The following is a 44,160-nucleotide window of genomic DNA, read 5'->3' as shown; positions in this document are numbered from 1 at the left end:
TCCGGCAATTCGATTATTTTCACGCCGGTGGTTGGTGCCAATACTCTAAAACTGATTGTGACCGATTCCTGCAATGTGGCCGACACTTGCCAGACCGTTGTGACAGTGACACTCAATAGCAAGCCAGTTGCAAGCTGTCCGGGCAATCAGAGCAAGTTTGTCTGTGACCTGAGCCCGATTACAATACCGGGATTCAGTTGGTCTGACCCGAATAATAATATCAAGACTATTGCTGCCGTAGGCGGAACACTTTCCGGCAATTCGATTGTATTTACGCCGGTGGTCGGTGCCAATACATTGAAACTGATTGTAACCGATTCCTGCAACGTGGCCGATACCTGCCAGACAGTGGTGACGGTATCGCTTAATGGCAAGCCTGTCGCGAGCTGTCCGGGTAATCAGAGCAAGTTTGTTTGCGATCTGAGTCCGATTACAGTACCGGGTTTCACCTGGTCTGATCCAAATAATAATATTAAGACTATTACTGCCGTAGGCGGAACACTTTCCGGCAATTCGATTGTATTTACACCGGTAGTCGGTGCCAATACTCTTAAACTGATTGTAACCGATTCCTGCAATGTCGCCGACACTTGCCAGACAGTGGTGACCGTTGCTCTCAATTCTCCGCCGGTGGCGAACTGCCCGCCCAACACACGGCAAGACACTTATCTATTCTTCTGCAATCTTCCAACCACCTGCTGTATCAAAGGTTTCTCGGCGAGCGACCCTGATGGCAATCTTGCGACAGTAACGGTGACCGGAGGAACTCTGAGCGGCGATTCGGTCTGCTTTACGCCGGCTAAGGGGACGAACACCATCAGATTGATTGCCACCGACAGTTGTGGCATGGCTGATACCTGTGAGACTGTGGTTACCATCGTGATTAACGAGCCGCCGGTGGCCAACGGTCCGGCCAAGATGAAACTCCCGGTAAACGACATGTCCGTATGCGATCTGAGCCAGCTCTGTATCCCCGGCTTCAGTTGGGGCGATCCCAACAACAACATTGCCACGGTAACAGTCACCCCCGGCACTCTGAAACATGATACCGTTTGCTTCACACCGGTGGCCGGTATGAATACGATCACTTTAATTGTCAATAATAATATCGCTTCCAAAACTGTAATCGGCGGAACGCTTAACGGGAACTTGGTAACCTTCACGCCGATTGACGGTGCCAATGTCATTAAGCTGATTGTCACCGACTCCTGTGGTTTGGCCGATACCTGTCAGACAATAATTGCGGTCGATCTCAACGACCCGCCTGTGGCCGGTTGTCCCGGTGACTTCGCCCGGTTCGTCTGCAATCTAAGCCCGATAACGGTACCAGGCTTCAGTTGGTCTGACCCGAATAACAATATCAAAACTATCACTGCGGTTGGCGGTACCCTCTCCGGCAATTCGATTGTATTTACGCCGGTGGCGGGCGCCAACACGTTGAAACTGATAGTGACCGATTCCTGCAATGCAGCCGATACCTGCCAGACCGTAGTGACGGTTAATCTTAATCAGCCGCCGGTGGCTCAGTGCCACGGCGATACGACGATGTATCTCTTTGAGATGGGACAATACTGCCTGCGCGGCTTCGGAGCTTCCGATCCGGATGGCAATCTTTCCTCGGTATCGGTAATCGGCGGAACAAAGCATGGCGATTCGGTCTGCTTTACCACGGTTGAGGGTATTAACACAATTACCCTGATCGCCGTCGACAGTTGCGGACTGGCCGATACCTGCGTCACCCATGTCAGAGTGGATATTATTCGCACCTGTCCGTCGGTTAAAATAGAGAAGACCCATAACACGCTTCAGGGACATTTCATCGACGTGGGCGTTTCCATTGAGTATGCCACTTATCCGATCGGCGGATTTGATTTCCTGATTGCTTATGACGCCTCGGCCCTGACCTTGGCCGATGTCACACCCGGAGATTTGCTCGATACTTGCGATTGGGAGTATTTCACATACCGGACTGGAGCCCAGGGCAATTGCGGTTCGGGGTGTCCAACGGGACTCCTGCGAATCGTCGCGCTGGCCGAAACTAATAACGGCAATGTCCATCCATCCTGCTACGGCCCTTCCGACACTGACCCGCATGAACTGGCCACTATGAGATTCTTTGTCTCCAACGACCGCACTTTCGAATGCCAGTATGTCCCTGTCCGCTTCTTCTGGGGCGATTGCGGCGACAATGCTTTTTCGACCCCGGACGGTGAAATGCTCTATATCGACCGGGCCATTTACGACTTTGAAGGCAATCTGATTTGGGATGAAACTAATGATGCTCAATATCCGGAAAACGCCCGCATTCCTTTTGTCGGTGCTCCGGATGATTGCCTCAATCCCGATCCCGAAAAGCCGTCGGCCGTGCGCTGTATCGATTTCTTCAACGGCGGTGTTGATATTGTTTGCGCCGACAGCATCGATGCCCGCGGTGATATCAACCTCAATAATCTGCCCAACGAAATCGGCGATGCCGTGGTGTTGACCAATTACTTCATTGCCGGCCTAGCCGCTTTCACGGTCAATGTGGAAGGACAGATTGCCGCCAGTGATGTGAATGCCGATGGCGTAGCCCTTTCGGTGGCCGACCTGGTCTATCTGGTGCGTGTCATCACCGGTGACGCCCTGCCGCTGGAGAAACTGTCACCGTATTCCACAACGGTCGATTTCCGCTCCAATGGTTCGGTGGTCAGTGTTGATGCCGAACTCGGTGCCGCCTATCTGATCTTCTTGGGCGATGTTCGGATATCGCTGGCCGATGGCGCCGCTGGGATGGATATCAAGACCGGCTTTGATGGATTCAATACCCGCGTATTGATTTACAGCTTCACAAAAGGCCTGACCTTCACCGGCGATATTCTGAATGTCGATGGCAAGTTGATTTCGGTTGAAGCGGCTGATTATTTCGGCAATGTCTGCCGAATCGGCACCCTGCCCAGGGCGTTCAGTGTCAGCAGCTACCCGAATCCGTTCAATCCGACCGCCACAATTGAAATGACACTGCCCCAGGCTTCGGAGTGGACAGTGACAATTTTCAATGTCAGCGGTCAGCAGGTGGCTGGATTCGCCGGATTCGGTGAAGCCGGAAAGGTGATTGTCACCTGGGATGCTTCGGCTCAGGCCTCCGGAGTATATTTCTATAAGGCCGAAGCCGGACGCTTCTCGGCGACCCGAAAGATGGTGCTATTGAAATAGCCCTCACTTGTTTCCTTATATATCTACTGCACAAAAGGCCTGCCGCCCGGCAGGTCTTTTGTTATTCGACTCATTGGGCAAGGAACATTGAAAGAAGACGAAATTCGTTATGATTTTTCTCGAAATGACTCGGAGAAAAGAATTTTTTTTGATTGACAGATTGAGAAAAATGAATATTTTGAATGAAACAAGCATCAACTTAAGTCGTAGTAAAAAAGAGCATATTGCCCGCAACGGAGAAAAGTATAATGGCCAATAACATTGTCAAATTTACGATGACACAGCCTGGAAAAATTCGCGGCGGGAGAGGTGTGCCTATTTAGATGAATTCCATTTGGCCGATTCGACCCGCCGCTCTCGAATGGAGTTCGGCGGGTTTTTTGTTACCGATAGAGAAGTATCGTCGGAAACCTTAAGATGATTGTTTGAGAAAATATTATGGCTGACCAAATAGATGAGAATGAACAAATCGGTCCCGGAGAAATATCGATAGGCTCCCGGCAGGCCTTCATGAAGCTTCTGCCGCTGCTGAAACCCTACAAAGCCGGGCTGGTATATTGCTTTCTGCTTCTGGCCGTGGCCACGGGGCTTTCGCTTTACTGGCCGGTGCTGTTGAAACATGCCCTTGACGTAGATATAAAGAGCAGCGATTTTCGGGGACTAATTATCACCGTCCTGATAATCGGTGTCAGCCAGGCTCTGACCCTTCTGCTGCAATATTTCCAGCGGATAAAACTGGAGATAATCGGCCAGGGCATTATGGTGGAGCTGAAGCGCCGGCTGTTCCATCATATTCTCTCTCTCGATGTGTCGTTTTTCGACAAGAACCCGGTCGGGCGCCTGCTGGCGCGGGTGGAGTCGGATACCGAGTCGCTACGGCAGTTGTTTACCAACACGATTGTACTGTTAATCGGCGATCTCTTTCTGGCGGCCGGCGTATTTGCCGTGATGTTCTATTACAGCCGGCGGCTGACCCTGATTCTGACCGGCCTGCTACCGATTATGCTTTTGCTGCTGTTTATTTTTGAACGGTTGACCACCCCGCACTTTCTGGCTTTGCGCAAGCGAATGGCCGAGGTCACGGCTACTCTGACTGAATTTCTGCATGGGATGTCGATCATCCAGATTTTTAATCGCGGTTCCTATGCCCGGGAACGCCTCAACGAGGCCAACCGCTTGAAATTCCGCGATGATATCTATGTCCATATCGGCGTGACGATCTTCTTTAACATCGTCTTTTTTCTGCAGTACGTGATGATCAGTCTGGTGCTATTTTTCGGCATCAAATGGGCCGGTTCGGGAGTGATTACGGTGGGAACGATAAGCATGTTCATCATTCTCATCTGGCGCGCTTTCGAACCGATTTACCGCATTTCGGAACAGATGGCGAACGTCCAGAAGGCAATTGCCGGGGCCAAGCGGATCTTTGCGCTCCTGGCCAATGATGAGAAACTCCCCGACCCGGTCCATCCGGTGCAATGGAAAAGACTGGAACAGGGAATCTGTTTTGACCATGTCTGGTTCTCTTATAATGGTGATGACAATTATGCCTTGAAAGACGCCACTTTTGAGATTCCCAACGGTAAACGGATTGCCCTGGCAGGGGTGACCGGAGGCGGAAAAACAACCGTTATCTCGCTTCTGCTCCGCTTCTATGACCCGCAGCGAGGGAAAATAACGGTTGACGGGATCGATATCCGCAATATCTCAAAAGAGGAGCTGCGGCGCCGGTTTGCGCTGGTGTTGCAGGATATATTTCTGTTCCCGGGGAGTATTCGAGCCAATATAGCTCTCGAATCCGAGCATGTCACCGAGGAACAGGTGATGCATGCCGCCGTCACGGTCGAGGCGGATCGCTTTGTCCGTCGCCTGCCTCAGGGGTACAAGACCGAGGTTTCGGAAAAGGGATCAAATTTCAGCCGGGGAGAGCGGCAGTTGCTCTCGTTCGCACGGGCGCTGGTGGTCAACCCCGATGTCCTGATTCTTGATGAAGCCACCAGCTCGGTCGACCCGGAGACGGAACGGACGATTCAAGAGTCGCTCCGGAAATTGATGAATGGAAGAACCTCGCTGATCATTGCCCACCGCCTCTCAACCATTCTCGATGTCGACAGGATTCTGGTCATACGGCGCGGCGAAATAATCGAGCGGGGAACGCACACCGATTTGATCCTGCAGGACGGCTATTACTCCAAGCTGTTCCATCTGCAGTTCAAAAATAGAAATGGAGTTGTGACCAATGTTAAATAAGATCAAATGGCTCTGGCGATATTACAAGCACTTCCCCTATGTGCTTCTGGTCTTGATTGTATTGACCCCGGTACAGAGGGTATTCCAGGTATTTGTACCGAGGTTGATAGAATTCGCAATCGATTACATGAAGAGCGGTCAGGTTTCCGCCAACTGGTTTGCTTCGTGGATCGCCCGAACCGGTGGGAATCTCGGTCTTTCCATGGCCGCCTCATTCGGACTGGCGCTCTTCCTTCTAGGGCTGACCGCCGCCCTCCTCTACAGCTATGTCCAGTGCTATCGGGCCTGGATGAACCAGAAACTGGAGTGGTTATTCCGTCAGGATGCTTTCAATAAGGTGACTCTGAAGGGACCTGATTTCTTCAATCGTTTTCGCACCGGCGACCTGGTAACGAGGATGACCGATGATGTGGCCGAAAAACTCTCCTGGTTTGCTTGTTCGGGAATATTCCGATTCTATGAAGCCGTCCTGATGGTGATTTTCTCGCTGGCGATGATGGCCTCGATCAATCCGATGCTGACCCTCTGGTCGGCCGGGCCGCTGCCGATTCTGGTCTTCATCTTCTTCAAAAGCTCGAGTCTGCTGGATCGCCGGTACGATCTTTTGCAAAAGAAGATTTCCGGTTTCAATGATGTCATGGAGGCCTGCTTGTCCGGGATTCGGGTGGTCAAGGCATACGTGCAGGAAAAATCGCAAAAGAATAAATTCGAGAGCGCGCTTCAGGAACGACGGCAGGCGGAAATCGCCGCTATCAGAACCGGCGCGGTCATCGATTCGCTTTACGGTTATATCTGGCAGTTTGTCATTATCGTCATTCTGCTGGTCGGCGGATACGGTGTTATGCGGGCCAATCTGACCCTGGGTGAACTGGTGGCTTTCATCTACTATGTGGTGTACCTGGTTTTCCCGATGTTCGATATCGGGCAGTTCCTTGTGAAAGCGCGGCAGTCGGCAGTTTCGATCGACCGTCTGGTGGAATTGGAGAATGTTCCGCCGATTGTCAAAGATGAGGGGACGTTGACGGCCGACGGCAATATTAAAGGCCATCTGACCTTCCATGAGGTCGATTTCTCATTCCCCGGCTCGGAGCGGAAAATCATCGATAACATCTCCCTCGAGGTTGAACCGGGACGAACGATCGCAATCGTCGGTAAAATCGGCGCCGGAAAAAGCTGGCTGGTCAACATGGTACCGCGGCTGGTTGACCCGACCGGCGGAACTATCCGGCTTGATGGCCATGATCTGCGACTGTTCAGGCTGGATGACCTGCGCCGGAGTATCGGTTATGTACCGCAGGAGCCGGTGTTGTTCAGCGATACGATTCGGAACAATATCCTCTTCGGACGCGAGAATATCCCGGCGGAGGTGGTTGCATGGGCGGTGGAGGTCTCGCAGTTGAAAGATGAGATCGCCCGATTCCCGCTGGGGATGGAGACGCCGATCGGAACGCGCGGGATGTCGATTTCGGGCGGACAGAAGCAGCGGCTGGCGCTGGCGCGCGCGCTGGTCGGCAAACCGAAAATATTGATCCTCGATGATTGCACCTCGGCGCTCGACTCCCGCACCGAGGCGGCGCTGTGGAACCGTTTGCATGAGGTGATGCCCGGCATGACCGCCATTCTGATAACGCATCGCCCCGATACGCTCGAACGGGCCGACAGGATATATGTTCTCGAGGATGGGAAACTGGTTGAGTCCGGTACTCACCATGAATTGATTGCCGCCGGCGGACAGTACGCCAAAATATACCGCCGCTACCGGCTTCAGGAGCAGGTCGGCAACGGACGGTAACGAAGTCGATATGCTGTGGCCGGCACACATCCTCGTGTGCCGGTTTATTCAATGTGGAGCAACAACCACTTAGGATCTTGACATTGCGCGGCAGGCGCAATATGCGGCATTCCTTTCTGCGATAACGGCTTACAGTTATGGGTATGAGGCCAAAAGGGGAACGAAGCCATTTAAAAACAGCGTAAGAGCTTGGGTACCATGGAGATGACCAATTTTGGCTTTGCTTTACTAAATTTTTCATGCCATTTCGGATCTCGAATTTTTGCCGATAATTTTCTGGCGGAGAAGGGATTGGGAGGATTGGGAGGGGAGGCCAGAAATGGGTTTGTTCTTATTTTGGCGGACATTCTTAGGGCGTGAGGGATTTTGATTTGGCCCGGTTAAGTCGCTGCGGGTTTTGGACTTATAGTCAGGCCAGCCCATAGCCCGCCGGGCGGGTGGGGTACCGAGGCCTCGCACGGTTTGCCGCAGGGTCACGCCCGCTACCTGAGGTAGCGGCCTAAGACCCTGCGAAACAGGAACGGGGATTTTGGGATCTCGCGCCGCCAGCCCCTCTCCCGGGGGGAGAGGGGGAGTTCGTTTCTTCATGTTTATATTCTCTTGTAGTGTTTTTATTGCGAATTTGGGAAAGAAGCCACGGGGGTGACAGTTCCTGGCATTTGGACGGTGAATAGATTGTTTTTTAACTTTAGGCATATAAATAGCCATGCTTTCTATCAATAGGGGGGAGAACCTAATTTACCATCGATTCGATACAGATTTTGCAGGAGGGGTGTGAGAATGGGATCAAATCGCAAAACGCTTCGGGATTTTGCGCTACAATTTCCTACAGGATTTTGGGATCAGACTTCCCCACAGCCCGCAGTGGCGGGTGGGTTGCCTGTTACCCGTTCAGAAATTTGTTCCTTCACCGTGCCAGATTCCGCAAGTAGACGAAACTATTGCTATAAAGACAGAGAACTTCAGACAATAGCAAAGGAGACTTGAATGCATAAGTTATTATTAATTATAGGAATAGTCCTTTTTGTTATGGCGGCCGGAAATATTTCGGGGGCAGGCACTCTCGCGGTTTCCCAAACCTGCGGTGACGCCGATGGTGATGGGGCAGTAAATATCCGCGACGTTACTTTTGTAATCAGCTTTATTTATAGAGAAGGACCGGCACCTGTCCCGGTCAAAGCCGCTGATGTCAATAATTCAGGCCTCGTCAATATCACCGACGTCACCTACCTAATCAATTTCCTTTATCGCGGCGGCCAAAGGCCAAACTGCTCCGAATATTTGGGACAACTTCCGCCCGATTCAATCCCCGTAGTCTTTGCTCCCGGCATAATTTCCAAAACCGGCTATATCGAGTTTGCCTCCTGTTTCGATCCGGCCCTGAATGAATTCTATTTCACGCGACGCGGGGGCGAATTGCCGGAGAACAGGATATTTTTCACCAAGAAGACAGATGGCGTCTGGTCCACACCCGCTATTGCCCCTTTTGCCGGCGATTATATGACTTTCGAGCCGTTTATCAGTCCCGATGGCTTAACCCTCCTATTTGGTTCTGCGCAACCTTGCGGTTATTGCCAGAATCTGATGCGCACGAATATCTGGCACTTTGATAAGACTGAATCGGGCTGGTCGGACATTCAGCCGCCAGAGGAACCTTTCTGTTTGATTCCCACCATGTTTCCCACCGTCAGCCTGAATGGAAACATGTATTTTACATACGCCACACAGGGAGCCATATATATGTCAGAATATGTGGGCGGAGCATATGAGCCTCCTGTACGGCTGAGTAGCGCCATAAACAAAGGTTATAGCACCGCTCATTCTTATATCGCCCCGGATGAAAGCTATATGATATTTGACTCGGAAGGTCGTTCCGACGGATTCGGGGCCGAGGATCTCTATATCAGTTTCAAGAATCCTGATGGTTCATGGACGGAATCGGTCAATCTGGGAAACCAAATCAATACTTCAGGCATCGAATTCTGTCCCAATGTCTCGCCGGACGGGAAATATCTATTCTTTTCCAGGGTAATCAGCTCAACCGAATTCGAAATATACTGGTGCGATACGGAATTCATCGATAAATGGCGTCTGGATTACAGGAGATGATTTCTAGACCGAGCGATGATGGGGGAGTCAGGCAGCTCGAAATTCCCCCTGAATTTCGTACCGCGGAATGAATGGGGGTTTCGACATTTAATCTTGACAAAGGATCTAATCAAGATATATTTGATATCACCAACGGGAATGCACAAATGGTGATGAAAAGATTGTCGAATCTCCCGACCAAGGGTACGGGACAGGCGCAGGGGATTCGACCTATAAAAATAACATTGAAGCCGGCTCAAATAATTCCCACCCACTGGGCGGGCCACCGACTTATTGATTAATCTATTCACCGAAAAAATCTGAAGTGTCAACTTTGACTTCATCAAGTAAGAAACCATCTTCGGATATTTCACCTTCGAATGAGCCACTGCACGTGTAATTCCCAATTGGTTCCGAATCGAAATTGAGTTCCAAATCCATTGTAAACGTGCCCGAAAATTTGACATTCGTACGGCCCTCTGCTCTAAATATCAATTTCGTAATATCTATATTCTCTATGACGGTATTACTAGACAGTTCTTGAATCTTATCATAAACGCCGTATTGTGAGCCATTGTTTATCATTTCTGGAAAGAACCATTCCTCGAATTGATCCCCAAACATCACTTCTAAGCCATCATTATTTAAATAGGTAGCAAACTCTGCCCTTTGAGCCATAGTAACCTCATGGTTTTCCACAAGGTACTGATATGAATTCAAAATACGGATTGGATCTGCTGCCCTAATAATAACGATTTTTAGAAATTCCTCGCATTTTTGATAATTAGTATCATCTAGGTCGCGAACAATGCTCATAAAATCTGCTTCGGGCAATATTAAAGAGGCGAATGCAGCACCTTCAATATCATCGCCCTTCAAAATCATATTTATTGTATCAATATCAATTTTCATTTTTTTAATATCGACAGGCGTATTTACTGCTGAAGTCAAATAAGGAGTGGGTGTCGCAATATAATTCTCTAAAACGTTCTGCACTTTGCCATACCCTTCCGGCGGCAAAAATGCCCTTAAGACATGCATGGCTTCCAAAGGTCCTTTGATTGCATGTAAACGCTTATAACTGTCAGGAAAGAATTGTCTAAATATCTCTTGATTTCCAGAACGCAAAATTATCTGCTCCAAAATGCATGCGTCCCAGATCAGAGTTTTTATCTTTCCACCCCTTCTTTTATCCATGGAATCCATTTTTTCCTTCAAAGCAGAGCTTACTGTTGTAGTTGTTACTAACAGAAAACCCGATGTCCCATGTTGAATTACTTTATCACTTATATCAGGAACTTCACCTTCATGTACGGACTTGCCAGACTGAACTCTATCTTTGCACTGGACAAGCCAACGTATTTTTTCCTTTGAGATTGGTCCTGTAATCTCCTCTATAATAATAAGATCACGGCCGCCGTCAGAACCACGCCCCGCCCACTCCACATCCATGTCCATATTCAGCGCCAAAAGCCTAATCAATTGCTCTAATCTTTCACCCTGAAATCCTGTAGACAATTCCCTGAAATCGATACCGATTGGCTCGACTTTCCCATTTGATTTTTCTTTTCTTTTCATTTTGGAATTCAGCTGCCGAGCATTATCAATTTCATAATTTATAACACCTTTGGTAAGTTTAGGTTATATCATCTTCCATGTCAATTGATTTATTAGTGGATTCAATGATATTTAGCCAAACCAGCTGGGTAGGGCGAAGCCCTTGCGGTTTTGGCACTTACCTCCATCCAAATCCCATCCCCCACTCCCCAAAATTCACATCAAACCGACGGTGATTTACCCCTCGCCCCCTTATATGGAAGGAGTGTTTATTTATATGTAATGTAGCGATGAACAGCTTATCGCCAAGCAGGCCAATGCCCAGCGTGCTCGTGCCGCTTTTGCTTTAGTGGATTAGGACTAGTTTGCCCCCGATATCGGAACCTTCCAGATACCATAAATAGGTTCCCGAGGCAACTTTGCTTCCGGAATCATTGGTACCATCCCAGGTCAAATCGGCCGCCGGAAGATTACTCCACTGACGTACCGTGGCGCCGGAAACCGACATCAGAGTCAAATTGGAACCCTCGGGAATCTCCGTGAAAGTAACATTTTCCGTCTCATTGATTTTGAATGGATTCGGATAGGTATGTACTGCAGGTTTGATTGAGAAGAACGATACTTCACCATAAGCAAGATCATTAACCTTGGCCCGCCAGTAATATATTTGATTGCTCCTGAGTTTCTCGGTTACTTTCCAGGATGTCGTCGGCCCTTCCTCCTGCGTGACAGGAAGCGAGGCGGCTACCAGACCGGCAAACTCCGAATCTAAGGCGACCTCGAACTGATAGAGATTGGGATTCAGAGTATCGATATTCGCGACCACCAGCGTCGGATGGGAAAGGCGAACCGCCGCTCCGGCAGCGGGACTTACCGGCTGGGCGACATTGTCGGTATCGCCGGTGGCAAAGTCAAAGCGGGCCACAGAGGATACAACATTGGATATTTCCGAGAAATTGGACTCGTGGTCTTTCGCTTTAAGACCAATATGATAAAGCTGCCCCGGTACCAGCCCGGACATGGTCAAACTCTCGATGTTCCCGCCCGAAAGCGGGGCGGGAACATCGTTATAAGAGGTGGCGGCATACCAGACCGCCTCGGTGATGGAGTCAAGCGAGTATCTCAGGTCGTACGATTCGGCGAAGCCGATAGTACTATCCTCGCCGGTGGCGGTCCAGGAAAGCAGAATCTCACCCATCTGAGCGCCGGGTGCGGCGGTCAGGTCATTGATCGGAGAGGGTGGAATCTGGTCCAGCGTGGCCTTGGTCACGACATTGGACAGCACCGACCAGTTCGGGACTTCATCCGCAGTCTTGACGGCAAAATAATAAGTCGTGCCATTATTGAGGCCGGTCACCGTGAAGGTTTCGGCGCTTCCCGCAACCTTCGGCGCCGGTTCGCCGGTTACCTGTGTCGCGGATGCCCAGTTGGCATCGGTGATAGTCGCGGTCGAGTACCGGATATCATACTGTGCGGCTGTCCCAGTGCTGCCGTCGTCACCGGGAGCGGTCCAGTTCAGAACGACCGTGTTTGCCGTTGCCGTTCCCGCGGTAAGATTGGCGATACCGGTGGGTGGGATGGTTTCATTGGCTGTGGCTTTGCTGACCACATTGGAAAGAGCCGACCAATTGGGCACTTCATCGGCGGTCTTAATGGCGTAATAATAGGTGGTGTTCGGCAGCAGGCCGGTGAGAGTGAAAGTCTCGGCACTTCCGGCGATTTTCGGCGTCGGTTCACTGGTGGCCTGTGCCACCGAGCCCCAATTGGCCTCGGTGATAGTTGAAGTGGAATAGCGAATATCATATTGAGAGGCGGTTCCGGTGTTGCCGTCATCGCCGGGGGCGGTCCAGCTGAGGACAACCGAGCTGGTGGTGACCGCTCCAGCGGCAAAGTTGGTGACCGCGGCCGGCGGCACTTGCTCGGCGGCGGTGGCCCGGCTGGCGATATTCGAAATCGCCGACCAGTTGGGTACCTCATCCGCTGTCTTGATCGCGAAATAATAGGTGGTACTCGGCTGCAGACCTGTCACGGCAAAAGTCTCCGTGCCGCCAGCCGCCTGCGGGGTTGGCTCTCCCGTTACCTGTGTCGCCGCGTTCCAATTTGCCTGAGTGATGGTCGCCGTCGAATAGCGAATATCATACTGGGAAGCGGTGCCGACATTGCCATCATCGCCCGGCGCGAGCCAGTTGAGCGTTACCGAGGTTATCGTGGAACCTACTGCCGACAGAGTTGCAATGGTGGAAGGCGGAACAGATTCGTTGGCCGTGGCTCCATTGACGACATTGGAAATGGCCGACCAGTTAGGAACTTCATCAGCGGTCTTGATCGCAAAGTAGTAGGTCGTGTTCGGCTGCAGGCCGGTAACCGTGAAAGTTTCGGCGCTTCCGGCTACTCTGGGCGCCGGCTCCCCGGTGACCTGACTGGCGGCGTTCCAGTTGGCTTCAGTGATAGTGGCGGTTGAATAGCGGATATCATACTGCGAGGCGGTGCCGACATTGCCGTCGTCACCGGGTGCGGTCCAGTTGAGCACCACTGAAGCGGAAGTCACCGCTCCTGTCGCCAGATTGGCGATAGCCGCCGGAGGGGTGATTTCGGCGGTCGTTGCTTTGGTAACAACATTGGACAGAAGCGACCAATTGAGGACTTCATCGGCCGCCTTCAGGGCAAAGTAATAAGTTGTACTGGGCTGAAGCCCGGTAACCTCGAAAGATTCGGGCGACCCCGCCAACTTCGGGGCCGGTTCGCCAGCAACCTGAGTGGCGGCATTCCAGTTGGCCTCGGTAATGTTTGAGGTTGAGTAACGAAGATCATACTGCGCGGCGGTTCCGGCGGTGCTGTCATCCCCGGGCGCCGTCCAGGTGAGGGTGACAGAGTTGGCCGCCGCGGTCTTGGCCGTCAGAGCCTTTCCGGCACCAAAGGCTGGATTCAAAAGAAATAAAAAAAACATAATCAGGCCCAGTGCCCATAGACATTTTACTTTCATCCCGGCACCATATTTTCTTGAGCCCTTCATAAATCCTCCTTAAATGGTCTTCCAGCTAACATTACAGCAAATAAACCTATTCCAAATAGCGTGCCGGGCCGTCAACCATTTCGGAAACCTGCATCTGGTAACAGGTTGGCAGAGAAGAAGGAAGAGCTTCACAAGGGGAAATGGGTGCAAATTCCGTTCAAGAATCAGGCAACGGCTAACCTTTCAACAGATTTGAGTCTCCTGCAAGCCAATTCATTTGATCTGCGGGCAGATACCCCCGCCGTTTTCAGGCAGGGTTATTGACTTCTCGATACTCGCCTATTTCGGCGTATACGATCTGATAGGCGGCCTGCATAAGAGAACTCAATAGAATATGGCTGGGCGCCGATTTTGCGATTGCCGAATGATTTGAAGCTGAATATATTGTAGGCCGTTTAGATGTCCGGAGCCGTCTGTATTGGAGAATGATGGCCTTATGAGCAAGGCTCGGCTGCAAATTCTTAGTCGCTGAATAAAGGGCGCATGGAGGTAATATAGGATGCAAAAAAAATACAACATTGTGGATCGCCGACTGGTTGAGGTTAAGGAGGATCCCTGCCTGGTAACCGTTTATATATCCCCCGACGAGAGTGAAAAACGATATTTGATTGACAAGTTGAAGCTTGATGAGCATACCCTCAATTCCGCGCTTGACCCCGATGAACTTTCCCGACTTGAATTCGAGCCGGAACATTTGGCCCTTATTTTTAAGAGACCGAAGAGTTACTCGCACAATGACCAGTTTCTTTTTCGGGTCGCCTCCACCGGCGCTTTCTTATTCAAAGACAAATTGATTATTGTCCTGTCCGAAGATGTCACTTTATATGACCCATCGCAGATTGTCAGGATACAAACTCCGGCCTATCTTCTCCTTCGCATGATGTACCGCTCCATTTTTCATTTCTTGGAGCACCTTAAGATAATCGCTTCGATTTCTGATGACCTGCAGGATAAAATCAACACCGCCATGGAGAACAAGAGTCTGCTCAATCTATTTACTCTGGAAAAAAGCCTGATTTATTATCTCAATTCGCTCAATTCCAATGGAGTTGTCATCGATAAGCTGAGGTTGAACGCCGCTAAAATCGGTTTTGGCACAGAAGAACTCGAATTTCTTGAGGATACTCTAATTGAAAATAATCAATGCTACAAACAGGCCGAAATCTATTCCAACATTCTGGCCAGCTTGATGGATGCCCGGGCGTCGATTGTCAATAATAATCTCAACGTTCTAATCAAGACGTTGAACATCATCACTATTGCTATCATGGTGCCGACTTTCGTGGTCAGCGCTTTTTCCATGAACGTTGGTCTGCCCCTGCAGAATCATCCTTTCGCTTTCTGGATTGTGATGGGGATGGCCTTGGTTTCGGTGTTAGGTTTTACTTATCTCTGGCGCCGCAAACGGTGGTAGCCTGACAAGTAAGGACTTTTCAGGGGCGCTTTTATCCGACATATCAGAGGTCTCTTTTCATTTGTTCAGAATAAAGGCTGATGGTTTGCGGAATCGTGAAGACACCGGGGCGTATTAATGTAGAATACGGTTTACAAACTTGAGATTTTTCGGTAACTTGGCGGTATAATATCAAGTGACCCAAGATGTGTCGGAATTTAGTAATAGGGAAATAATTCAATGAAAAGAATAGGCAAGAAATGGGTGATTTTGGTTCTGGTTGTTGCTATAGGTGGGGGGGCGTTGTATTTATGGAGCGGCAATGGGGACAATAAGATAACCTACCGGACAGAGAAGGTTGACAGGGGGGATATAACGGTCAGTATCAGTGCCACCGGCAATCTCTACGCGGTTACCACTGTCCAGGTCGGTTCTCAGGTTTCCGGGACGATCGCCAAGCTCTATACTGATTTCAATTCGGTGGTCAAAGAGGGAGATCTTCTGGCTCAACTTGACCCCACTTTCCTTCAGGCCACGGTCAATGAACAGCGGGCGAATGTCGACCGGGCGCAGGCGCAGGTGAACGATGCCCAAAGAACGCTCAACCGAGCCCAGCAGCTATTCGACAAATCTCTGGTGGCACAGTCGGAATTGGATGCCGCTACGACCGCTCTGGAAACCACTCAGGCCGGTCTCAAGCAGGCAAGGGCCTCGCTCGACCGGGCCGAGGTCAATCTCAAATATGCCACTATCAGAACACCCATCAGCGGCGTGGTGATCTCACGCAATATTGATATCGGTCAAACCGTGGCTGCCTCGTTCCAGGCTCCCACCCTCTTCACCATAGCCAACGACCTGCGCAAGATGCAGGTGCAGGCGAGCGTTGATGAAGCCGATATCGGCAACGTCAAAGTTGGCCAGAAAGTTACTTTCCGCGTTGATGCTTACCCGGATGAAATGTTTGAAGGCATAGTGAGTCAGATTCGACTATCCCCGGAAATTAATCAGAATGTGGTAACTTATAACGTAGTTATTGATGTCAACAATCCGGATCAGAAACTTATGCCGGGCATGACGGCGACAGTTTCCATTGAAGTGGCGGATAGGGACAATGTCCTGCGCGTTCCGATTCAGGCGGTACGGTTCACGCCCCCCGAGGCTAAGACCAATCTTCGAGGAGGAATGGGCGAAGCCCCCTCGGATCAGGGAAGATCGGGACAGGAAACGGCTGCGAATAGGGATAACGCCGGGGCGGGGGGAAAGATGTCTGCGAACAGCAACCAGGGGCGAGTCTGGATATTGTTTGATGGAAAGCCCAAAGCGGTGCGCTTGGTCCGCGGTCTGCAGAATACCCGTCATGTCGAGGTGATGGATACGGAGCTTAAAGAAGGCGACGACGTCATTGTCGGGATGAGCGGCGGCGCAGAAGCTTCGGCATCAGAGGCGGCGCAGAACCCGCTTATGCCGCGAATGGGCGGGATGGGACGGAGATGAGAAAAAATGCAGTTTCTTGAGACAATTCGCGTGGCGGTCGATTCGCTGTTACGGCACAAAACTCGAGCCGTACTTACTATGCGGGGAATTATTATTGGCGTCGGGGCGGTGGTGGCGATGGTGGCGGTGGGGCAGGGAGCGCAGGCGGCCATTGAGGACCAGATCGCGAGTTTAGGGACGAATGTCCTGATGATATTCTCGGCTTCGGCTTTTCACGGCGGAGTCAGCGCCGGCGCTGGAACCATGATTTCGCTGAGCGATGCCGATGCCGAGGCGATCCGCGAACAGGCCCCGGCGGTCGCCGCAATCACGCCGATGGTGCGTACTTACCGCCAGGTGGTGACCGGAAATCTCAACTGGAACACCGCTATCCAGGGCGGCAATCTTGATTTTTTCACTATTCGCGAATACCGTCTCGGTTCCGGACAACTCTACACCGATCAGGACATCCGCGGCGCGACCAAAGTTTGTGTGCTGGGTCAGACCGTCGTTGATAATCTTTTTCCGGGCGAAAATCCGGTGGGGAAGACGATCCGCATAAATAAGCTGCCCTTTATCGTTCTGGGGACACTCCAACCCAAGGGGCAGAATGCGATGGGGCAGGATCAGGATGATCTCATCATTGCTCCATACACCACTATTCAGCGCAAAGTGATGGGCGAGGATCACATTAATTCGGTCATTCTTTCGGCCGTAAGCAAGCAGAAAATTCCCGAGGCCGAGGGACAGGTGCGTGAGATTCTGCGGATTCGGCACCGCCTTCAGGACTGGCAGGATGATGATTTCACCATTCGCAGCCAGTCTGATATCGCCGCCACGGCCGATGCCACCTCGCGCATATTGACCATACTGCTCGGAAGTATCGCTTCGGTATCGCTTCTGGTGGGCGGGATCGGGATCATGAATATCATGCTGGTCTCGGTTACCGAGCGTACCCGTGAGATCGGCATCCGCCGCGCTATCGGCGCCCGCCGCCGCGATATTTTACAGCAATTCCTGATGGAATCGATCATGCTGAGTGTGCTGGGCGGATTCATCGGGATCGGCATCGGCCTTCTATCTACCAGCCTGATTGCCCGTTTTGCCGGCTGGCCGGTGGCTATTTCGCCGCAATCGGTGGCGCTGGCCTTTTTCTTTGCCGCTAGCGTCGGCATCTTTTTCGGATTCTACCCGGCCCGCAAAGCTTCCATCCTCAATCCCATTGAAGCTTTGAGGTACGAATAGGCACGAGTGTTAGTTTCGGACAGGCACTCGGGCGTATCTTGCCGCACCATCGAAATCGCGACGACCCAATGATTTCTATCATATTCCGGATAGATTATTCTGCCGGGCTTGACAGCAAGTAAATCATCCCGTAATATTCGATAGAATCGTGGCTTGGAAAGTGTAGCCCTGGGAAATTTGACCATGTATATGGATATCTGACAGGAGGTCACAATGTGTTTGCGCATTTCGCTAGTCTTTGTCTTGATAGTATTATGGTTCTTTGTAACCTCATCAACATTCGCGCAGAGAAGAGAGCATAATATTTATGACGGCGACAATTCCCCGACGTATACCAGACTTTATGAAAGCCTTGCAGATTTGGGTTCGAGTTTTGGTGATGTTGCCGAGATTCCCGATTCCGGATTTGTCTTGAAGAAATGTGCGGCTGAGTTTGTCCTTGAACAGGGTCGGCTGTACCTTCTGCCGTCGATTGGCGGCAGAATCTGCCGGGCGATTTTTTTCGGCAGAGGCCGCTTCGCTTTCCAGCCGCCCATATTACCTGAGCGACAGCAGTTGAAGAGATTCTATGGTGTCGACAGTCTGAATCGGGAGTTTACAAATCTGTACCTGATTTTCGGAGACAGCGTAAATAATGAATTTAAGCAGAGACTTTCCTTTGTTACGTCTCAGATACCTTCAGAGGCAAAAGAAATCGTCAGGAAATCACGCGATTATATGGGGCAAAAGAAAGGCAAAGAAATCGACCCGGATATAATCAAGACGCTTCTGGATCAGCGATACAACAAACTCTTCTATGCTCATATTTTTACAGTCGATGAAAGGCCGCTGTTCTACAAGATCGATCCGTATGCCGAAGAGCAGGTCAGTCTGATGCGCAGGTGGCCGGAAATGTCCCGGGATGCCCGGGAAGTTGTCTGCCAGTTTTCGGACGATTCGGATCCCGGCATCCTCCCATCTGATTATCCGGCGGGCTGTCGTATAGACAGATATAATATAGATTGCACATTCAATAATCGTTTCGGCTTTTCGGCGCGCGCAACGGTTATGCTGAGATCGACCCTGCCGCTGCAGAGATGGTTTTATTTTTCTCTTTATCCCAAAATGGAAGTCGATTCAGTAATCTGGGGCGGGAGTCTCAAAATGGAATACTTTAAAGGAGATGAGAATCCTTATCTTTGGGTACAATGCCCGGCCGCTATCAGTGAAGGCCAGGTCGATTCCGTTACCATTTATTATCATGGAGAAATCATCGAGCGTCAAATGAACTGGCTGATATTCAGAACATCAACAGCCTGGTATCCCGATGTCGAGGACAGGAACCGGGCCGTTTTTGACTTGACCTTTCATACTCCGTCCGATTGTGATTTTGTGAGTGTCGGTGACCTTGTGGCCGACACTGTTATGAGCGGCGTAAGAATAAGCCGCTGGCTGACGCCGATTCCGATTCGTAATGCTTCTTTTAATATAGGGTATTTCAAGGAGTATAAGATTCAAGATCCGAGAATTCCTCCGGTAACTGTACTGATGTCGAAAATGGGACATCGTGAAATTGAAGAGGCTCTTTTGGCTGAAGGCACTCTCTCCGGCAAGAGTATGGAAAAGCAGGTGGGCGGCGATGTCGCCAACAGCATTTCATTCTTCCAGCATATTTACGGCAACTGTCCGGTTGATAAATTCTACGCCACGGAAGTCACTGATTTGGGCGGCGAGGCGTTCCGAGGCTTAATCCATCTTTCGTTGATGACCTTTCAGATATCCGGGCGGGAAGGTTACGATCAAATGCTGCGGGCGCACGAGGTAGCCCATCAATGGTGGGGTTATGGCGTTGATTACAAGACATATCACGACAAATGGCTCAGCGAAGGTTTTGCGGAGTATTCGGGTCTGTGGTATCTTCAGATCGCCCTGAAGGACAACAAGAAATTTTTTGACCGCTTGAATGATCACCGGCGTGACATACTGGAGAGATATAAGACAAAGGTCAATGATGACAGGTTCGTCGGGCCGATAAGCCTCGGCTATCGTGCGTCAAGCGCCGACCATCCCGAGGGTTTTGACCTGATGTCCTACGAAAAAGGGGCGTGGGTCCTGCATATGTTGCGCAACCTGCTGATTGATTTTCAGACTATGAATGAAGATCGTTTTTTGAACATGATGCGGGATTTCTATTTGAATTACAGCGGCAAGGAAGCCTCGACAGAGGATTTTCGACAGATAGTCGAAAGGCATGTCGGCGATGATATGGGATGGTTTTTTGACCAGTGGGTTTACGGCATTGATATTCCGACCTACAAGTTTTCGTACAAAACAGAGTCGGAAGGCGATGATAAATACCTGGTCACATGCCGGATCAAGCAACTCGACGTTCCGGACAATTTTAAGATGTATGTGCCGGTGCTGCTTGATTTTGGTAAGCAGGGGACGGCTCGGATAAGGATTCTTGTCGATAAACCCGAGATGGAAATAACGCTGCCCCCGCTCCCGTACAAACCTGATAAGGTCAAATTCAACGATCTGGAGTCGGTGCTCTGCAAAATTGACACCGAAAAATGGAAGAATTGAAGGAGAATATCTTCCCCTTTGAGCAGAGTAAGTTACTTGCGCTGCGTTCGTGCCATTTCTTCTTGTGGATTTGAAAAAGAGAATTGATCAGTTACGAATGCAGTTTACGATAAATAATATACAAAGACGTGCGCTCAAATGTCAAAACTCGGGCCAATCCGTGATTCTTTTGAGCTTTGTAAGATTATCAGGACCGCAGGGGCGTGACCCTTAATTTTCTTCGCTTGCGAGTCAATACCAAAATAGTTATGGCTTGCTATATATTCACCAGCATCGAAATTTTGGCGAAGAGGATACGGGTATCCGGCTTGAAGTCGGCGCCGAAGTAATTCGAGTTGTAGGCCAGGTAGAAAGTCGAGCCGGGAAGGAATGTATATCCAAATAAGAAATTCCCCATATAATACTTGTCCATGCCGTTTCCCTGCACAAATGCCTTAAAGAAAATATTCTTGTTAAAATGGTACCCCACCCGCAGCAGGCCGTTCCACTGGTTATAAGTTCTTCGCCCATAATGCGCCTCATACTGACTCATATATATAACCGAGGGGACAAGCTCCAGTTTCTTGCCGGCATTCCAGATTAAGGCCAGGTTGACGTACCGCTGCCACACTACCTTAACAGACCAGTAATCGAAAGTCTGCCCTTCCTCATAATATCCGGATACTCCAAAATAGCCGCTGGGGTTGGCGCTGAATTGGAGATTTACGGTATAGATGTCGAAATATCTGTTCTCCCAGAGTTGTCTGTTTAAAGTAGAACCGATTCTGAAATTGATATTCTTGTCCATTTGCACTATGACCTGCGGAGCGATATTGCGGGTAAGCAAACGGCCATCATAATCATGTTGCAGGTAGGACTTGACAATGGTGGAGACAGTTTGAAAATGGTGCTTGTTGATATACAGGTCATAATAGATATCCAGGGAATTGGTGCGATAAGAGAAGGGGGTAAAATTCAAATCTACGACCACCGGAAATACAAAGCCGGCATCGGCAAAGAAATTTCTTTCATAGAAAGAATGTTTTAGTTCGAAAGAGAAATTACTCCGGGTGAAGAAGAGCGACGTGGTTCCTTTCCAATCCATCTTTTCGTAATTTTTCGTATCGCTCTTGACTATCTGGCCGCTGAAAGAGAAGGAACCTTTGATTATCTGCCAGTCGGCGGCAAGGTTGCCGTTATGGCGGTTTCTGCCCTTGACATAGGTAATCATTCCCCCCAGATGCGATTGTTTCATGAACTGCCGTTCCAGTCGGGCGATAACGAAGTCATCCTTGCAGTCGGTGTATTTGTTGTTATTGCTGGCGTAGAATGCGCCAAATCCGTAATTTCCGATTTTACCGGTCAGCCGCAGACCGGCCTCGGGATCAGTCACGCGTCGGCTGTAGAACAGATTGAAGGGAGTCTGAAAAATATCCATTTTTTCCAGGAAGAAGGGCCGTTTCTCCTGAAGGTACAATTCATAGGGGGAGAGATTTATGTAATCGATATCGGCCTCAACCTGACTGAAATCGGGATTGAGGGTGGCGTCGAGAATGACATTGGAACCGATACCGTACTTGACATCAACGCCGGCATCGGCCTTATTAGAGTCGGTCGTTTGATAGTATTTCTCATAGCGATCGGTGGCATACGGAACAACCTCGAATATCCCGCCAATATTTATAGAATTGATTCCTCGTAATTCGGCGGTGCGCTCCAGGTCATTGTTATCGATTTTCCGGAATGGGACATAAGTATCGACTTCCGATTTTCTCTGAATCAGGCGGACGATATTCACGCGCCAGACCTGTTCGTTTTTACGGGAGAAACGAAGCGTTTTGAAGGGGATGGCGATTTCGGCCTGCCAGCCGAAATCGGTCCGGCGGCCAACCGAGCTCCAGATGCCATCCCAGCTGCCATCGCTACCGTAGATCATCTTGATACCGTCGGATTGCACTCCCAGCGGGTTGACCGCGAAAACATAGGCCGAGCGCTGATCATTGTAAGTGTCGAGGCTAAACTGCACGATATCTTCACCCCCGGTATCTTCTCGCCTTTTCATGTTGGCAATGACCTTATCTGGTTCGGAGTCGAAGCATTTGACGGCAAAATAGAAATTCCGCGCGTCATAGCCGAAATAGCAATAGGTGCTCTCAGAGGCAGGAAATTCCTGATTGGGTTGCACCTGAGTGAAATGGTTATATGGTTTGCAGGTCGACCAGCAAGAATCTCCCAGTTCGCCATCGATGGTCGGGGGCGAGTCGAATCGGATTATATTAACCGCGAAAGAATCAAGAGGCTGATTAATGAAGGCTGCAAAGCTGGAATCCGTCTCTGAAGCCGACAGACTCGAAGCGATCAGTAGCAACGATACTAAAATCAAAGAAGAACATCCATTTCTGCTCATGAAACCTCCCTGGTTACGAACCAACTTTCTGTCCGGCCTCCGTGAACTGCTCGTCGTAAAGCCGTCGATATAGATTATTATTGGAATATAAGGTTGTATGCACGCCGATATCGACCACCCGGCCGGAATCGATAAGGACAATGTTGTCGGCATTGATAATAGTGGAAAGGCGGTGGGATATTACTATGGCGGAACGATTAATAAAGAGCTTTTCCATCGCCTGCTTGACATATCTTTCCGACTGACTGTCGAGAGAAGAGGTGGCCTCATCAAGCACCAGGATCTTGGGGTCTTTGAGGAAGACTCGAGCCAGGGCAATCCTCTGCCGTTCGCCTCCGGAAATCAACGCCCCTCGTTCGCCGATTCGGGTTTGATACTGCTCAGGGAGATTCATGATGAAGTCGTGAGCGAAAGCGGCCTTGGAGGCTTCAATGACCTCGTCATCGGTGGCACGCAGGTTTCCCAGTTTGATGTTTTCCATGATACTGTAGCCGAAAAGAAACGTCTCCTGGGTGACCAGGCCGATACTGCGGCGCAGATAGGATAAGTCATACTCCCGAAAATCGCGGCCATCAACGGTAATCCTGCCCGACTGATTTTCGTAGAAACGGAAGAGGAGATTGACAATAGAGCTTTTCCCCATGCCGCTGCGACCCACAATGGCCGTTATTTTTCCCGCCGGCACCAGGAAACTCACATTGCTCAATACGTCTCCGGCGCCAGGGCTGTAGGCGAAAGATACATTCTGGAACTCGACTTCGCCCTGAGTGATAATAGCCTTTCGGTCAACCAGATTGCTTTGCCGGATCTCGATTTCAGGCTTAAGGTCAATAAATTCGAAGGCCCGTTCCGCGCAGGCAAGAGAATTTTGAACGGTAATATTCAAATTGGAGATACTATTGAGCGGATTGAAAAGGTAAACCAGGAAAGAATTAAAGGCGATAAGTCCGCCGAGGGTGAGCTTTCCATGGATGATTTCAATTATTCCCAGCCACAGGAGCAAAATCGGCCCCAGAGAACCTATGAATCCCGAGGTCAGGGCGGCAACCGTGCCGGACATGCTGGATTTAAATTCCTTTTGAATGGCGTTCTTGAGCACTTTCAGCATGCCTATGGTATCATGACGGTCGGCGACAAAAGCTTTGATGACGGCTATGCCGGAAATATGCTCCTGAAGATACTTAAATACATTGGCGTAGGCTTCACGATTCTCGGCCACCAAGCGACGCAGTCGCTTATTGAAGGAAAACAGAGCCAGGAGGTACAGCGGCAGAAGCAAGGTGGCCACAACCGCCAATTTCACATTCAACCAGTAAACCATTACCAGCCCGACGATAAAGGTAAGAAGATTGCGCACTATGCTCAGAAAAGTATCGGCAAAAAGCCCCTGGACTCCCTCAATGTCGCCGCTGACTCGGGAGATTAGATATCCCGTCTGTTTCTTGTGACAGTAATCCAGGGACAATTTAAGCAGGTGTTCATAGAGATATCGCTTCAAGTCATAAACAACCCGCAACCTGAAAGCCGTCAAAAGGTAAATTTCCATCAGGGAGGCCAGCGTGCGGACTATCAAGATAAGTAAAAGTCCCAGGCATATGATGCCCAGCAGAGAGACTTTATCAGGCGAGATGAGCTTGTCGATTATATACATTGTCAAAAGAGGCAAAGGTAACTGCATTATTATGACCACGAGCATAGCCGCTGTGGCCAAAATAGCTCGCCGCTTGTACCTCACCATAAAAGGCCAAAGACGCTTTAAGGATTTGATGACAGAATGGTCAATTTTAGCCATATACCCACCTTGATTCCAGCCGACACAGCGACCGGTTGTCAATATTCGAATGCATAATTATAATCACAAGTATTTCCAATGTCAACAGTTTTTTAGAACGTCCGTTTTAAAAATAAATTTCGAGTTATAGCAGGGTGTTCATTCGACAATCCCCGGCTCGAAAAATGGCCAGCCAAATTCTCTCAACGAGTCGGTGAAGGCATCTCAACCGGAATGGCGTCAACTTCGCAAATCAAACGGCAGTGTTCCGGTCTATCCATTAATTGGCACTTCAACCCGCGATTGTGTTATACAAAAAACCGACATTATATTAAGCGATGCCGCAATGCCGTTTGTGCCCTCAAATACGGTTGCTGGTTACAGTTGCTGAATTAGAGAATCCAAATGCCTCACTTTCTTTTCTAACAGATTGATTAGTTTGATTCCCAAAGCCGGTTTCCATTCGGCAATGGAATAAGGCTGCCAACTCGATTACCTACATATCAATTGCCTAATAGACTCACAATTTCCAACGGCTCCGGGAAAGCACTTTGATCAGATAATGAGTTTGTTCACAGGTAAATCAACAATGTTCTGGTTTAGGTCTGCGGACAACCGCAACCTGCAACCATATTACAGCCGCAACCTGCTACCTTATTGGTAACGCAACCAAAATCAATGATGCTTCCGAAAATCGCTGAATCCATCGGCTGAATCAAAAAATCCATCCATCTCACCTCCTTTATTCTATCGCTTGATCAATATGTCTCCCGGAGCCGGTTTTATTTGGCCTTAAATAACGCTCGCCGCTAACTTCAATCGATTGATGACTAAACCATATTCCCAATCACTCCTTAATCTGCACCGGGCATGTACAACCTGCTATCGGATTGCAGGCACACACGGACACCTGATTGGGCATGCAATTAAAGACAGCGAAAATCATCAACGCTGATTCAACAGGCTGGATGAGGAAATCCATATTTATCACCTCCTTGTCGACAAATTGATCGCCCGGCCTCCCGAAGCCGGTTTTCATCTAAAATCAGAGTATTACCCGTTGATTCAATTATCGATCAACTTCAGAATAAACCTGTAATTTTCGTCGGCTCCGAAAAGGCATCTCGATCAGGTTTAATACCTATTCTCTAGTCCAAGCAATTACAGCAATGGCTATGCTTCCATTATCTGCTGCGGACAGCCACAACCCTGAACCATATTGCAGCCACAGCCCGCAACCTTGTTAGTAGTGCAACCGAAATCAATAATACCGCCAAGCATCTCAGGTCCCATGGGCTGAATCAAAAAATCCATATTTCTCACCTCCTTACACGACAGATTAATCGGTTTGCCTCTCGGAGCCGGTTCAGACTGTCAGCAAAAAAGGAAAGGATCAATCCGGATACATTCCGGTTAATCGCTATCATTGGTCTATTAGTTTCCCCACACGCCCCCACCCATTAAGCGACAATTTGCTTTTTCCCCATTGCCCAATTTATAGAGCCGCTTCAGCCGGCTCAGGTTGATTCAGTTGTCTCTTGCGACTCTCCTCGATAATTTTGTTTCTATAAAGGAGCTTAAGATTTTCGACGGCCATATTCTCGCTGTTAACTGTGCTGCAGACATTTCTTCCCTTGTTGCAGAGGGTGGTGAAACCGCATCCTCCCATACACAGGGGAAGAATTCGACATACCCGGCAATTATCTCTTTCCATTGTTTCGCGGAGCATCCATTTGGCCAGCAAGGGCATGTTCATAACGGCTTTGCCCTCCGGGGTAATATGACCGATGCGGTGCTCCTCATCGAAGGCCACGGTGCACTTGTGCAGGTTGCAGTCGGGGTCGACCACAAAATGATTCACATAGTCCGCTTCGCAGTATCCGGCCGATGGAGAGTAATTGCTCAGGAGAACGAGGAATTCCCGATCAAGCGCCTCTTTCTCCAGATGTATAAAACTCAGACTTCCCACATCTCTGGGTACCGCGGAGGTTTTGGTTGGGGTCGATTTGTCCCACCACTGCGGCGGCGGATAGACCTGACGGAAATAGATCCGCGACCTAAGTCGGAGCGAATCCGGTATAAATCCAAAGATTTCGGGAATCGAATCATAATTTTGAGTATCAAAATTGACTCTCAAGATGATATTGATATCGGGATAATTTTCGCAAATAAGGGTGAGATTGTCGATTATTCTTTGGAAACTTCCCCGTCCATTTCTCAATACCCGACGAGCGTTGTGGGATTCGGGCGGGCCATCCAGGGTCACCTGCAGCATTTTGATGGACAACTCCTCCAGGCGATCGGCGATTTTGGGAATTAGAAAGAAGCCATTGGTAGTCATTGATCCGGTGTACTGGATATCACGCTTCTTACACAGGGCGATGAAATCGGCGGTCAGATTTCGAATGACATCGAAAGCCAGCAGCGGTTCCCCTCCGAACCAGCCGACACCCAATCCCCGGCATCCGGGAAGCTTTTCCTCGACCCATCGGACAAGGGCTTGCTGCATCTCCGGACTCATTTTCCCCTTGCGGGGATTCTCGTAACAATAAGGGCATCGGAAATTGCACTCCAGGGTCGGCATGACGGTCAAATAAAACCGTTCACTGGAGTATTTCCCCATATTGTGGCGGAATCGCAAAAGGTCAAATTCATCGGTGTCACTATCAATTATAAACTTGGCTCTTTTGGCGTCCTCAAGCAGTTTGCGGTCGGATTCGTCGTTGACGACGAAGTCCTCGGGCGAGGAAAAAAGGGCTTTGGTTTTTTCGTAGTCCTCTTCATGGATTCTGACAAAGGCCCCGGTCACGGCATTGAAAGCCAGGTGCTTACCATCATCAAGATCAAACAGAAAGTTATAGAATGATGGTTTAAGTTTCTCCGGCATGGTCTTTTCCTCCTCATATCTATTTGCTATCCGGTGGCGTCCGGTCACCGGCGTGGCGCTTATCATCGGTAGTTATTTGAATAAGGCCGGAGCCGGTCAATAGGTCAATTTCCGGACCGCCCTTCCCGCGAATCACGGTGCAAACGTCGGTCAAATAAAGGTCGTTCTCGTTTAATCTACGTGTTTCCTTATTGGTGCATTCGAACGGACTAATCACCTTTCCCTGACCGGCGTTCTTCTTTATGGATAGTTGGAAATTCTCTCCGAAATCAGGCACCTCCAATTGCAGTTTCCCGGTGGTAGAAGCACCCTTTAATTCGTTGGCGGGCAAATGGAGAAGTTCAATGAACAGATCGCCGTCGGCCGAAACCATTTCAGCGGATTCCAGGGCGATTGAATGTCTAATGGTGAGGGGTGCCGTTGTCGTTGACAGCGTCAGGCTTTTGGCCTGGAGCGAATCAACGGCGATGTACCCCGAAGCAGCTTTGCAGTCGATTGTGTCTGCCTTCAAACCGATGCAATCAATTTCACCAAGAGCGCTATGGCAGACGATCGACGCAAATTTCGCATCCGATGGAACCAGCAATGTCCAAAAGGTCTTTCCGTTGGGTTTTTGGTCGCCCGTATTCTCCTTAATTACCAGCGCTCCATTTACCACCTCAATCTTAGTAATAAGCACCTCCGGTCGAGGCAGTTCGTTGCGAAGGCGGACCACAACCCCGTCCTGATCTCCTGTCAGGATTTCAAGGCTGCCGGTCAGAAGCTCAATATTAACAGAACTTACATTGCTGAACGAGTGAGATTCTTCTTTTGCCGAAGCCATGGCATTACCCGAGAATACCGAAATTATAAGAAAGAGCCCCACCAGTTTCCCAAATCCCAATCTCATGATACCTCCTTTGATTGTAGGCATTCTTATAGACATAATCCAATATCAAGATCATCATGGCATTGCTCCCGCCAAAAAAGGTTGCGATGGCCACTTTCGGCCAGACACAGCCACCCAGAACTACTCCGCTAGTCCGGAACCCAGAAATATTTTTTTAGCGACTTACCCTAAATACAATGATTCTATAATATACCAGATGCTGTTTGTCAAGGAAAAAATCAGCTTATGGATAAAAAATAATCAATTTTACAAATTAAATGCGACAGTGCGCTAAATGCCAAGCGCCTGACGGAATTTTTCGGTCAGGCGCCCTGACAAGCTTGGTAGCGGTACGGGGAATCGAACCCCGGTTTGATGGCTGAGAACCACCCGTCCTGGGCCACTAGACGATACCGCCGTCTCCCCCAAAGTCGGCCTAATATAATGGCTCATTTCCACATGTCAAGAGCAGCTTGTTTTATCCGGCCAAAGAATTTATATTACGCCCAAATCAAATACAGGAGGACCGATGGTGAAAATGAACCGCCGGGAACTGAAAGCCAAAGACCTTACCCCCGGTTTTAATCTGAGTAAGCTGAAAATCACATCCTCCCGGGACATTGACCCCTGTTGCGGTATTATCGGACAGGAAAGAGCCATCAAATCTATCAAACTCGGTCTGCGGATCGAAAGCCGCGGCTATAATATTTTTGTCACCGGTCTGACCGGAACGGGCCGTTCCACCACCATAAAAACAATTCTTGAGGACCTCGATACGAAAAAGCCGGAACTGCATGACATCTGCTATGTCAATAATTTCCAGAGCTCCGACAGTCCTATCGCCCTGATTTTCGACGCCGGTCAGGGACGTCATTTCAAGCGCGATATGGAGTATTTGACTACCACTCTGCGGAAATCAATACCCAAAATTTTCATGAGCGAGGATTACAAGTCCCGCCGCAGCCGGATCGCCTCCGATTTTTCAGGACGGCAGAAGAAATTCATCGAGGCGTTTGAAAAGAAAATGACCGCCGATGGATTTGTCATGGTGCAGATGCAGGTGGCCCTTGGAATCCGCAACGAACTTCAGCCGCTGGTCGATAATGAGCCGGTCCCCCTTGAACGCCTGGAGCAACTGGTCAGAGAGGGAAAATTCGCACAGGATAGACTCGATGATATCGAGCGAAAAGTGGAACGTCTCAAACGGGAAATGAGCGTCGTCGAGATTGAATCGAAAAAACTGGCCATAAAACTGGAGGAGGCGCTTGAAAAACTCGACTATTCCCTGATTTCACCGGCCGTGAGCGATAAAATCAATGTTCTCAAGAAAAAATATCCCGATCCGAAAGTCTCTGCTTATCTCGATGCGGTGCAGGAGACGCTCCTGGGCGATCTCGATCGTTTCCGTGAGGCCGGCCCGCGTCGGGGCGAGGAGGAAGCTCCACCATTCCGCAAGAAAGAACCGTTTGAAGAGTTCGCCGTCAACCTGATTCTCGACAATGCCGAGACCAAAAAGGCCCCGGTTGTTGTCGAACACACGCCATCTTATCGCAATCTTTTCGGCACGACCGAGCGCGTGGTTGACCGGCACGGGTACTGGCGCACTGATTTTTCGCGCATCCGCGGCGGCTCGCTTCTGCAGGCCTCGGGCGGATATCTCATCGTCCATGCCCTGGACCTCTTCACCGAGCCGGGAGTCTGGCTGCCTCTAAAGAGAATGCTGATGAGCGGTTTTCTGGAGATAGCCGGATACGACCCGTTCTACATGATGGCCGGCTCAGGACTCAAGCCGGAACCGATCCCGATCAAGATCAAAGTCGTTCTTATCGGAGAGCGGCGAATCTACAATATCCTGCTTGAAGCGGAAGAGGATTTTAAGAAGATTTTCAAGGTTAAGGCCGAGTTCGACCATGAGATGGAGATGAACGACCAGTCTCTAAAGGAATATGTCGCCTTTGTACGCAAGATCACCGACGACGAAAAGCTCCCCCCGTTCGATATCGGCGGTTTGGAAGAGGTTGTCTCTTACGGCAGCCGCCTGGCCGGACGCAAGAATCGTCTCTCCACCCGTTTCACCAATGTTTCCGATCTGGTGCGGGAGGCGGCTTTTTGCGCCATCGACAAAAAACATAAGGCGGTCACCCGAGAGGATGTCCGTGAGGCGCGGCGCCAACGGGTCGAGAGAGTCAATCTGGTTGAGGATAAAATTCAGGAGATGTATGAGAACGAGGTCCTCTTGATCAATGTCACCGGCAAAGCGGTGGGACAAATCAACGGCCTTTCGGTTTATGACACCGGGGAGTACAGTTTCGGGCGCCCGACACGACTGACAGTGCGGACTTCAGTCGGACGGCAGGGGGTGATAAATATCGAACGCGAATCGGATCTTTCCGGTCCGATTCATAATAAGGGTGTACTGGTGTTGAGCGGCTACCTGCGCGGAAAATTCGCCCGCAACAAGCCGCTGGTTATGTCGGCATCAATCTGTTTTGAGCAGTCGTACTCCGGGGTGGATGGCGATTCCGCCTCCTCAACCGAAATTTACGCCATCTTTTCGGCATTAGGAAATCTCCCTATTGACCAGGGAATCGCGGTCACCGGTTCGGTCAACCAGTACGGCGAGATACAGCCGATCGGCGGAGTGAATGAGAAGATTGAGGGTTTCTTTACGGTCTGCAAGGCCAAGGGTCTGACCGGGCGGCAAGGGGTGATCATACCGATTCAGAATGTGGCCGAGCTGCAGTTGAAACAGGAGGTGGTCGATGCCGTTGAGGCGGGAAAATTCCACGTTTATCCGGTGGCGTCCATTGACGAGGGGATAGAGATACTGACCGGCATGCCGGCCGGAACCGAGCTTCCCAAAGGCGGTTTCACCAAAGGCACGATTTTTGACCTGGTGGATAAAGCACTGGATAAGCTGGCCAAGGAGTACAAGACCGCCGCTGAGGGTGAGAATGAGCAGGAGGGAAAGAAGAAGAAGAAGGTCGGGCCGGCAAGAAGAAAACCGCGCAAAAAACCTAAGCGGTAGAAGAGAAGTCAGGGTCGAGCTTCCCCGGAAGGTTTCGGCATCAGGTATAGATGTTAATAGGTATGGCAGGGTCGCACCTTATTCAGGGGCGCAATCGTTTCAGAATACCGGCCACCTGCGAGCTTTCGGCGGGAGTGGCGGCGAGCTTCTGCGCCCGAATCAGATATTTCTCTGCGCTGGACCCGTCACGCAGGGCGCCATAAGCCAACCCCAAATTAAAATTGGCGTTGAAATAATCGGGGCTCATTATTACCGCCCGGTTGAGTAGCCGCACTGCCTCCCGATAGTCCCCCTGCCGGAGGCCATAGACCCCGCAGTTGACTACCACGAAAACATCATTGCTGTCTAAGTTGTAGGCGCGTTCCAGGCAGGCAGACCCGCGCTCAGTATCGCCAAATTCCATAAAAAGCATGCCGGCATCCATTTGGCCGCGGGCGCTCCGGGAAAATCGAATGGCCATCAAATCTGCGGTCTTCTTCAAATCATCAGAGGCACCCATTCTCTTGTAATATTTGATAAGATATTGGTAAGTCAGTGCATTAAGACTATCGGTCTCCAGTGACAGATTGATATAGCGCAGCGCATTGTTCCAGTCGCCTGTCTTATAATATTCCTCCGATAATTTATTGAGGATGAGAGTGGAGTCGGCCTTGGTGAGTGGAGGCGCTTCCCATGCTTTTCGAGTAAACTCGAAGCGTTTCTGCTTTAGATCGGGATGATCTGAAGCGTAGGCGCTCAGGAGATTGTATTCCTTGAAAAGGGAGCCGATTTTCCCAACCTCGATTACTTCCGCAAAACGATCGGCAGATCTGATCGTAGAGTTATTTATGAGTGCAAATGAAATGGTGAGCGTCAATGAAAGAAATGCAATCGGAATGATCTGCCGGGGAAGATTGCCTTCTGAAATTGACAGATGAAAGGTCATCACGCCCATCAGCAGTGCAAAAAGCGGAAGAGAAAACAGATCCCAATCGCGCGGGCCGCCAAGTTGTGGGGTGAAGAAGAGAATAAAGAGGGATGACGGCAAAATGATCGAGAGCAAGAAAATGCTTCGCCGATTAACCGGCGGTCGTTTCAGAAAAGAGAGCATAATGAGCGGTACAAGAAGAAATATCGGCAGGGCAGAAAAAAGGGTCCAATTTAAAAGATTGAAGAAATGTCGTGATGTCAATATTGCCTGCGGGGAATCGGACGAGGGGAATAGGGCGAGGAAAAATCGTCCCAATGAGTCAATATTCAATGTCTTTACAGCTATCAATATCGCAACCGCCATGAGAGAGAATATTATTATCCATTTTGTTGTATCGCCTGCTTCCATGGTATTCTTTCGGCGTCGCATAAAATAAAGGCATGCCAGCGAAGGGCCAAATATGAAGAGAGCCAGTGAATGTACAAGAGAGGCCGTTAAGATCAAGGCCGCGAATATCTTTAATGCGGCGGAATTTTCAGCCGCTTTCAGGCCGACAAGAAAGACAAAAGGAGAAAGCGCCGCCAGGAGGGAATAGCTTTCAATATAGCCGAAGAACTGAGCGGTCATGCCGGAAGAGATGAGGACAATAAACGGCAGAAGAGCGCGAGTTGGTCTCATAAAAGACGAAAGGCGCCAGATACCAATCAGAAATATACCACCGCATAGGACGCTCACTGCCTGATATGTTTGCACTGCGCCCGCCCCCAATGGTTTGAAAATGAAGTTGTACAGGGCGGCATGCAATCCGAAATCAAGAAACTCGGTGGGGAGAAACCAACGGCCGAATTGGATTTGATTGGTTCGCAGGTGCCCATCACCCAGAAAAGTTGTCGTCGAACGGAAAGACCAGAATAGGAAAAGAGATGTCAGAATTGCGCCTGCCGCAAATAAGCCGCGAGCCAGTGAAGGTCTCGCAAGAGGATTTGAGATTTTATCCAATGCAAATATGATCCTTGATTGTATGTAAGGTATCATCAGGAGAAGTGCCGCGCCAATGATCAAATAGGTACAGAATTCCGGGTAATACTTAAGATGATTAATGCCCCACAAGTAACCCACTGGCAATAGATTAGCGGCCGCCACTAGCGCGATAACACAAGAAGTTATTAGTCCGGCTATGAGGCTACTGCGGCCGCGCATTGCTAATAAAATGATATCGGGTACTTTCATATTGTGACGCATTGGTTGCCCTAATATAGGGTATGCGAATACTTGTGTAAAGGAGATTCAGGCGGCCCCTACAAGAGATCGGCGCATAATAGACATCTTATAGACCAGTAGCTGCATCCGGCGATACATGGCATTCAGACGTGCTTTGCGCCCAATACCGCCGGATGCAATATCCATCTCACACAATGCGAGAGTTATCATTGATTGTCCAAGATATCCCACCACATGCTGGATTAATCACAGTCATTTCAATGGCTTACGCAACCGCAAACCGGCGCAGGCCCCCCCTTATACAGGTAATTTATTATGAAGGTCATATCCTGAATGTTAATTACGCAAGTATGATTGGGGTCGCCGCTGTCCTGGCATGGCGGGCATTGGCCGCCATAATAAAGGCAGTTTTGCAGAAAGGTTACGTCCTGAATATTCACATTGTTGTCATTGTTGGCATCGCCGCCAAGCCAACAACAATAGTCGCAGTTAACCATTACGGCTCCAATCAGAAGGCCGCATTGACTGCTGTCTTCATCACAAGGTGAATGGGCAGAAATGGAATAATCATCATTCGGCAAATCACAGAAAAGAGGATTACCAAAAATGCTATTACTATCGACATAAGTGCTGTCATAAGTTCCCGTAATGCTACCGTTGTGATTATTCCAAAAGTCGTTGCATTCAAAAGTGATCGTTGAATTAATATTGCTTCTTACAGCACCGTAATGGCCAGTATTAAATGCAATAATATTTCTTTTCAGCTGCAAATTAGAGCCGGTTGCGGCTAACACAGCATCGCCATATAACGCATGGTTCTTGGCAAATGTAGAGGCCCGCACTATAGTTGTATTAAGCGCCGTAATGGCAGCGCCATTTCCTGGACAAATATTGGAATAAAAGATGCTTTCTTCAACTACAGTAGTGTCACCGCCAGCATATATTGCGCCCCCCGATGAATAGGCATAGTTGGCATCAAAAGTGCAATACGATACAGTAAGTTTCGCGCCACTGCCATAATATATAGCGCCACCATGGCAGCCCAATTCAGCGTCTGTCGAATCATGTCGAAATGTGCATTGATAGATTTCTGGCTCCACATCCGCTATTTGCACAGTAATTGCTCCACCGAGAACAGCTTGGCAGTTTTCGAATATGCAGCTTCTAATTGACGGCGAAGCCTTGATTTTTAAGGCTCCGCCGTTTTTATCAGGATACCCACCCGAGTATCTATGACGCACGTCGCCATTTCTAATCGTAAAACCTATCAGTTTCGACGTCAGGGTTTCACCCTGGTCAAAGGTGAATGCGCGGTTACCCGCCGGACTGCAATCAATGATTGTAGACTGCGATCCCGCATAAGAGCGCACCACAATTGCCTTACCGTTGAAATTAACATTGATATTTCCTGTCCCGGTATAAGTACCGGACGCCACCATCACCGTGTCGCCGGCATTCGCCGAATCAATACCCGCCTGTATGGTAGTTGCCTGTGATGGCACATTGATCAGACGGCCATATGTGGCGTCTGCCCAAATAAAGATACTTATCATAAAAACTAACACCAATAGTTTTCGCGTGTACATATATTCTCCTATTGTAACTAATCAAGATCTCAATTTATGGAGGTATCTGCAGAGTGTTTGACTTGTCAGCACAAAGTAGAAACAAATGTACAGCCAGCAAATAACCCCCGTTGCCCGAATGGCCCAGACACGATTGTTGATATCATGCGCTACATGCTCAAGATAGACCTAAACTCGTCATACCATAGGGCATCACCACCTCATTAGACGCAACGGTCAGAATTGTCGTTGTGATCGATTTACTTACCTGCTATATATATAACGTGTCATATCTTCCGATGTCAAGCGATTTTAGGCAAAGAACTAAATATTTCTCTTTGATTCCAAAATGTTGGGTAAAGGCTTTTGAGGCCCTTGAGCGGTGGGGAATTGACGGAATGGGAAGGGGTTATGTTCTGTCCGAATTCATGAAAAGGCAAGGACAGATTGATATCCTTGCCTAGTGATATAGAGATTGTCTGCGCAGGCACCTAGAAATCAGCGCCGAGAGAGAAATAATATTTGGGGTGCGCCGCCACCGAATCGAAATCTGTCCGCCAGGCCAAATCATACCGCAATACAAGAAATCCCAAGTTGGCCCGCACCCCGAACCCAAATGCCGATTTTATATCCTGAAGATGCGGATTCCCTTCGGTCGACCCGCCCTTGAATGTCTGGTCGTTATCCCAGGCTGCCCCCATATCCAAAAATATTGCACCGGTGACATAACGAATAGCCATCGGCAACGGGAAATTCATCTTCAGATAATCTATGAAAGGATAGCGGAACTCAAAATTGGACAGGACGTACCGCGTTCCCGAAAACTCATAGTACTGAAAACCGCGCATGGGCGTGACCACATCGGAAAAATAGAGATTCTCCACATCGTACACTTTGGCATTGACCACCACATTGCCTATATAATTAGTGGTGCCGCCGAGGAAATATCGCTTGGGCGTTTTGCCCCATGAGGCGCCGGCGGAGAGACGGAAGGCCACCGAGTAGAGATTGCGGATATGCCAGTACTTCCGGTAATCGAAATCGACAGCGGAGTAAGACATCCGGTTTTTCTCAAACAGGTCGACGGCGCCGGTTAAATCAAGACGCGAGCGGCGCCCGTTGAGCGGGCCGGTGACTCCCCAGAGAATATTGTCCTGCACCAACGAGACCGCCCCGGTGGTGACTTTGGTGGACCGGTCGGGACGGGGATCGTTGCTGTCATGGTATTTTCTATCGATGAAAATCTGCGAGGCGGCCGCCTCAAATCGGAAATATTTAGAGAAAGGCCGTGATAGATAACCCTGAAAACCATAGAAGCGGTCGGAGAAAAGATAGTTGTCGGCATCAATGTAATAATTTTTGGTGTGAAAGATGCCTATTCCCAGGTTGGTCCGCATCCGGTTGTAGAAATAGTACAACTGGAAGTTGGATTGGTCGATGGTATTGACCAGATCGGTCAGAAGGAATATCTGGTGATCCCCCAGATAGTCCGAAAATACGAAAGCCGACTGCCCCTGCAGACCAAAAAATGTATCGTAGGAGAATCCGCCGCTGACATAATCGGGGGTGAATCTAACCCGGTAGTCACGCACTTTGTACTCACCGCTGGGAAGTTTGCTCGTGTTCGAGATGGAATCGAATATCGCTATTTCCGCAGGCTTGAGGTAATTTTTGGCATTGTTACTGTCGGAGACATCTTCGAAAATATGAGACAGCGGATCATCCTTCTTTCTTTTCTCATCGGAAACATAGACATAATCGCCATTTTCGATACGGGTACTGTCGCCCTTTATTTTCTGTGCCAGGCTGTCGATAGAAGCGGAATGGGCGGCTTTGTGCACCAATGATAAAGAATCGGTCATGGCAGTTGAAGAATCCTTTGCCGCCACAGGCGCTTCCCTGGATTCCTTTTTATATTTGCCCATCACATAATCGGTCGGCGCCAGGATTCCATTATCCCCGGCCGGCTGGATATCTTTCATAAGATAAATGTCGAACCCGGCTTTATTGAAAGACGAGAATGCAATCTGCCGTCCATCAGGCGACCAGGAGGGGGAACCGGCGCCGGTCAGGAGATCGGTAATGGCAATCGGGGCGGCCGTAGAATCGATATAGGTGAGGTACAGATTGTCAATACCGTTCCGATTGCTCACAAAGCAGATCTTCTTGCCGTCGGGCGAGACAACCGGTTCGCGGTTCTGTCCCGGGCCGCAATCTATGGGATTGATCGCACTTGACGCGACATCAATGGTAAACAGGCTATAATTTCCATAGCCGAATTTATTATAGATGGTCCGGTAATCCACCGAGTCGGTCGGTGTATACTGCAGATTCTTCAGAATAAAATCATTGTCGGGATGCGCGCGATCGGATGAAAATGCAATGGTCTTGGAGTCGGGGAACCAGTATGGATCGATATCATCATAATCATCCCGCACCAGATGATAAGTGCTGTCGGCGTCAATATCGTAAATCATGATGTCTCTCTGACGACCCTCAAGGGCGGAGAAGGCGATTCTCTTGCCGTCCGGCGACCAGACCGGGGAGAGGATACTGCCGAAATTGAAAAAGCGGCGAAGGTAAATTTCCTTTTTTCCGATATCGAGAAAATAAATGGCATCCTTTCCCTTGGATTTAGCTACAAAGGCCAGTTTCTCGCCATCGGGCGAGAATGTTATTCCGGAAAGGTATGAATGCAGCGATTCCATATCACCGGTACGCTCCCCTTTGACCAGCCGTTCGATGACATGTCCGTTAATGGCCGAGATCAGATATATTTCAATGTAGTCGGAACGGTCCGAAAATATCGCCAGGCGATCCCCTTTGGGAGAGAAAATTGGTTTCTCATTGAATTGCGAGCCATCTTTTTCATGATTGGTAAGAGCCTTGGCGATCTCTCCCGGTTCCTTTCTTCGGGCTATCTCCGGCCAGTACCGTTTTTTCATCTCTTTCGAAAAGCCCTTCCAGAGTTCCTCGGCGGTAAGTCCGATAGAGGCTTTGAGAGATTTGTTCATGGTGAGATAGACTTTACCCCGCGCTAGGATTTCGCCCAATTTCTGTTCGCCATAGTTTTCGGCAATATAGCCCACCAGCGCCTGCCCCTCTTTATAGGCCAGATAGCCGCCCAGGTAATCCGGTGGCTGAAGATAATTGTTAATTGTGGCATCACGGACAACCATATCGGCGAAATAGTCCCATCCGTAGCGCGAGCTGTACTCGGCATACCCCTCGGCGTACCAGGTCGGAAGTTCAAAAAGGCGCTGGCGCGACAGAAGCGAACTGAACACATTGCCGTAAATCATGTCATAAACCACGGCATGAGTCAATTCATGATGCAGAACATGGCGGAAATCCTCGGTGGAACCATCAAATGGTATGACAATTCTGTTCTTGAACGCCTCGGTGAAACCGCCGATACCTTCGTCAATCAAATCCGGGATAATATTTGTCTGTTGAAAGTCATTCGGTGAATTATAAATGAAGACCGGTACACGACGATGGATGCGGTAATTCAACTGATCGGAAACGGTGACATAGGCTGATTCCAGCACATCAGAGGCAAATTTGGCCGTCTCATATTTTTGACCGTAAAAGTAAATGTCAAAATCCCGCGTCTGTATATATTGCCAGCTGAAACCGTGGTACTGAACCTTATTCTTGCCAAAATAGGTTTCCTGTGCCGAAACCATAGCGGCCAAAAGCATCAGTACAACCAGTGTTATATGGATTTTCTTTATCATCGTTCACCTTATCCCGGATATATTATGAATCTTTGGTACTATCCGATTGCTCTCTTTATATCGGCTCCCAGCGAAGAAAGTTTCTCCTCGAGTTGGTAATATCCCCGATCAATATGATAAACTCGGAGCACCTCGCTCTGTCCCTGGGCGGCAAGGCAGGCCAGAACCAGACCGGCCCCGGCGCGGATATCCGAGGCCATTACCGCCGCACCCTGCAATTTCTCGACACCCCTCACAATCGCCTCATCGGATGTAACCGTAACATCGGCGCCCAGACGGCGAAGCTCCATGGTATGGCCGAAGCGATCCTCAAAAACCGTCTCCTTGATGCTGCTGGTGCCATCGGCAACAGTGGCCAGTGCCATGATACAGGCCTGAAGGTCGGTCGGGAAACCGGGGAATGGAAAAGTGACCACTTTAATCGGCTTGAGCCTTTTGGGTGCCGATATTTTGACATTACTCTTACCTTCCGTAATATTACATCCCATTTCATATAATTTACGAGAAACCATCGTCAGATGTGAGGGGTTAATCCCGGCAATTTCGACCGATCCGCCGGTGATGGCTGCGGCACACATGTAGGTGCCGGCCACCAGCCTGTCGCCGGAGACCTTATATTTGACCGGATTGAGGTTCTTTACCCCTTCGATAGTAATGGTTGAAGTTCCGGCGCCATGTATTTTTGCCCCGGCGGCGTTGAGAAATTCAGCCACATCGGCCACCTCGGGGTCGCAGGCGGCATTGACAATTCGGGTGGTTCCTTTGGCCAGCGTCGCGCCGAACATTATATTCTCCGTGCCGGTGTGGGATGGACGGTCGAAATGAATCGTGGCCCCTTTCAGCGGCTTGGCCTTAGCTATCACATAACCTGCTTCTTCCAGAATCTCCGCACCAAGATTGCGGAAGCCATTGATATGATAGTCGACCGGGCGGGCCCCCAGCGAACAGCCTCCCGGAAGCGAAACGCGCGCCTCGCCGAGTCGCCCCAGAAGCGGCCCCAAGACCAGAAATGACGCCCGCATCTGGCGCATAAGTTCGTATGGAGCGGTGTTTTCGTTAATATGGGAACTGTCGATTTTCATCCGCATCACTTTGGGGTCATAATTGACAATCGCCCCGAGATGCTCCAGGACTTTCTTAATGGTGAAAATGTCCCTAAGCGGGGGGATATTTTCCAGAGTGGTTTCCCCTTTGCCGATCAGAATTGTTCCGGCAATTATCGGCAAACCGGCATTTTTGGAGCCATCGGTTTTAACCGTTCCGGAGAGCTTTTTCCCGCCTGCTATTAAGAATCTATCCATTTCTAATCCTTTTAACTAAAACGGGTCAATTTCGTTCCTGTTCATAAGACAAACGCGCAGTCTTTCAGGACTACTTCAAGGTAAGAATAGGCATTTGCGCAAATCTCTGCAACAAGAAATATTGTATCAAAAATGTCTTATGTGCGGGGAGCATTGAGATCCGGATATCTTGATAAGCGGGTAATATCTGTATAAGTGTGTAAAAACGATAAGCGTTTTACTTCATTATTTCGCTTGACAGAAATGAGCAACGAGCATAAATTTAATGTGGGTTTAGTCAATCTTGATGTTTTGCAGCAGTTATTTCCTCGTCCTGGGGAAAACCTCACTTGCCAGCCAGACCTATCGCTATGGATAAGGAAATAGGGGGAGTGTCCTGGTAACTGTAACATATTGTAAGGAGGTAACATGTGCAAAGGAGTAATTGCCAAAGCGGCACTGATTTCCATTGCCTTGATTTCGCTTATGACTCTTGCCGTATCAATCTACGGAATGGGGGCTTCCAATAAGAATAAGGCGCTTAATGTGGTTCCGATCAATCAGGCTCCCCTTTCCAAAATGGCCGGCGCTGAGGTCCCGGTTGAAGTTATTTCCGGTAAAGCCCCCGCGGCGGCGAGCCTTGGTTTTGATCAGGCGCTGGGATACGCTCCTGGTAAGAGGATCGGTGTCACTACTTATGATAATCAGCATAATGGTCGTATGGGCCGCCAGGTTGACTGGCGCGGGTCCCAGGTGGTTCATTTTGTCTGGACGAAGCAAACCTCGACTTATTATCCTCCGGGTGGGTTGCGTCGGACCGGCTATCAGGCCTATGACGCCGGCATCGGGGATTTTACCCAGGTGGGTGTTTCCGATAGCGGCGGTTGCGATATTCATGCCATTCTAAATAATACTTCCGGTTATGTGACTTTGGATGTTGATACCGAAGGTAAAGTGGTCATTGCCAACCACCACACCGAGACCGGTTCGGCCGCCGATTATGCCACGACTATTTGGTATGACTATTCGCCGGGCGCCTGCTATTTTGCGCCTTACAAAAGTAAGGTTCCGGACAGCACGATGGACTACTTTGCCGATCCGCTGAACGAGAATCGTTATATCTGGCCCTCGATGGAATATCAGGCCTGGAATGGCGATACGGTGACGCATGTTTTTGCTCGGCAGAACAAAAATTCTTATGTACCAGCATATATCGTTTATTTCCGCAGACAAGGTAGTGATACCCTCGGTGCCTGGGATTATCCGCCGATGATGGTTGACACGGTCAACGACTTCGCCCAGACCGTCACTGCCTCCCGCGTCAGCGGCAAGGTGGCGCTCTGCTGGTTAATGTGCTATCCCGGCATAATCGGCGATGGCGAGTCGATTCAGCGCGGCGGCAACCAGAGAGTCAATGATGTCTTTTATATGATGTCGACCGATATGGGCGCCACTTGGGGTCCCAAGGTCAACGTCACCAAGTTTGACTCTTCCAAAGCCGGTTGGCTGGCTCATACCGATATGTCGGCTTTGATTGACACGCAGGACAAACTGCACATTATCTGGGATGCCCGCGAATACGGTCCCGAGGGGGGCGGTGTCTGGAGAGCCTTTTTCGGCAGCCGTCTGTTTCACTGGGACGAAGGCAACAACCTTGTTCGTACCATTAAGGATGCCAACTGGGATCTTGCGGATGATGGTTGCACCGGCGGCGCCTGGAACGAAATGAGTATCGTGAAGATGCAGATTTCGGAGTGCGACGGCAATTTTTACGCCCTCTTTGTGCAGTATAACGACATTGCCAACGGTATTACCAACGACTGCCATCAGTCAAACTGGACGGCCAATAATCCGTCCGGCTCGGCCAACGGCGAACTCTTTATTTCCGTTTCCGACAACGGCGGCTTGAACTGGGATATCGCCCGCAACCTGACCAATACGCGGACACCTCATTGCGACACTGCCGGATCTGGCAACCCGGTTATCTGCGGCTCCGAGATGTGGCCCTCGATGTCCCGTTTTGGTATGGATCGTTCGGGCGGCGACTGGACCGGTATTCCGATTGTTGACCCCTCCGGCAGTTATACCGGGAATATGTTCCTTGACGTCTTCTACGTTCAGGACAAATATCCCGGCGGTTGCATACAGGATCAGGGAGTTAACCCCTCGGGCGACTTTACCGGTATTCCGGGCGTCTGGACTTATAACCAAGTGAAATGGTTCCGCCTGTCATGCGCCGCGCCGGTTCCGAACCCGCTGCTGGTTTGTACCCCCAATAAGATTGCTGATCCGGCCTGGACGAAGTCGAGTGTGCAACTTGACACGATCATCAGGATGGAAAACATTGGTAATGCTGTTCTGCATATCAACAACGTCGTCATTAACAGAATCACACATGCCGGCCAGGATTGGCTCGGTATCACCGGTGTTCCGGGGACGATTTCGCATCTGGTTCCGAACTTTGTCAATGCGACAGTCAATCTGAACAAGGGTGGTGCGATAACAGCCGGTCCGACAGTCTGCGAAGGTAATATTCAATTCTTCACCGACGCTCCGAACTCTCCGTATACTCTGCCTATTCGTCTGATTGTTGCCGACACGGTTCAGTTCCCCGAGTGGGCCAGTATCAGAACCTCCTGCAAGCGGATTGTGCTTAACAATGCCGGTAACCTCGGTAATGGCGGCGAGGGTCTGAACAATGTTTATGGCTTCAGCATGAACTTCTTCAATGACTGCGACACGACCGACAACCGAAATGGTGCTGATGACAATGCCCTTGTATACCTCTATGATGCCAGCCCGTTCATTCTGCGCGCTAAGGGCGCTCTTCTCGGCGACACCATTCTGAACTCCTACATCTTTGATGCCAACTGGTTGCACAACAATGGTTTCCGTCCACAGAAGAGTCTCGTGGTCGATTCCACGACCCATTCGGACTATCAGTATGCCTATACCAACCAGTTTCTTACCAGCGACTCCATGATTGGTGTTGAATGCGAGTACTGGACGCCTTTGCATCCGGATACCTGCAGCTTCATCATCCAGAAGGTCAGGATCGTCAATAAGACCGCCGCGGCTATCAACAACCTGATGATCGGCGAGCTTATGGACTGGGACATTCCCTCCGACTCGGGTGTCGAAAACGGTTCGGATTATGACGCCAGTCGTCAGCTGATGTGGTGCTATGGCGGCGAATATGGCCCGGATAGTTTGCCTAACAATGACTGTGTGCTGGCCAACAATCGCGCCGGCGGTTTCGCCTATATCAACGGTTATAAGGTGCCTACGACCAACCCGTCTGATAGGTTTGCCAACATCACCGGTATGTTCACCGGTTTGAATCCCGACTGGGTGCATCCGACCGGCAACTTCGTGCCGCCGAAGCTGTATAACAAGCTGAATACTTTCAGCGGTTATCAGCTCTGGCAGTCGACTGTGCCGAGCATGGAAGATTCACTATACCAGGATCTGAACATGGTGGCTTACTACGGCAAGAAGAACCTGGGCGTGAATGATACATTGATCTGGATAAAGATTCTCGCCACCGAGAATAACAATGGGTCAATTGGTCTGAAAGCCACCATCGACAAAGCCAAGCAGTGGTGGAAGAATCGGTTCAACAATGCTCCAATCGTGTTTGATCCGGGTGTGAAGACCGGCGTTCCGAACGTGAAGATGATTTTTATCGTCACCGGTTTTGACCTTGACGGTGATGCCATTAGCATGGATGCAAGCGGTCTTGATGCCCTGCCTCCGGGTGTGGCGGTCTTTGCCGATAATGGTAATGGCACCGGTACCTTTAACTGGACGCCTACGGTGCAGGGAAATTACACAATTACCGTGACGGCCGATGATGGCAAGGCGACCGGTTCGCGGGTGATTCAGGTTAATATCAGTAGCACCTGCTGTGTCTTGGCCGGCAATGTCAACCAT

22 protein-coding genes and 1 tRNA gene are annotated in these 44,160 nt (G+C 49.8%); 10 read left to right on the top strand and 13 right to left on the bottom strand.

Going from position 1 to position 44,160, the window contains the following annotated elements:
* From NT002_11205 to NT002_11190, 4 genes are all read left to right on the top strand, one after another.
* On the top strand, window positions 1-3,195 hold a 3,195-nt coding region (locus NT002_11205), incomplete at its 5' end, for a T9SS type A sorting domain-containing protein (GenBank protein ID MCX6829830.1).
* Between the two features lie 438 nt (window positions 3,196-3,633).
* A complete protein-coding gene (locus NT002_11200; GenBank protein MCX6829829.1) occupies window positions 3,634-5,445 on the top strand; it encodes an ABC transporter ATP-binding protein in 1,812 nt (603 codons plus the stop codon).
* Window positions 5,435-7,237, top strand: a complete 1,803-nt coding sequence (locus NT002_11195; protein ID MCX6829828.1) for an ABC transporter ATP-binding protein — start codon at window positions 5,435-5,437, stop codon at window positions 7,235-7,237. The genes NT002_11200 and NT002_11195 overlap by 11 nt, the downstream gene beginning before the upstream one ends.
* 987 nt (window positions 7,238-8,224) lie before the next feature.
* A complete protein-coding gene (locus NT002_11190; protein MCX6829827.1) occupies window positions 8,225-9,346 on the top strand; it encodes a dockerin type I domain-containing protein in 1,122 nt (373 codons plus the stop codon).
* Between the two features lie 282 nt (window positions 9,347-9,628).
* On the opposite strand, the gene NT002_11185 is transcribed toward NT002_11190, so the two are convergent.
* Window positions 9,629-10,903: a restriction endonuclease gene (locus NT002_11185; protein MCX6829826.1), complete on the bottom strand. Its 1,275-nt coding sequence runs from the start codon at window positions 10,901-10,903 to the stop codon at window positions 9,629-9,631.
* 325 nt (window positions 10,904-11,228) lie between these two features.
* Complete coding sequence (locus NT002_11180; protein MCX6829825.1) at window positions 11,229-13,895, bottom strand: fibronectin type III domain-containing protein; 2,667 nt, start codon at window positions 13,893-13,895, stop codon at window positions 11,229-11,231.
* A 499-nt stretch (window positions 13,896-14,394) separates the two neighbouring features.
* Here NT002_11180 and NT002_11175 point away from each other — a divergent pair, with 499 nt between their 5' ends.
* The 4 genes from NT002_11175 (at window position 14,395) to NT002_11160 (ending at window position 20,571) form a co-directional block, all read left to right on the top strand.
* The gene (locus NT002_11175; GenBank protein ID MCX6829824.1) at window positions 14,395-15,309 is read left to right on the top strand and encodes a magnesium transporter CorA family protein; all 915 of its coding nucleotides are present in this window, start codon (window positions 14,395-14,397) and stop codon (window positions 15,307-15,309) included.
* Between the two features lie 219 nt (window positions 15,310-15,528).
* Window positions 15,529-16,782, top strand: a complete 1,254-nt coding sequence (locus NT002_11170; GenBank protein ID MCX6829823.1) for an efflux RND transporter periplasmic adaptor subunit — start codon at window positions 15,529-15,531, stop codon at window positions 16,780-16,782.
* A gap of 6 nt (window positions 16,783-16,788) precedes the next feature.
* A complete protein-coding gene (locus NT002_11165) occupies window positions 16,789-18,006 on the top strand; it encodes an ABC transporter permease (GenBank protein MCX6829822.1) in 1,218 nt (405 codons plus the stop codon).
* Between the two features lie 213 nt (window positions 18,007-18,219).
* Window positions 18,220-20,571, top strand: coding sequence for a M1 family aminopeptidase (locus NT002_11160; protein MCX6829821.1), 2,352 nt, complete (start codon window positions 18,220-18,222; stop codon window positions 20,569-20,571).
* Window positions 20,572-20,827: 256 nt separating this feature from the next.
* On the opposite strand, the gene NT002_11155 is transcribed toward NT002_11160, so the two are convergent.
* From NT002_11155 to NT002_11125, 7 genes are all read right to left on the bottom strand, one after another.
* Window positions 20,828-22,957: a DUF5916 domain-containing protein gene (locus NT002_11155; GenBank protein ID MCX6829820.1), complete on the bottom strand. Its 2,130-nt coding sequence runs from the start codon at window positions 22,955-22,957 to the stop codon at window positions 20,828-20,830.
* 13 nt (window positions 22,958-22,970) lie between these two features.
* On the bottom strand, window positions 22,971-24,668 hold the full coding sequence (locus tag NT002_11150) for an ABC transporter ATP-binding protein (GenBank protein ID MCX6829819.1): 1,698 nt from the start codon (window positions 24,666-24,668) through the stop codon (window positions 22,971-22,973).
* Window positions 24,669-25,327: 659 nt separating this feature from the next.
* Complete coding sequence (locus NT002_11145; protein MCX6829818.1) at window positions 25,328-25,456, bottom strand: hypothetical protein; 129 nt, start codon at window positions 25,454-25,456, stop codon at window positions 25,328-25,330.
* A 445-nt stretch (window positions 25,457-25,901) separates the two neighbouring features.
* Window positions 25,902-26,042: a hypothetical protein gene (locus tag NT002_11140; GenBank protein MCX6829817.1), complete on the bottom strand. Its 141-nt coding sequence runs from the start codon at window positions 26,040-26,042 to the stop codon at window positions 25,902-25,904.
* A gap of 181 nt (window positions 26,043-26,223) precedes the next feature.
* Window positions 26,224-27,615 (bottom strand): radical SAM protein, encoded by a 1,392-nt coding sequence (locus NT002_11135; GenBank protein ID MCX6829816.1) that lies wholly within the window; start codon window positions 27,613-27,615, stop codon window positions 26,224-26,226.
* A 19-nt stretch (window positions 27,616-27,634) separates the two neighbouring features.
* Window positions 27,635-28,504 (bottom strand): DUF4097 family beta strand repeat-containing protein, encoded by an 870-nt coding sequence (locus NT002_11130; GenBank protein ID MCX6829815.1) that lies wholly within the window; start codon window positions 28,502-28,504, stop codon window positions 27,635-27,637.
* Window positions 28,505-28,825: 321 nt separating this feature from the next.
* Window positions 28,826-28,901, bottom strand: a tRNA-Glu gene (locus NT002_11125).
* Window positions 28,902-29,012: 111 nt separating this feature from the next.
* Between NT002_11125 and NT002_11120 the strand changes: the two genes are divergently transcribed.
* Window positions 29,013-31,511 carry an AAA family ATPase gene (locus NT002_11120; GenBank protein MCX6829814.1) on the top strand — a complete coding sequence of 833 codons (2,499 nt, stop codon included), beginning with the start codon at window positions 29,013-29,015 and terminating at the stop codon, window positions 31,509-31,511.
* An 82-nt stretch (window positions 31,512-31,593) separates the two neighbouring features.
* On the opposite strand, the gene NT002_11115 is transcribed toward NT002_11120, so the two are convergent.
* From NT002_11115 to murA, 4 genes are all read right to left on the bottom strand, one after another.
* A complete protein-coding gene (locus NT002_11115) occupies window positions 31,594-33,420 on the bottom strand; it encodes a hypothetical protein (protein ID MCX6829813.1) in 1,827 nt (608 codons plus the stop codon).
* Between the two features lie 479 nt (window positions 33,421-33,899).
* Window positions 33,900-35,228 (bottom strand): hypothetical protein, encoded by a 1,329-nt coding sequence (locus NT002_11110; GenBank protein ID MCX6829812.1) that lies wholly within the window; start codon window positions 35,226-35,228, stop codon window positions 33,900-33,902.
* A 470-nt stretch (window positions 35,229-35,698) separates the two neighbouring features.
* The gene (locus tag NT002_11105) at window positions 35,699-38,947 is read right to left on the bottom strand and encodes a hypothetical protein (GenBank protein ID MCX6829811.1); all 3,249 of its coding nucleotides are present in this window, start codon (window positions 38,945-38,947) and stop codon (window positions 35,699-35,701) included.
* Window positions 38,948-38,985: 38 nt separating this feature from the next.
* A complete protein-coding gene (murA, locus tag NT002_11100) occupies window positions 38,986-40,248 on the bottom strand; it encodes a UDP-N-acetylglucosamine 1-carboxyvinyltransferase (protein MCX6829810.1) in 1,263 nt (420 codons plus the stop codon).
* Window positions 40,249-40,656: 408 nt separating this feature from the next.
* On the opposite strand from murA, the gene NT002_11095 reads away from it, so the two are divergent.
* On the top strand, window positions 40,657-44,160 hold a 3,504-nt coding region (locus NT002_11095; protein ID MCX6829809.1), incomplete at its 3' end, for a hypothetical protein.

The organism is Candidatus Zixiibacteriota bacterium, assembly GCA_026397505.1.
Classification (GTDB): Bacteria; Zixibacteria; MSB-5A5; order GN15; family PGXB01; genus JAPLUR01.
Note: the sequence above shows the minus strand (reverse complement) of the source record. Positions and strands in the feature narration are given on the sequence as shown.

Bases quoted from the DNA above. Each gene is read 5' to 3' on its own strand.
- NT002_11185 (MCX6829826.1), bottom strand. From the start codon at position 10,903: ATGAAAAGAAAAGAAAAATCAAATGGGAAAGTCGAGCCAATCGGTATC.
- murA (MCX6829810.1), bottom strand. From the start codon at position 40,248: ATGGATAGATTCTTAATAGCAGGCGGGAAAAAGCTCTCCGGAACGGTT.
- NT002_11120 (MCX6829814.1), top strand. From the start codon at position 29,013: ATGGTGAAAATGAACCGCCGGGAACTGAAAGCCAAAGACCTTACCCCC.
- NT002_11105 (MCX6829811.1), bottom strand. From the start codon at position 38,947: ATGATAAAGAAAATCCATATAACACTGGTTGTACTGATGCTTTTGGCC.
- NT002_11195 (MCX6829828.1), top strand. From the start codon at position 5,435: ATGTTAAATAAGATCAAATGGCTCTGGCGATATTACAAGCACTTCCCC.
- NT002_11170 (MCX6829823.1), top strand. From the start codon at position 15,529: ATGAAAAGAATAGGCAAGAAATGGGTGATTTTGGTTCTGGTTGTTGCT.
- NT002_11165 (MCX6829822.1), top strand. From the start codon at position 16,789: ATGCAGTTTCTTGAGACAATTCGCGTGGCGGTCGATTCGCTGTTACGG.
- NT002_11155 (MCX6829820.1), bottom strand. From the start codon at position 22,957: ATGAGCAGAAATGGATGTTCTTCTTTGATTTTAGTATCGTTGCTACTG.
- NT002_11110 (MCX6829812.1), bottom strand. From the start codon at position 35,228: ATGTACACGCGAAAACTATTGGTGTTAGTTTTTATGATAAGTATCTTT.
- NT002_11180 (MCX6829825.1), bottom strand. From the start codon at position 13,895: ATGAAGGGCTCAAGAAAATATGGTGCCGGGATGAAAGTAAAATGTCTA.
- NT002_11200 (MCX6829829.1), top strand. From the start codon at position 3,634: ATGGCTGACCAAATAGATGAGAATGAACAAATCGGTCCCGGAGAAATA.
- NT002_11145 (MCX6829818.1), bottom strand. From the start codon at position 25,456: ATGGATTTTTTGATTCAGCCGATGGATTCAGCGATTTTCGGAAGCATC.
- NT002_11175 (MCX6829824.1), top strand. From the start codon at position 14,395: ATGCAAAAAAAATACAACATTGTGGATCGCCGACTGGTTGAGGTTAAG.
- NT002_11190 (MCX6829827.1), top strand. From the start codon at position 8,225: ATGCATAAGTTATTATTAATTATAGGAATAGTCCTTTTTGTTATGGCG.
- NT002_11140 (MCX6829817.1), bottom strand. From the start codon at position 26,042: ATGGATTTTTTGATTCAGCCCATGGGACCTGAGATGCTTGGCGGTATT.
- NT002_11130 (MCX6829815.1), bottom strand. From the start codon at position 28,504: ATGAGATTGGGATTTGGGAAACTGGTGGGGCTCTTTCTTATAATTTCG.
- NT002_11135 (MCX6829816.1), bottom strand. From the start codon at position 27,615: ATGCCGGAGAAACTTAAACCATCATTCTATAACTTTCTGTTTGATCTT.
- NT002_11160 (MCX6829821.1), top strand. From the start codon at position 18,220: ATGTGTTTGCGCATTTCGCTAGTCTTTGTCTTGATAGTATTATGGTTC.